A 57,671-nucleotide genomic window follows, 5' to 3' on the forward strand; every position below is an offset into this window, starting at 1 on the left:
CCAAGGCGTAGTCCAGTTACAGGCAGAGTTGACAGACAGGCGTTCACGCAAGCTATTAGCTTCCACGCTTATTTCCGCACGACATGCAGCGCAAAGCGCAGATGCGCGAGGCGGGGTTGCCGCACTGAACATTGCCAGCACGGAAGCCTTGCAACAGGCTGCAGACTGGGCCCGGGAAACCAGCCAGGCCGCACCTGCATGCCAAACTGCCACGCCATGACAGGGCGTTGGCCACCGCCTGCTGAAGGGCATGCCCAATGAGAGAAATCGACGTCCACCCGGCCTTCACTGACCTCAATGGCAGTGGTCCCGACCCAGACCTGTCGCCACTCCCGGTCGTGGCCAGAGTGGGCAGCTACTCCATGGGCTGGCGGGTGGAAGCCCATGCACACCAGCGGGGGCAATTGATGTTCGTTACCAACGGCAGTATGCGCGTAGAGACGCGCGATGGTTCATGGATCACGCCGCCCGGCCGCGCCTGCTGGATACCCAGCGCAGCGGTGCATAGTGCCATCTATACGCAGGCATCGAAAATGCAGACGGTATTGATCGCGCCCGAGCTGCTGGAAACACTACCCAAACGCTGCTGCGTCATTAAGCTTACTCCCTTGTTGCGTGAACTGGTCTCGCAGGCAGTGGCGATCAACAACCAATACACGTTGCACAGCCGGGAGCACAGGCTGATGCAGGTGCTCGTCGACCAGATCAGCACTGCGCAACAAGCGCCGCTTTTTCTGCCCGAAGGGCGCGATCCTCGGCTACGCCGGGTAACGGAAAGCCTGCACCAGAATCCGGGAGATGACCGCAGCATCGAGGCGTGGGCCCAGATTGCAGGTGCCAGTGCCCGAACACTTGCTCGCCTGTTCCAGAAAGAAACCGGCATGACTTACTCCTCCTGGCGCCAGCAGCTCTGCCTGATACGCGCCGTCGAGATGCTGACCGAGGGAGCCAGCGTCACCAATATCGCCCTGGCGCTGGGCTACGAAAGCACTGCTGGCTTTACCAGCATGTTTACGCGCTCAATGGGTGAGTCGCCCAGCAATTACCTGACACGCTGGTCGCAGGAAACTACAGCGTCAGAATAGATCACTCATGAATTGCCATCCTTGACTGCGCCTGCCGCTTCGGCCTGCTGCCAGTCACCTCCCAGGGCACGGATCAATTCCACACTGGTGCGCAGCTGGCTGACCTTGAGCGTCACCACTGCGCGCTGAGTCTCCAGAGCCTGTGTCTGCGCTGCCGTCACCTCCAGGTAATTGGCGGCGCCTTCACGATAGCGATTCATCGCAAATGCCATCGATTTTTGCGCTGCCTCGGCGGCGGCCTGTTCCGCATCCGCAGCTGCCTGGTAGTGATGCAGGCGCACCAAGCTGTCCTCTACCTGCTGGAAGGCCTCCAATACCACCCCGCGATAACGGGCCCCAGTCTCATTCAGCACCGCCTCAGCCTGCGCCAACTGGGCCTTGCGGCGTCCGCCGTCAAAAAGCTGGAAGAGCATGCCCGGCCCGATGGACCAGAAATTGCTGGGCGCCGTCAGCCAATTCCCGGTGGAAATGCTCTGATAGCCAAATGCCGCACTCAGGCTCAAGGCAGGGAAATAAGCCGTCCTTGCCACGCCGATACTGGCATTTGCCGCCGCAACGCGTCTTTGCGCAGCTGCAATATCCGGCCTGCGCTGCAGGAGGGTGGAAGGTAGCCCAGGCGGAACATGCGGCAGGGCAATCGTATCCAGTCGGCTGGCAATCGCAAAATTCGAGGGAGACTCGCCAACCAGGGCGGCAATCGCATGCTCGACCACCGCGCGCTGTGCCCGGGCCTGCGCCAGCTGCGAGCGTGCCGTTTCCAGCTGCGCCTCGGCACGACTCACGTCCAGGCCTGGCACGATACCCCCCTCATGGCGCGCCTTGGTAATCGACAATGCCTTGTCGTTGGCCTGCACGGTTTCTTCAAGGATATGCAGCTGCTGATCCAAGCCACGCAACACAATGAAATTGTCAGTGAGCTGCGCCTGCAGGCTCAGGCGTACCGACTCGAGATCGGCCTGCATGGCGGCAGCCTCGGCAACGCCTGCCTTGACCGTGTTGCGCACCCTGCCCCATAGATCCAGCTCATAGCTGGCCTGCAGCCCTATGCTGTAATTCGAATAAGTCGGAGGGATGACAGCATTGGGCGGTACCAGTGGGCGGTGCTCGGAAACGCGATTGCGCCCAGCCTGGCCATTTGCAGACAGGCTGGGGAACAGATCTGCACGCGCTTGCTCGCTGTATGCCAGCGCCTGCTGGTAGCGTGCCAGCGCCGCTGAAAGGTCTGGGCTGTGCGCAACCAGCTTTTCCTGCAACGCATCAAGTTCAGCATCGCCATAAAGCTTCCACCATTCCCCGCGCGGCAATTGGTCGGCCGGTGCCGCCGGCACCCAGGGTTGCATTTCCTTATATGCCTGCGCCACCGGCACTTCTGGCAGCTTGAGCTCGGGCGCAAAAGAGCATCCCCCGAGCACTGCCAGCATGCCACAAGCCAGCATCCCTTGCCTGATGATCATGACTTGGCAGCCCCTGTGCCTGCCTCGGCAGGCACACGCACCTGCATGCCATCCGTGATGTCGTCAGGAGGACTGTCTACCACCCTGTCGCCTTCCTCCAGGCCCGAACCGATTTCCAGGGTCTTGCCGAGATCGCGGACGATCATTACCGTTTTGAGCACAACCCTGTCATGTTCATCCAGCGTTGCGACATGCACGCCATCGTGCCGTACGATCAATGCACTGGCTGGAATACTCAAGGTCGCAGCATTGGCCGCAAGCTCGATATTGGCGCGGGCAAAGCCGCCGGGCAGCAACTCACCGTTATCGTTCGGTACCAGAAACTGGAACAGCGTGGTACCGGAAGCCGCATCCACTGCCTGTGCCGAAGCCACCAGCTTCGCGGCATATTCGACGCCAGGCCGGCCAGGGATGGTCACTTTCGCCGTGGCACCCTTGCCGATCGCTGGCACATAACTCTGCGGCACATTGACGTAGAGGCGCAGCTTGCGCGTATCCGACACGACAAAGAGCGGCTGCCCGGCTTCTCCTGCGTTGATCAGTGCGCCAATATCGGTTGAACGTGCGGTCACGGTGCCGGAAAATGGCGCCACCAGCCTGGTGAATCCCTTGGTGGCCTGCATGCGGTCCAGGTTGGCCTGCGCGGCCTGCAGGATACCCTGTTTGGCCGCATAATCACTGACCCGCTCCTCCACCTCCTGCTTGGAAACGGAATCGGTATTCAGCATGGATTGCCAGCGCCTGGCAGTCGTGCCAGCCAGCTCTGCATTCACCTTGGCGGTCTCGACGTCGGCCTTGGCCTGCAATAATTGCTGATCAAGGTCTGGCGTTTCGATTTCGCCCAACACCTGTCCTGCCTTGACCTCGGCACCGATGTCGACATACCACCGCTTGAGGTAACCGCTCACCCTGGCGTAAATGGGCGCACGGGCAAAGGCTTCCAACCGGGCGGGAAGCACCAGCGTCCGGGTGTCGCTGCCGCGCTGCGGGCTGACCAGGGTCACAGACGGCACCGCCTGCTCCTCCGTCCATTGCTTGAGCGCCTCGCCTTCCTTGGCACGGATCGACAAGCCATAGACCACGATGCCAATCGCCACCAGGGCAATGACCAGGCCGCCTCTGCGCACAGTACGGCGTGACGCGCCAAGATCAGTAGTCCTCACATCAGATGACATTCACTTCTCCATAATTCGAATTCTCTACCAACGGCTTGCGGTAATTGCGGTGCACGATACTGAACACCACGGGCACGAAAATCAAGGTGGTGACGGTGGCGAACAGCAGCCCCCCGATCACAGCCCGGCCAAGCGGCGCATTCTGCTCCCCGCCTTCTCCCAGGCCCAACGCCATCGGTGCCATGCCGATCATCATTGCCAATGCCGTCATTAAGACCGGGCGGAAGCGCACGAAGCCTGCCTCGATCGCAGCCTGGGTAGCATTGCCCAGCTCTGCCAGGCGCTCACGTGCAAAGCTGATCACCAGGACACTGTTCGCCGTCGCCACGCCCATGCACATGATGGCGCCAGTCAGAGCCGGCACCGACAGCGGGGTAAAGCTGGCAAACAGCATCCAGACAATACCCGCAATCGCGGCGGGCAAGGCGCTGACGATCACGAATGAGTCGCTCCAGGACTGGAAATTCACCACGATGAGCAGGTAAATCAGCACGATCGCACCCAACAGCCCGAACAGCAGCCCCGAAAATGCATGCTCCATGGTTTGGACCTGGCCTAGCAAGGCGATACTGGATCCCTTGGGTACGCTATCGGCATGGGCATCCATGATTCGGCGGATATCCTTGGCGACCGCGCCCAGGTCGCGGCCCTGCGTCGTGGCATTGATCTGCACAATGGGCTGGATATCGTACTGGCTGACCAGCGCGTTGGCAGTGCTGCGCGAGAATGTCGCCAGGCCGCCGAGGATCTGCGGCGATGCGCCCGGTGCGCTGCCGTTGATCGGCAGGTTCTCCAGTGCAGACAGGCTATCCATGCGGTATTGCGGTGTCTGCAACACGATGGGGTAGGAGACGCCATTGGCTGGGTTCAGCCAATACGTGGGTGCCACCTGGCTACTGCCCGCCAGCGTCACCACCATATCATTGGTGACATCGCGTGTCGTCAGCCCCACTTCCTGCGCACGCGACCGATCGACCTCGACCTGCAATACCGGATTACGGCGCGACTGCTGGATACGCACATCGGCAATGCCTGGCACCTTGCGGATTTCCGTCACCAGCTGATTGGCATAATCAAAATTGGCCTGCAGGTCGTTCCCGCGAATCTGCAGGTCGATCGGCGCCGGAGAGCCGAAGTTGAGGATCTGGCTCACGATGTCCGCAGGCGGGAAGGTAAAGGTCGAGTCGGGGAACAGGCGCGGCAGCTCCTCGCGCAAGCGCTTGACATAGGCAGCCGTAGGCTGGTGTTCCTTGGTCAGTGCAATCTGGATATCGCCATCCTGTATGCCCATGACGCCAGTATTGTTGTATGTCAAGTTGATTGGGCTGATCGGCAGGCCGATATTGTCGACGATGGTATCGATTTCATCTGCAGGAATGATCTTGCGAATTTCCGATTGTATCTTGGCGAACCTAGCGGCCGTATCTTCCAGCCGGGTGCCAACCGGCACGCGTACATGCATGAGAATTTGCCCGCCATCCACCTCGGGGAAGAAATTGCGCCCGAGGAAAGGCACCAGCGCAAAACTGAGCATGACGAATGCCATGAACCCCGCGATGAACTTTCTGCGGTTTTCCAGCATTAACATCAGCACACCGCGATAGCCTTCGCGGAAATGCTCGAAGCGTGCCTCGAAACCACGCTGGAAACGCACCAGTGGATTTCGCGACGGGGGAAGAACATGATCATTGCCATGCAGGTCGGTATGCGGCGCATGCGGCTTCAGCAGGTACTTGGCCATGGTCGGCACCAGGGTGCGCGACAGGATAAAGGAGCTGATCATCGCGAACATCACGGCCTTAGCCATCGGCACGAACAGGAAGCCCGACACACCTTCGAGGAAGAACATCGGCACGAATACGATACAGATGCACAGCAGCGAAACGAAGGCCGGCGTGACGATCTGCCGTGCGCCGTCCAGAATTGCCGGCTCGACCGGCTTGCCCTGCTCCAGATGCCAGTTGATATTCTCGATTGTCACGGTGGCATCGTCCACCAAGATACCCACCGCCAGCGCCAGCCCCCCCCAGCGTCATGATATTGAGTGTCTCCCCGGTAAACGCCAAGCCGGCGATCGCCCCCAGGATGGACAAGGGAATGGAAATCGCGATGATCACGGTGGAACGCCAGCTGCCAAGAAACAGCAGGATCATGATGCTGGTGAGTGCGGCTGCGATACAGCCCTCCAGCACCACGCCCTCAATCGCGGCACTGACGAAAATCGACTGGTCGTTGATGGGGCGCACTTCCAGTTCATCCGGCAGGGTAGGCTTGATTTCTGCCAATTTGCTCTTGATGCCGTCCACGATCGCGAGCGTGGAAGTAGCGCCACTTTTCATGACCGACATCAGCACGGAGCGGGCGCCATCCACGTGTACCAGATTGGTCTGCGGCGGGTTGCCATCGCGCACATGCGCCACATCGCGGATATACACCATAGCGCCGTTGACCATCTTCACCGGCAGATTGCCAAGCTCCTCCAATGCCGAAGGCGCATTATTGAGCTGGATCGTGTATTCGAAACTGCCGATTTTCTGCGTGCCGGCAGGCAGGATCACATTCTGCACTGCCAGCGCATTCGCCACATCCTGCCCCGAGAGCCCACGCGCCTGCAAGGCATCCGGATCGAGGTCGATCTGCACCTGCCGCGTCTTACCACCATACGGCCAGGGAACCGCTGCCCCAGGCACCGTCACCAGGCGCACCCGCACGGCATTCATGCCGAGGTCGGCCAGGTTCTGCTCGGTCAGGCCTTGCCCTGCCAGCGCCAATTGCAGGATAGGCACAGTGGATGCGTTGTAATTCAAAATCAGGGGCGGCTGGGTGCCTGGCGGCAACTGCCGCAGCATGGTTTGTGAAATTGCCGTCACCTGGGCATTGGCAGTAGCAATGTTGACGCCCGGATGGAAGAAAATCTTGACGATACCCAGGCCCGCATAGGAGTTGGCCTCGATATGCTCGATGTCGTTCACCGTCGTCGTCAGCGAACGCTGGAACGTCGTCAGGATACGCCCGGTCATCTGGTCGGGCGACATGCCGGCATACTGCCAGGCGACGGAAATGACGGGAATGCGGATTTCCGGGAAAATATCGGTCGGCATGCGCAGTGCCGACAAGATTCCGACGATCAGGATCAGGATCGCCATCACGACAAAAGTATAAGGGCGCCTGAGCGCAACTTTGACGATGCCTAGCATGCTGCGACTACCATAACGAATCCATGTTGACTGACTTAGCCTCTGATTATTTCAGAGATGCTCAAGGTCATGCTTAATCAAATCTGCCACATTGTTGCTTGATCTTGCCATTATGTCCCGGTTTTAAATAGGGGCTTAACCAAACCGGTCAATAAAAAAGCCGCTCCACGAGCGGCTTCACGACCTGCACAGCGTTATTTCTTCGCAGGCAGTGTGGCCTGGCAATGCTGGTAGTCATGCTTGTAGCCATCGTCGAGTCTGGCTGCCTCCCCTTCGAGCACCAACGTGGTGATGCCATTACTGTAGGATCCAGCGTCCGTCCTGTTGAGCAGGACTTCACGGTCTGGCAACATCAGCCAAGCCGCTTTTCCTGCATCCTCCAGCTTGACGTAGAACTTGCGCCCCTTGTCGCAACGGTATTCCGTCGAGCCGCCGGGGCCACGCGAGCGCGCATCGGCATTGTCTCCACCAAATGGCCAGATGCGGAACCCACCACAGGCGGACAATAGGCTGCCAAGTACCAACAACAGCAGGAGCTTTCCGTAAGCCCCGGTAATACGCGCGGATATGATCAAAATCCCAGACTCCAAATTGATGCGCTCAATGGCGCTTGGAACGTAAGTATAAACAATCGCCCGCCTGACTTGTAGCTGCCATTCAGCACATATCCGTCATGATGCATGCATGCAATGACCCAGACCATGCCGGCGTGCGAAGCTTCCCAAGGGCAGCCGTACCACAATGGCAACCAGCGGCAATACAGCCCTAGCCATCCGTCAGATAGCGCATCCCCCACAAGCCAATGGTGCTTGCCACGAACTCGGCGGCCGGCCTCTCAGACACCATATGATCCGCATCCTCTATCGCCAGCAGGCTCTTCGGGTGCCGGGCTGTTTCGAAAATCGCATGAGCATGGCGCATGGGCACCATCTCGTCGCGGGGCGAATGCATGATCAACACCGGCACACGCAAACGCTGCATGGTGTCATGCAGCCGGAATTGTCGGGCATGGTCGGCAAATTGCCGCCGCAAGACATAAGGCTGCCGGTTCACCTCGATGCTGGTGGCACCACCCTGCATGATCTCCCTGGTTTTGTCCTCGCCGATGATCTCCAGCACATGCGCCGGGCTCTCAGGCGTGGCAATCGTGACGCAGGCCCGCGATTCTGGAATCGAGTGGCACGCATTCAGCGCCACCAGCCCGCCGAAACTGTGGCCGATCAAGATGTTTGGCGCAGCGACATGCTGCCGCAACCAATCAGCAGCACTGACAAAATCCTCAACCTGCGTATCCAGGTTGGTCATTGAGAAATCCCCCTCGCTTTGGCCAATCCCGGTGAAATCCAAGCGAAGCGAGCCTATCCCATATTGCAGCAATCTTCGTGCTGTCCTGGAGGCAATCAATATTTCCTTGGTACAGCCGAACGCAGGCGCAATCATCGCCATCCCGCGCGGTGGAATGTCAGGCAGCTCCAGCCTGGCTGCCAGCTTCAAGCCGTTCGCATTGCAGATGGTGACGTTTTGTGAACCCTTCAATACCGACATCGCCTGAGGTTCCGCCTCTTAACATCAAGGGTGAATACTAGCATTGTTACCTGCCGCCCATCTCATGCCGTCATGGGTAGTAGTGTCATTTAACTTCTCCTGGCTTGGCAGTGCGGCTTGAGCCTGAAATTTTCTTTTCCAGCATTAGTGACTTTAGCTATATTGCATTTTGACTAAAATTTAAGACAAATAAGCATACAGGCAAAATTACTTGCGCATTCTGGACGACATGCCTGTCACCATTATAGCCATCGAGCTACACACCTTCAGTATCCACTATGCCAATACCACAACTTCATCACACACAAGCATCAAGAAAATTGCTGGCAATCCGCTAAAGCCTATATTAAAGGCCATCTTGCAGTACTCGTTGTTCATTTCGGCACAACCAGCATGGTCAGTCAAATCACATTAATATATTCCTACATAGATTTAGCCTTTTCTCCTACACCACTTTTCAACGCACAGCTCTACAGTGAGACGCAATACCATCAAATAAAATAGGGGTATGCCTCATGAAGAACAAAACGGAGAAAGTCAAAAGCCAACTGGCAGGGTCAACCGCTCCAGACAAGAAAAACACCACTGCAAAAACGCGCGATCTAGAGTCGTACAAGTCGGATGCCACCGGGCAGCCACTGAGGACCAATCAGGGCGTCAAGATTGCAGACAACAAGAACTCCCTGCGTGCCGGCAGCCGTGGGCCCTCCCTGCTGGAAGACTTCATTCTCAGGGAGAAGATTACCCATTTTGATCATGAGCGCATCCCGGAACGAATCGTCCATGCACGTGGCGTCGGCGCCCATGGTTATTTTGAATCCTATGCCGACCACTCTTCACTCACCAAGGCGGGATTCCTCGGCGAAAAAGGCAAGCAAACCCCGGTCTTCGTCAGGTTTTCCACCGTCCAGGGCCCCAGGGGCTCTGCCGACACGGTACGGGACGTGCGCGGCTTTGCCATCAAGTTTTATACCGAGGAGGGCAACTTCGACCTCGTAGGCAATAATATTCCCGTTTTTTTTATCCAGGATGCCATCAAGTTTCCCGACTTCGTCCATGCGGTCAAGCCCGAGCCTCACAATGAGATCCCGACGGGCGCCAGCGCCCACGACACCTTCTGGGATTTTGTTTCGCTACAGCCGGAGTCGGCGCATGCCGTCATCTGGGCCATGTCCGACCGTGCCATTCCCAGGAGCTTGCGCGCCATGCAGGGATTTGGCGTCCATACCTTCAGGCTCATCAATGCCAAGGGCGTTGCCAAGTTCGTCAAGTTCATCTGGACCCCGAAGCAGGGGGTGCTGTCGCTGGTATGGGATGAAGCGCAGAAGATCGCGGGCAAGGATCCCGACTTCCACCGGCGCGACCTGGGCGAATCCATTGAGCTCGGCAATTATCCTGAATGGGAATTCGGCGTGCAGATCATTGACGAACAAGACGAGCACAGCTTCGATTTCGACATCCTCGACCCCACCAAGATCGTGCCCGAAGAACTGGTTCCGATCACGCCGCTGGGCAAGCTGGTACTGAATCGCAACCCGGATAATTTTTTTGCCGAGACCGAGCAAATCGCCTTTTGCCCCGGGCACATCGTGCCCGGCCTGGACTTCAGCAACGATCCGCTCCTGCAAGGCCGTCTGTTCTCTTACACGGATACTCAGCTGAGCCGGCTGGGCGGACCCAATTTCCATGAAATCCCCATCAACAAGCCGGTATGCCCTTTCCACAACAACCAGCGGGACGCATTGCACAGAACGACGATACACAAGGGCCAGGCTGCCTACGAGCCTAACTCGATCGACGGAGGCTGGCCGCAGGAAACGCCGCCAGCAGCCAAGGATGGCGGCTTCGAGAGCTACTACGAGCGCATCGATGCACACAAGGTCAGGGAAAGGTCGGCGTCGTTCAAGGACCATTTCTCCCAACCCAGGCTTTTTTACAAGAGCTTGAGCGCCACGGAACAACTACACATTGCAGAGGCTTACAGCTTCGAGCTGGGCAAGGTCAAGAGGCAACATATCCGGGAAAGAGTCGTCAACGAGATCCTGTCCAATATCGACCTGGGCCTGGCAGGCACCGTTGCGCAGAAGCTGGGCATTCCGGCGCCCAAGAAACCGACCATCAAGGTGCCCGAACCCAGCCTGAAGCAATCGTCGGCGCTGAGCCAGATGAAGCTGACTCCCCAGGACCTGCAGGGGAAGAAAATCGCGGCACTGGTGTTCGACGGCTTGTCCGCCAAGGCCATCCGCCCGCTGCTTGACTGGGCACAACAGCACAGCATCGCGCTACAGCTTCTTGGCCCCACTTCTGCGCCAGTCAAGACCAGCGAGGGAAAATCGTTGGCGGTGGATGGCTCAATCAAGGGAGAACCCTCGATTTTGTTCGACGCGGCGATAGTACCGGATATCCCGACGGACCATACGGCGCTACTAGACAATGGACAAGCCGTGCACTTCATCCTCGAAACATTCAAGCACCTGAAGCCGCTGGCACTGACCGGGCCAGGCGCGAGCCTGATAAAAGCACTTCATCTGGAGGAAGATGCGGGCTTGTTGCAGGCCAAGGATTTCAGTGCAGTACGCGAGCAGTTCGAGCGCGCCTTGCTGGCTCATCGTGTATGGGAGCGGGAAAAGAAGGCCGAACGCATCCCGGCATGAGGAAAGGCGACGGATCCATCGCCCTGATGTAGCAAGGCCTCTGCTTGCAGAGGCCTATTGTCTATCTTGGTGCCGCTTGCCGGATTCGAACTGGCGACCTTTTCATTACGAATGAACTGCTCTACCAACTGAGCTAAAGCGGCAACGCCGCCCATTTTATCGCAAACTGGTGGCGATTTAAAAACGGTTTGGCAAAATCCATTGTCATCTGCCACCTTCGCGGGTGCGCACATCCTCCATGATATCAGTGGAAAGCGCGATTTCGCGCAGAAAACAAAGCAGCCCAAACACCAGCGAGCCCATGGCACAAATGAACAGCAGGGAAACAATGCGCGACGGGTTCCAACCGACTTCCGCCGCCGCGAACAAAGTGGCAATCACCACGCAGACAAGCAAGGCTGCCAGCGAGGTCAGGGAAATCGCCCGGTGTATCCAGCGCGAGCGCCTGAGCAGCCTATGCATTTCCTGGGATTTCTGCGCATGGTCCCAGCCGCCGGATTCGTGCAATTCGCGGAAGCGGTCGACAACGCGGGCCAGACGGCCCGCCATCACGCCCAGCATGGCGCCGCTCCCCGTGAGCAGGAAGGCGGGCGCCACCGCCAGCTGGATGACGTTGGCCACGTTGGCGACATTCAGCACATCAGGCACAGGCAGCATCAATGTTTCTCCTTGGAGCCGACCAAGCCAATCATGAGCCTCACGACGACATACACGATCCATGAGAATGCACACTTGAAGACATGTCGCCGAGACCAGTCTTCCGGACGCACCTGCACGGACTTTTCCGCAATCGCCTTTTCCAAGTCCGCCTTCAGCTCGGCATTGAAGCGTTTGTCCTGCACCATGATGTTGGCCTCGCGGGCCAGCATCAGGCTAAATGGGTCAAGGTTGGAGGAACCCACGGTGGCCCAACGACTATCCACTACCGCCACCTTACTGTGCATGAAGCTGGCGCGATACTCGTAAATCTCAATGCCATGGCGCAGGAACAGGCCATAAACTTCGTGTGTCGCGAACATGAGCCAGTATTCCATGCGTCCCTGCAACAGCAGGCGTACGCGCACGCCGCGCTTGGCAGCTTCGATCAGCGCCTGGCGAAACTTCTTGCCCGGCACGAAATAGGCGCTGGCAATGATGATATCGACCCGCGCCTTGCCAATGGCCTTGAGGTAGGCGCGCTCGATATCCCGGCGATGCAGCACGTTATCGCGCACGACGAAGGCCGCACGCATCCCGTTCGTGATGAATGGCGGCGCAGGCAGGTTGGGATAGGCCGAAACTTCGCGCAAGTGCATCCAGGCCAGTCGCCGCCACAGGTTGCGCACGCTGGCATGGATGCTCAGCACCAATGGCCCGTCGACGCGAACGGCATAATCGACGCGGGGTGCATCAAGGTTGCTCGGCACGTTCATGTCGTCGATGATGTTGATGCCGCCGACATAGGCATGCTGCCCGTCGAACACCGAGACCTTGCGATGCAGGCGACGCAAGCGATTACGCTTGAATGACCACGGTGAAATCTTCGGGCGGTAGAACATGACCTTGACGCCGAAGGCTTCCATCTCGAGCACGTATTCCGGCGGCAGCTTGCGGCTGCCGAAGCCGTCCAGCAGGAGATGGACGGCCACGCCACGCGCAGCGGCCGCCTTGAGTTTCTCGCCTATCATGGCACCGGTGGCATCCAGTTCGTAAATATAGGTCTGGAGATGGATTTCATGCTGCGCAGCCTCGATGGAAGCCGCCAGTGCCGGGAAGAACTCGGTACCGTTGCGGAGCAGGGTGATGCGGTTGCCGGATTCCCAGCGCATCATATCCTCGAGAGCACGGCCGTCAGGGCAGCATGGTCGGAGACCTTCATGAATTGCGGCCCGGCATGCACCTCGACATGCCGCACATGGAAACCACGCACATAGATGCGATCCAGCCTGAATAGCGGCAGAAACGATGGGAAGCTGCGCGCAGGCTTGCCGCCGCTATGATGCTCGAACACTTCCTGCAGATGCAGGCCATGTACCAGCTCGCGCCCTGCGCTCATGCTCCAGTCGTTGAAGTCCCCCGCAATCACCAGCGGCGCATCCTTGGGCACCACTTCCTCGATCTGCTTGCGCAAGATGGCAATCTGCTTGCGGCGCCATCCCGCAAAGAGGCCAAGGTGCACACAGATGCAGTGCAATGGCTGATGCCAGCCCGGCACCGCAATCTCGCCATGCAGCATGCCGCGCTGCTCGCTTTGGTGAGCGGAAATGTCAATATTTTCGTACTTGACGATGGGGTATTTGGACAGCAGGGCATTACCGTGATGCCCGGCGGGATAGACCGAGTTCTTGCCGTAGGCATAATCGCTCCAGACGGCATCGGCGAGAAACTCCACCTGCCCGGCCAGCGGCCAGGCGCTGAAGCGGCGGCTATGCTTGATGTGCTGGTCACGCACTTCCTGCAGGAAGACAACATCGGCCTGCAGCTTGCGGATCAGCTCGCGTTGTTCGTGCAGCGCAAAACGGGCGTTGAAACTGGTCACGCCCTTATGGATGTTGAAAGTGGCAATCCGGATGACGCTCTGCAACCTCAACCTTTCATCAGGATGCGTCCAGCATGCGTTGCAGTGTCAGGCGGGCCAACTCTGCCTCGTGCTCCGGCACCTTGATACGGTTGACCACGTTGCCTTCCGCGAGGTTTTCCAGTGTCCACGCCAGGTGCTGTGGATCGATACGCGCCATGGTGGAGCATTCGCAGATCACATGCGACATGAACTGGACGATCTTGCCCTGCGGCTTCATCTGCTCGGCCAGGCGATTCACCAGATTGAGCTCGGTGCCTACCAGCCAACGCGTACCGGCAGGCGCCTCGCTGACGGTTTTCAGGATGTATTCCGTGGAGCCGACGTAATCGGAATTGAGGCAGACTTCGAACGGCGATTCCGGGTGCGAAATCACGATGCCATCGGGATGCTCGGCGCGGAAGCGCGTGATGTTCTGCTCGCGGAACATCTGGTGCACGGCGCAATGGCCCTTCCACAGCAAAATCTTGGCATTCTTGATCTGCGCTTCCGTCAGGCCGCCCATCGGCAGGTCAGGATCCCATACCGGCATCTGCTCCAGCGGGATGCCCATTTTGTAACCGGACCAGCGGCCCAGGTTCTGGTCGGGGAAGAACAGTACTTTCTCGCGCTGCCTGAACCCCCACTCGATGATCTTGGTGGCGTTGGTCGAGGTGCAGACGATGCCGCCATGCTCGCCGCAGAACGCCTTGAGGTCGGCGGCGGAATTGATATAGGTGATCGGCGTGATGGTGGCGTCAAAATCCAGTACCTTGGCCAGTTCGCGGCGCGAGCGTTCCACCTTGGCCAGATTGGCCATGTCGGCCATGGAGCAGCCAGCGGAAAGGTCAGGCAGGATGGAAATCTGCTCGGGACGAGAGAGGATGTCCGCCACTTCGGCCATGAAGTGCACGCCGAGAAACACGATGTATTCGGCATCCGTCTCGGCAGCGAAGCGCGAGAGTTTGAGCGAGTCGCCAGTGTAATCCGCATGGCGATATACGCTTTCCTGCTGATAATGGTGACCGAGGATCACCAGCCGGTTGCCGAGCTTTTTCTTGGCGGCAATGATGCGTGCCTGCAGCTCGGCCTCCTGCGCCGCCTGGAAACGCTCGAACTTGATCGGCGCGGCGGTCAGCGTATTGGCTGGTCGTTCTGTTGTCTCTAGAGTTGCTTGCATGGCTGATAGCTCACAATGTTAAGTTGTTGCGTTCACCCAACTTGCGCAGGGCCTCGACATTTGTCCATGAGAATACACGTTTCGCCGCCTCGCGCCAGTCCACCCACTCGTAAGCCACATGCTCACGCGGAGCGAGTTGGACAGCGACAGGGGCAGGTAATTCCAACCCGAATATATGCTCGGTATTTTGCGTCACCCCGGGCGCATAGCGAAAGCGCCAGTGCGGGTAGATTTCGTACACATGCGCGCAATGCCAGTCCACCAGCTTGTAATCTGCCGCATCAAGGCCGGTTTCTTCCTTCAACTCGCGGATTGCCGCATCCACTGGCTGCTCCAGTTCACCATTCGGCAGCCTTTCCAGGCTACCAGTCACCGATTGCCAGAATCCAGCCTTGTCCGCTCGCTCCATGATGAGCACCTGCAAATCCCTGGTATGCACCAGCACCAAGACTGAAACTGGCGTCTTGTATACCGGTGGTTGGCTATTCACTCACTGTCCTCGAACTGGCACAGGCTGAATGTCTTGTAGCCCAATACACGCAATTTCCGTTCACCGCCCAGATCGGGCAAGCCGATGATGAATGCACACTCCAGCACATGGCCGCCGAGTTTCTCAATCAATATCGCAGCCGCTTCCGCAGTACCGCCAGTGGCAATCAGGTCATCCAGCAACAATACGTGTTCATCCGGGCTGATGGCATCGCTGTGGATCTCCACACGGTCAGTACCATATTCCAGGGCATAGTCATGGCCCAGCACGTCGCCCGGCAGCTTGCCCTTCTTGCGCACCGGCACGAAGCCGACACCGAGCTCGTATGCCACTGCTGCGCCGACAATGAAACCGCGCGACTCGATGCCCACCACTTTGTCGACCTTGGCACCCGCATAGCGTTCAACCAATGCATCCACCACCTGCCGCAAGCCACTAGCATCCTTGAGCAGCGTGGTGATGTCGCGGAACTGGATGCCGGGCTTGGGATAGTCGGGGATGGTGCGGATGAGCGACTTGATATTCATCTAGTAGTGATGCCCCTACTCATCCAAAAAATGAAATCGCGCCGGGCTGGCAAGGCGCAAACTCGCAGACAGTACATTGAGTACGGCAAGAGTTTGCAACGCCGCCAGCACAAGCGATTTCATTTTAAGCAGCAGGGTTCTGCTGGCGCACGCGAATATGTAGCTCGCGTAGCTGTTTCTCATCCACCTCGTTCGGTGCCTTGGTCATCAGGCACTGCGCACGCTGGGTCTTGGGGAAGGCGATCACGTCGCGGATAGATTCCGCGCCCGCCATCAAGGTCACCAGGCGGTCGAGGCCGAAGGCGAGGCCGCCATGCGGTGGCGCGCCGTATTGCAATGCGTCGAGCAGGAAGCCGAATTTCTCCTGGGCTTCTTCCTTGCTGATCTTGAGCGCGTCGAACACCTTGGACTGTACTTCCTGCTTGTGGATACGCACGGAACCGCCACCGACTTCCCAGCCGTTCAGCACCATGTCGTAAGCCTTGGACAAAGCCGCGCCGGGGTTGCTGGCCAGCAGGTCCTCGTGGCCGTCCTTGGGACTGGTGAACGGGTGGTGCAGGGCGACCCAGCGGTCGTTTTCCTCGTCGTGTTCGAACATGGGGAAATCCACCACCCACAAAGGTGCCCAGGCGCGGCCGTCGACGTGGCCCTTTTCATGGCCGATCTTGGTGCGCAATGCCCCCAATGCCTCGTTGACGATCTTGGCCTTGTCGGCGCCGAAGAAGACGATATCGCCGCTTTGTGCGCCGGTACGCTCGATGATGGCCTTGAGCGCGGGTTCGTGGATGTTCTTGACGATGGGGCTTTGCAGACCTTCCTCGTTCAATTTGCTTGCATCGTTGACCTTGATGTAGGCCAGGCCCTTGGCGCCGTAGATCTTGACGAATTCGGTATAGGCGTCGATCTCGCTGCGGGACAATGCGGCGCCGTTAGGAACGCGGATGGCCGCCACGCGGCCGCCTGCGGAATTGGCCGCGCCGGCGAACACCTTGAAGTCGACGTCCTTCATGACGTCGGTCAATTCGGTAATTTCCAGCGTCACGCGCATATCGGGCTTGTCGGAGCCGTAGCGGTTCATTGCCTCGGCAAACGAAATGCGCGGGAACGGGTTGGGCAGGTCGATATCCTGCACCTGCTTGAACATGGTGCGGATCATGCCTTCGACGATGGTCATGATCTCTTCCTCATTGAGGAAGGAGGTTTCGATATCCACTTGGGTGAATTCCGGCTGGCGGTCGGCACGCAAGTCCTCATCGCGGAAGCACTTGGTGATCTGGAAATAGCGGTCGAAGCCGGACACCATGAGCAGTTGCTTGAACAGTTGCGGCGATTGCGGCAAGGCAAAGAACTGGCCATGATGCACGCGCGAAGGCACGAGGTAGTCGCGCGCGCCTTCCGGTGTCGAGCGGGTCAGCATCGGCGTCTCGACCTCAATGAAGCCCTGGCTGTCGAGCTGATCGCGCAATACCTTGGCAACGCGGTAACGCAGCATGAGGTTCTTCTGCATCGCGGGCCGGCGCAAGTCGATGTACCGATGCTCCAGGCGCACCATCTCGGACAGGTTGTCGTCGTCAAGCATGAACGGCGGCGTCAACGACGGATTGAGAATCTCGATCTCGCTGGCCAGCATTTCGACTTCGCCGGTCGGGATATTGAGGTTGACGGTGCCCTCGGGGCGCGCACGCACCTTGCATACCACCTTGAGCACGAACTCATTGCGTACCGATTCCGCAATCTTGAACGCCTCGGGCGTATCAGGGTCGATGACGATTTGGGCCATGCCTTCGCGGTCACGCAAATCGATGAAAATCACACCGCCATGGTCGCGGCGGCGGTGTGCCCAGCCACAAAGGGTGACGGTCTGGCCAATGTGTTCACGGTTCAGGTGACCGCAGTAATGAGTACGCATAACAGTTTTCTTGTATTAGAGATAAGGTTAACGATCAGGATTTTGACTTGCTGGCCGGAGCCACCACACCCATGGAAATAATGTATTTCAGCGCTTCATCCACGCTCATGTCGAGCTCAACCACGTCTGCCTTGGGCATCATGAGGAAGAAGCCGGAAGTCGGGTTGGGCGTTGTCGGCACGTAAACGCTCACATACTCGCCCTCGAGGTAGTTTGCCACGTCGCCGCCGGGCTGCCCGGTGAGGAAGCCAATGGTCCAGCTTCCCTGGCGTGGGTATTGCACCAGCAATGCCTTGCGGAATGCCTGGCCCGAATCGGAAAACAGGGTGTCGGACACCTGCTTGACGCTGTAGTAGATGGACTTGACCACCGGCACGCGTGCCAGCAAGGCTTCCCAGAACTGGATGATGCGGCGGCCGAAGAAGTTGGTCGCGATCAAGCCGGTGACGAACACGATCAGCAGGGTAAGGATGGCGCCGATGCCGGGAATGGCCCGGCCGAATTGCGCTTCGGGGCGCCAGGATTCCGGCAGCAGCAGCAGGCTCTGGTCCATCAGGCCGATCAAGGTGCTCAGCACCCAGATAGTGATGCACAGCGGCACCAGCACCAGCAGGCCGGTAATAAAGTAGCTTTTCATGTCAACCTTGGGCAACAAGCAGACCGCGCTGCATCAATGACAAGCGCAGCCAGCGCCACAGGAAGCGGCAGGCGCGGACTCTTCGGATTTCTTCGCCGGGCTGCTGCCCTTGAAGTCGGTCGCATACCATCCCGTGCCGTTCAGCTGGAAGCTGGGTGCGGATACTTGCTTTTCAAAGGTTTCCTTTGCGCATGCAGGACATGCCGTGGTACCGGCTTCGCTGACCTTGCGCATGAGCTCGGCCTTGTGGCCGCAACTGGTGCATTGATAATCGTAAATAGGCATCGCAACAATCCCCTTAAAAATGAAATTATACCCGAATGCGCGTTGACCAAGCGGCTGTTCAATGCCATTTAACAGGAGATAGCCTGCCAAAGGCAGCCTGTCCAGCACCCGGCAGTGGACTACGCGCGGAAAACCACCTCTGCAGCGCACGAAGCGGTATGGAACACGCCCTAGATGGGGCCTTGCATGCCGGTTTCAATATCCCCGCGTCTTTGCGCTGCCAACAGGAGTGAAATCCTGCTGTATACCTACCAGCCAAACCCGCAGGGTGGGATTTAGCGATAGCCAATGCCATCAATGTGCAACATGATGACGCAACGCTGTTGCGTTCGCATATAATGCTGCAAATCGGGCTTCTCTGCACTGGCAGCAACCTACCCCACCTTCCGAAACCATGACACATCCAATTCACGCCAGGCGTCTGCTGCCTGCCCTGCTTGCCATTGCCTGCAACAGCCATGCCGGAATGACAGATGAACCTGCGCAGCTGGAAGAACTCACGGTCAAGGTGCCCGGCACCAGGGGCAAGGCCAGCGGTTATTACCAGAAAGATGCAGGCGGCGCCACGCGTACCGATACCCCGCTGCAGGAAACCTCACAATCCGTGAAGATCATCTCGCGCCAGGTGCTCGACGACATGCGGGCCACACGGCTGGACGATACTTTCGATCTCGTGAGCGGCGTCAGCCGCCAGAACAGTTTTGGCGGACTATGGGACAACTTCGCCATCCGTGGTTTCGCTGGCCATGAAAATACCGGTCCCGCCATGCTACGCAATGGCTTCGCCGGCAACCGTGGCTTCAACCCGCCGCGCGACACCGCCAATACCGAGCGCGTCGAGTTCCTCAAGGGGCCCACTGCCGCACTTTACGGTAACAGCGAGCCGGGCGGTACACTCAACGTGGTCACCAAGAAGCCGCAATTCAAATCCAGCAATACCGCAGAGGTTTATGCAGGCAGCTATGACACTTACCGCACTTCGTTCGACGCCACCGGACCGGTTGCCGACAATCTCGCCTACCGCATGATCGTGGCCGCAGAGGACAAAGGCAGCTTCCGCGACCATATGGATAGCGAGCGCTTGCTTGTCTCGCCATCCTTCACCTGGCTAATCGGTCCTTCGACCACCATCAATTACGAGCTCGAATATCTCAAGCACCGCACCCCATTCGACCGCGGCATTGCCCTGCGTGACCGTGATGGAAACCGCCTGCACAATGTCAAGCATAGCCGCTTTCTGGGTGAGCCGCGCACAGGGGATACCACCATGGAGGCCTACACCCACCAGCTATCGCTGGAGCATGAGTTTTCACAATATTGTCGCGGCAGGATCGGTCTGGCGTACAAGGAGAACAAAACCGATGGCGACGCGGTGGAGCCATTGTCGCCGCTCAGCGCTGTCGCCCCCAACGGCAACATCAACCGCCGGCTGCGCGGACGCGCATTCGACTCTGATGACTTGATGCTGCAAACGGACCTCAATGGCAAATTCAACACCGGCAGCCTCAGTCACGATCTGTTGCTGGGAATGGAAGCCTATCGCTTCAACCAGCAGCAAACGCAATTTGGCTCGAGCGCCACGGCCATCAATATCTACAGCCCTGCATATGGCGCGGTACTTGCGCCGATGACCAGGTTGTCAGACTTCAAGGAAGAACAAACCGATATGGCAGTGTTCGCACAGGACCAGGTCAGCCTCACAGAAAAATGGAAACTGATGGCAGGCGTGCGTTTCGATTCCTTCCGCCAGCAGATAGATACGCTCACCAACAATACGCAAGTCCGGCAGGACCACTTCGTCACCTCGCCTCGCGTCGGGCTGACGTATGTGCTCAACCCGGAGGTCTCGCTATACACATCGTTCAGCCGCTCATTCCGGCCAAATGCCGGCACAGATGCCGCAGGCAATGGATTTGATCCCGAACGCAGTCGCGCCTTCGAGGTAGGGATGAAATACCAGTCTGCGAACCAACTACTGGGCGGCAATATCGCCTTATTCGACATCACCAAGCAGAATGTGCTGACCGCGGACCCCGCAAGCAATTACTTATTCAGCATCGCGGCTGGAGAAGTCAAAAGCCGTGGGCTGGAGCTGGACTTGAACGGCCAGCTTGCCGAACACCTGCGAGTGATTGCAAGCTACGCTTATACCGATGCCTATCTGGGCAAGGATATTGCCCTCGGCGCAGCATCCTCCATTCCATCCGGCGCACGCCTTTCGAATATTCCCAGGCACTCCGCCAATGCCCTGATCATGCATGAACGCACATTGGCAAATGGTGGCAAGCTTGGGTTGGGCGGCGGATTTAGCTATGTTGGCAAGCGCGCCGATAGCCCGGAAGACATGTTTGAACTGCCGTCCTATGTCACGGTACGCTTAATGACGTATTGGCAATTCAATGAAAAGCTGCGACTCTCGTTTGACGTTACCAACTTGTTCGATCGCGAATATTACGCCAGTTCCTATAACAGCAATTGGACCATGCCGGGCGCGCCGCGCATGATGACCTTAGGACTGCAAGCCAGATTCTAGGGCGCTGCTAGCCAAGTTTGAAATAACAATTCACCACATGCTTTCACAACGAATATCCAGGCAGGTACTTCCTTTTTCCGCTGCCCTGCTCGCCTTATCCATCCTGGCAACGGCTCCTTGCCTAGCCGCCAATACCGAGGCAAAAACCAGCCTGAGCATTGTCGGTCCATGGGAAATCAGCACGCTGGAACCTTCCCGAGCCGGGTATATGTTTCTGCGCATGCAAGTGGCAGAAGCCCTGGTGAGCACCGATCTCGAAGGCAAGGCTGCGCCCGGTCTCGCCGAGCGCTGGGAGATTTCAACTGACGGGTTGCAGTGGCGCTTCTTCCTACGGCCCGATGCGCGTTTCCACGACGGCAGCCCGGTCACGACCGAGAGCGTCGTCATGAACCTGCAACGCGCGCTCAGCCAGCCCGGGGTGCTCGCCATGGCGCCCATCGCCGACATCAGCGCGGCTGTACCGGGGGAAATCAAGATTACGCTTTCCAAGCCCTATGCCATGCTGCCCATGCTGCTCGCACACAGCAGCGCCATCATCCTCGCCCCGGCGGCCTATAACGAGAAGGGCCAGGTGCGCCGCATGCTAGGCAGCGGCCCTTACCAGCTCGTGCGGCAGACCCTGCCGCAGCAATTCGAGCTGGCATTGTCGCCCCACTGGCAAGGCAGGCCGCCCGCCATCCGGCATATTCACTACCTGTCGGTCAGCCGCCCCGAGACACGCGCCCTGATGGCGGAATCGCACCAGGCAGACCTGGTGTTCGGCTTCGACCCGGCCAGCACACAACGCCTGCGCCGCAATCCCAGGGTCGTGCTGCAAGAGGTCGACCTGGCCCGCACCGTCATGCTCAAGCTCAATAGCGGCCACCGCTTCCTCAACACAGTGGAAACACGCCAGGCATTGAGCCTAGCCATCGACCGCGCCGGTATTGCCAAAGGCATCCTGCGCACGCCAGAACTTGCGGCGGACCAGCTCCTGCCGCCCAGCATCACACATTGGCACCAAGCTGACCCGGAATTCCCCCGTCTGCGGACCGACCTGGCGCAGGCAAAAGCCTTGCTATCCGCCCAGGGCTGGCAACCGGGAGCAGACGGCATCCTGCGTCGGAATGGCGAACGCTTCTCGCTCCAGCTCACGACCTTCCCGGATCGGCCCGAACTACCCATCATTGCCACCGCGCTGCAAGACCAGTTCCGCAAGCTCGGCATTGAGCTCAAGGTCATTGTCACCAACTCCAGCGAAATCCCGCTCGGGCACCGCACCGGCAAGCTGGAGATGGGGCTGGTGCCGCGCAACTTTGCACTGGTGCCTGACCCGTTCGTCACGCTGAATCAGGATTTCAAGCATGGTGGCGGGGACTGGGGCGCCATGAATTGGCAAAACGGCACAGTTCCCGCCCTGCTCGAGAAAATCGCTACTGAAACAGAACCAGCCTCCCAGGCACACTACCGCCACGACATCATGCTGACGCTGCAACAGGGGCTGCCGGTGATTCCCGTCACCTGGTACCGCCTGCCTGTGGCAGTGCATCCGCAATTGCGGGGCGTCAAGGTCGACCCCCTTGAGCAATCCTATTACATCAGCGATATGGCTTGGTCAGCCCAATAAATCATGCTCAACATTCTCCGCCATCTATTGCTCCGCCGCTGCCTGCAAGCCGGGATCGTTGCGTTGTTGGTCAGCACCGTGTGCTTCTTCCTCATGCACAGCCTCTCGGGCGACCTGGCGTTCCGCATTGCCGCGGGACGCTACGGTTATGACATGGTCACCACCGCCGCAGCCGAAGCCGTACGCGCCGAACTGGGACTGGACCGGCCATTACTGCAAGGCTTGCTGTTCTGGTGGCAGCAATTGCTGCAATTCGACCTCGGCGACTCCTACCTCACCAGTGCACCCGTCATCGAGGAAATCCGCGAGCAATTCGGCCATACCCTGCAGCTCGCCATCAGTGCGCTCGCGCTATCCATCGTGATTGCATTGCCCGTTGGCCTGATCGCGGGACTCAACCCGCATGGCTGGCTGGACCGGGTATCACTCGCGCTTTCAGTCGTCCTGCGCGCGTTTCCGCCATTCCTGCTCGGCATCCTGCTGATCCTGCTGCTATCGAGCAAGCTCGGCATCACCAACGCAGCCAACGCTAGCCATGAACATGGCGGGTTGCTGCTGCCTGCGCTTACGCTGGCCTTAGGGCTTGCCGCCGTTTCATCGCGCGTGGCGCGCGATGCAATGGTGGAAGTGCGCCGATCCGCCTATTTCAATTTCGCGCGCACCAAGGGCTTGAGCGACCTGCTGGCGCTGCTGCGTCATGGCGTGCGCAATGCCGCAGTACCAGTGATCGCTTACCTAGGCGTGCAATTGGTATTCCTCATGGAAGGCGTGATCATCATCGAGAGCCTGTTCGCCTGGCCCGGCATCGGCCATGCGCTCGCCCACGCGGTGTTCGGCCGCGACATCCCCATGATCCAGGGCACGGCCATCGTCATGGGCCTGTTGTTCGTGCTGTGCAATACGCTGGTGGACATCGCCTGTCTGGTGGCCGACCCGCGCCAGCGTTACCTGGCCACCAGGAGGGCGGACACATGATTGGCTGGTGGCAAAGCTTGACACTCGCCCGTCGCAGCGGCGCGATTCTGCTGACATTGATCGTATTGACCGCGCTGCTCGGGCCCATACTGGTCACAGACCCGGTGTCGCAGGACCTTGGCCGGGTATTGCGCTCCCCCAGCCTGGCGCAGCCGCTGGGCACCGACCACCTCGGCCGCAGCATGCTGGCCCGGCTGGTGCACGCCTTGCAACTCTCGTTCAGTCTCGCCGTGCTTTCCGTGCTTTCCGCCGCCATCATCGGCATCAGCCTGGGCTTGCTTGCCGCCTGGCGCGGCGGCATCATCGAGGCCGTACTCACCAGCATTGCCGATGCGGTCATGACCCTGCCTGTGCTGCTGGTCGTGCTGCTGTTTTCCGCGTTCGCCCAGGGCGAGTTCTGGTCGCTTTATATCGGCCTGTCGTTTGCATTGTGGGTGGAATATTTTCGCGTTAGCCGCGCCAGCATCAAGGCCACGCTGGTCAGCGCAGCGGTCGAATCGGCGCGCATGCTGGGCTTCGACAGGCTTTACCTGTTGCGGCGGCATTTGCTGCCTGCACTTGCGCCTGTCGTCGTCACGCTGATGCTGTTCGGCATTTCCAGCGCCATTCTCGCGCTCGCCGCGCTGGGGTTTGTCGGCGTTGGCCTGCGTCCGCCCACGCCGGAGCTTGGCGTCATGATGATAGAGCTGTTCCCTTACTACGAAGAAGCCCCTTGGCTGATCGCCAGCCCGGTCGTCACGCTGGGGCTAATCATGCTCGCGCTGGCATTGTTGGGTGGACGTAAGGAAATGCCATGAGCGCGCCGGAATTGAAACTCCAGGACCTGGCCGTCCGGGACGGCAAGGGCAACTGGCTGGTGCACCCTTGCAGCTTCACCTTGCAGCCCGGCATAGCCTTGTCCATCATCGGCGGCAGCGGTTCTGGCAAATCGCTATTGGTGCAGGCCATCATGGGCTCGCTCGCCCCCGGACTCAAGGCCAGCGGCGAAATCCGCCTGGGCAATGCGGCTTCAAGGGCAGAGGATGCCGCAGGCCGGCGTCCCTGGTGGGGCCATACGTTGGCGATGCTGCCGCAGGAGCCTTGGCTGGCGCTCAACCCCAGCATGCGCGCGGGCAATCAGGTCGCCGAGTCCTACCACTACGTCAGCCACGCACGCATGAGTATGGCGCAAGCCAGGGCGCAGGCGAGGATCGACCTGGACCAGCTTGGCGTCGCAGCAGCGGACAGGCAATATCCCTTCATGCTCTCCGGCGGCATGGCGCAGCGCGTTGCATTTGCCGCTACGCGCGCAGGTGGTGCACAGGTCGTGATCGTGGACGAGCCGACCAAGGGACTGGATGCCGATGCGCGCGACAACCTGCTTACCGTGCTGCAATCGGTCTTGCAGAACGGCGGCAGCGTGCTCACGATCACGCACGACATGCATGTGGCCAAGGTGCTCGGCGGCGACATCATGGTGATGCGGGACAGCCATGTGCTGGAACAAGGTCCTGCGCAACAGATACTGGAACATCCGCAGCATGCATACACCCGCGCCCTGCTCGCCGCCGACCCCGAACACTGGATACAGCCCATCCCTGTGGCAGGCACAGGCCAGCAAATCCTCGAAGCGCGAGGTCTCAGCAAACGTTACGGCGCACACACGCTGTTCAGCGGCATTGATCTGGAAATCCATGCGGGCGAACGCATTGCCATCAGCGGCCCGAGCGGCGCGGGCAAGACCACGCTGGGCAATATGCTGCTGGGCCTGGTGCCGCCGGACCAGGGCAGCATCGTACTGGCGCCAAACATTGAGAAACTCAAGCTGCAAAAGCTTTATCAGGACCCGGTGTCGGCATTTGCACCGCGCCTGGCGCTCAGGCAGGCTTTCGACGACCTCATCCGCCGGCACAAACTCAACCCGGCAACACTGCCTCGATTACTGGCAAGACTCAAGCTGGATGAAGGGCTGCTACGCCGCCTGCCAAGCCAGGTATCAGGCGGGGAACTGCAGCGGCTCGCGCTGGCGCGCATATTGTTACTCTCGCCTGCGCTGATCTTTGCCGACGAGCCTACTTCGCGCCTGGACCCGATCAGTCAACGGGAGACCATGGATTTATTGCTGGAGATGGCAGCCACCAATGAAGCGGCCATTCTCCTGGTCACTCATGACAGGAGGCTTGCCTCGCGCACCATGCAACGCCAGATTGCCCTCCGCCCTGTCTGAACGCGCATGTCCTTCCAGGGATGGCGCCAGCCATTCAATAGCGTCTGAATACCGGGTGAACAGCTTCTGGGCATAAAACCCGCGGTTGCCGGCGATAACCTCGTACAGCCGAACACCCGCCGCCTTGGCGGAGTAATCCAAGTAAACCATGGCCACCCGGTAGTGCAGCGGCACCCCGAGCTTCAGGTTGAGGTCTGGCAAGCCGGAAGTTTCCGCAAAGCTCAGGTTGAATGCCACATCGCGCAGGTCGAGCACAATGCGGGTCGTCCTGCGTGCCGACATCTCGGCCAGCACAGCCCGCACCATCGCCTGGTATTCCAGCAGCCGCATGACGCCAGACAATGTCGCACGGCTGACATGTTGCTGCTCCAGATATGCTAGCGCTAACCTCACTGGTCGCCCTGGCCTGCCTTACATCGTCCCGATGACATTGATGAAGAAGCCACGGCTGCGGTACGACAGGTTGGTCAGGTCATCGGAGTAGTTGGTAAAGTTATAGCCCACACCTGCCTTGACGCCTTCCGCCATGTGCCGGTAGATCGCGACCAATGCGCCAGCGCGTGAATCCTCGGCCTCGGTAGCGCGCAGGTTGCGCAGCTCAAGCACCGCATCCCATTCCTTCACAAAGTGCCAGTCAGCCCGCACGATCATGAGGTCTGCCCGGCTGGAGAACCATTGCCCATCGACCCTGCTGTCCTTCAGTTCGCCGATGCGGAAGGCATACTTGGCGCCCAGCGACAGCCATGGCTTGACGTCATAAATGGTATCCACCGACAGCACCTGGCTGCGCTGCGCGTAATCCGTAGCAAATCCGGAAGGCGACAACTGGCCGGGCGACGGCAGGTTGTAGAAGTTGGTGTACTTGAACAAGGTGTTCCAGCGGTCGTTGTCGATGGGCCTGTATGCGGCACCTGCCACGATCTCATGGTAGTCGCCATCGTAGAACGCACCGCGGCTGTTATTGGACACCGACCAGTTGAGCTTGCCGAGCAGGCGCCACTCCGGCGTCGCCTGGTGACCGAAGGTGTTACGGATCAGCCAGGTATCCCGGTCGCCGGCAGTGTTGCTGCTTTCATCACGGTATTCAATGTTGCCGCTGTACTTGGTGTTGTCCCGCCTGTAGGCCAGCGAGAAGCTCACCGCCTTGCGCTTGAGGTCACCGGACAATGGGTGCGACACCTTGCCGACTTCGCCCTTGACGCCATAGTTCCAGAAATCACTGGCGGCATAATCCAGGCCAAAGGCATTGACCAGGCTCTGCACCCCAGAACCATCGACGGTACGCGTTTCGCCGAATACCCGCATCTCGTCGCTGACACGGTATGACGTCCCCGTGACCCAGCTGCCCTGACGGCCACGCCATGCATTGTCCGGGCGTTCGTTCTCGACCAGGTAATTGGTATAGGCGTTGCTGCGGTCGGACAGGCGGTAATCCGCGCCGACCTTCACGCCGGGGCCCAGGTTGCCTTGCGAGCTTTCCGCGATGAGCTTGAGGCGGTCGTTCACACGCCAACTCATCCCCATGCCGGCACGGTTGTTATCTTCGCGCTCGCCATCGCGCGCCACCGTGCCCTGCAGGTAGCCATACGCGTTCCAGTCCTTCTTGGGCAAGGGCTCACCTTCCTTTACGTCGGCCCCACGGTCATCGGGCGTGTAGTCCAGGCGCACTTGCACGTCGGTACGGTTGCCGTTGCGCGACAACAAGCTGCTGGCATTGGTAACGTGCACGTTCCTGTCGTCCTGCCGCACGGCCACGCCGGCCTGCCATTCGGAATCCAGCTTCTGCCGCACGCCGAGTTCCACCGCTTGGGCGTCGATCGTATCCGCGCGCCGGACATCCCCCTTGGCATCAATGAAAGTATTGTCGGTCACCTGCACATTGGCCTTGAAGCCATGCTGGTCTACCGCTTCACCGGTGATCGATATCTGGCCTGGTCCAGAAAAGCCGCGTTCGCGGTTCTGGACGTAAGCAGTCACTTTGCCCTTGGCCTTGTCGGTGACATCAGCCAGATCGACAGAACCCTCGACGCGGAAGGCCTTGGCAGGCTCGCCGCTGGTCGTCATGGCGTTGAAGGCAAAACCGCCGTCCAGAGAGGTCTGTGCGCCGGCCCCGGCACCCTCTGAATGCGCAGCCTCCAGCTTGATGAAAGTGCCCGGTGTATAACGGACGGTCGCATCCAGGCCATTGAGTTTCTGCTCCAGCATCCCCTGCCCCTGCTTGAAGCCAGTAATGCCGATCTGCAGGTAATCGTTCACCCAGTGCGAAACACGCCCTCCGGTGGAGAAATTATCCACCCTGGTGAGACCCGGCACATATTCATAGTTTGCCACCAAATAGATTTCATTGCCGTTGATGGAGGCGGTACTGATCAGGCTGGAAGCGGCGCCGGTCGAGGTCAGCGCATCGCGCAGTACCACCCGCCCCTGCAAGTAGTTGATTTCATAGTCCTGCGCAGGCGCCAGCAGCTTGCGCTCGATCACCAGACCGGAATCACGGTCGCGCACCTCCACCCAGATACGCTCGGAACCCATGGTGAGCGCCTGGTGCCGGAGGTAGTACAACGACCCGCCGGTTCCGCGGAACTCGTCGCGCGCGCCCAAGGTACCTGGGTCGGCCGCAAACGCATCCACTGTCGTCGCTTTCTCTCCATACTTGGTGGTGCTGTCGGAGCGGTACTTGGCGTTGGCGCCATACAGGCCGCGCGAGTATTGCAGTAACTCGGTGCCGCTCCAGCTGGTCTTGAAGTTACCCCACATCACATGGGAGTCACCACGCGCCAGCTTGACGTAGAACTTGCCCTGGGTGGGCGCATCATCCACGGTCGTGCTGTCGTCGCCATAGACCGGATAATAGAGGTCGGGGTTGATGTTGCGCAGCAGGTAGCGCGGGTCTTTGGATGAAAAATTGGAGAACAGGTGCTCCAACGGTTGCTCGCGCGTATCGGCAGACGCAGTCAGCAAATACTCACCCTTGATCTTACCCTTGACATAGAAGGCGCCACGGCCGTCGATATGACCGGAACCGTCGTAATGCTGCTTGTCGCCAGTCACCAGTTGCGCCGGACCGCGCACATTGTTCTTGCCCGCCGTGATGTCGCCGATCGCGATATAGAACCAGTCGTCATCTGCAATCGTGAGGTTGCGGCGGAAGCTGGTAAATTCGCCATCCGCTTCCACCAGCTTCACCTCCACACTGTTGGGCCCGGGCGGCATAATCTGCTTAATGGCAAAGCGACCGTTGGCATCAACAGGTACATTCAAGCCTAGTGTTTCTACCTTCTGGCCAGGTTTAATGTAACGGCCATTCACCGTCACCGTGCCGCCCTTGACCGGGATATTGCGCAGGCTCAGACTGTTCTCGCCATAACCAATGAGTGCCTCCTTATCCGGCTGCACGTCACTCTCCAGGCGTGGCGTCGCATGCGAGCGTATCTCCAGCGGCTTCATCACGGTTTCATCGAAGCGCCCTTTTTCATCATAGACACGCAGCAGGAACATTACCTGGTCTGTATCGTCGACCTTAGCCTGCCATTTGGTCACGCCATTCCAATTCACCGGCAACACAGCCAATGGGATTTCCTGTGGTTGCTGACCAGGCTTGAACAGGCGGATTTCCGCTTTCTTGATCCATGGCAGGTAATTGGCCCAGGCGCGGAATTCGGCTTCCTCGCCTCGAACCACACCGCGCGTGGTGTTCCATACGTTCAGCTGCGGCAGGGTAGAAAGGTTGTCATAACGCACCTGGATATCGGCTTTTTCCAGCGCCACGTCGGCACAACGCTGTCGATCTGCCTCCAAGGGACCTTCGTCAAGGCTTACAGGCTCACCGTCGATACTGATACGGAAAGGCGCTCCCGCTCTCGCCACGGAGCTAGCCTCACAAGCGCTGCGCACAGGTGGCACCGTAGTCACCGGCGTTGGCGGGATGATCTCTTGCTCGTCGAACCAGACGCGAATAATCACGCGGCGGTTCTGCGCCATGCCTTCAGGCGTGTCGTTGCTCGTGACAGGTTGGCTCTCGCCATAGCCGCTGATGCTGAGCTGGCTGTCCTCCAGTCCCAGCTTCTGCTTGAGGAATGCCGCTACGGCAAGCGAGCGAGCCTCGGACAAGCCCTGATTGTCGCGGAAAATCTTTCTGGCATTAGGTGACAAGCGCTGGTTGTCGGTATGCCCGGCAATGTCGATACGCACATTCTTCTTGCCCTGCAATTGGGCTGCCAGCTGCTCCAGCGCGGCAACCGAGCTATCAGTTAAATCGGCCTTGCCGGACTCGAACTGCGCCGCGCCGCTGTTTTCCACCAGCCGCGTCAGCACCTGGGGTTCGGCTTGAGGCACATTGGCTGCTGCGGCACGCATACGCTCCAACGCACTGCTGTTGATGCCAGAAGGCAGCGGATAGCTGGTCGGCCCCTGCCGCTCGGCGGGTGCAGGCATCCCGTGGAAATCGACGCGGCCATGGTCGATCCGCTTGCCTGTCTCCTGCTTGAAATCAGGCACGGGCATATCGCGCGCCGGCAACATCGATGCCGCATAGCCCCGGTCGCTGATCAGCAATGACTCCGCATTGGCCCCGCTCATCATAACGCTGATGGCAATTGCAATTGCACGCCGCTTGATCATGGCTGCCCCTCCACTGCTGTCTCGATGATCAGCGGGAAGGCTGCCTCATCCTTATTGTTGTTATGTGTCTCTTTCCAGTGCTTGCGAGCCGCCTTAGCAATACCATCCAGGCGTTTTTTGGCGAGATTCTCCCCCCCGCCGCCTGGATCGTAGGCCACCCGCAATACCGAAGGCCGGCCGTCCAGTTGCTTGACCATGTTGGCGAATGCCTGCTGCCATTGTGGCTGCAATTCGGTACTGTTGGGGATGAAGGCTTCAGCGTTGAGGTCGAGCCGTACCACTCGGTGCACAGTCGCGCCGAAATTGAGCTTGACCATCTTGCCTCGCGTCACGCGCACATCGCGCGGATTCTCGGTCGTTACGCGATAGCCGGAAGGCAGGGTGCGCTCGTCCAGCTTCATGACGAAGTTGGCGCCGCGGTCCATATTGGGAATGTCCGCACAGGTGACATGGAAGCGACCTTCGGCATCGGTGGTGACCAGCAGGCCGCGTGCAGTGACCACGCGCACATTGGGAATGCCGGGCTCGCCCTGGTCCTGGTAGCCATTGGCGTTCTTGTCGTCGAAGACCTTGCCGATGATGTCGGAACAGTCGAAAGTCGGGTCGGGCGTGACCTTGACCGTGGCAGAACCGACGTTGGATAGGGTCCCGCCTGCGTTCTGTGCCCAAGCCTGGTTGACATACTCGCCCTCGCCCACACCAGTACCCACGACCAGGATCAATTTATAGATGCTGGGCTTGTGGGCGATGAGATTTTGATGTTTCCAGGTGATGTCGCGTCCACTGATGTCTGGCTCGATACGTACGCCATTGGCAGAGGCGGAACCGCTACGGTACTTGAAGCCTGGTGGCAAGCGATCAGCAATATCCACATCCTGCAGGTCCACTGAACTGGTGGCCGTGATCGTGTAAGGCACCAGGTCGCCGCGCACCACATTGACCAGCGGTGTCGTCTTCACAATCCTGATCAAGCCGCTGGTGTGTGGATCAATGGGAATGTGGTTGTTGATGACATCTCCGGAATCGGGACCGAAGTTGAAGCTGGTGTAATAGCGGGTGGCGGCACCACCCAGTGTGGGACTGCCGTTGACGAATGAGCCGTCTGCAGTACTCGATGGACAAGTTGCCGGATCATGCAAGGTATCCCCCTGCGGTGCGCCATCGTTGGGTTGCACCATGGCCGGATCAGCGCCACCCGCGGTCACACTTGTCACCGTCAGTGTGGTTTGACAGACGGGGATGATGCTGGAAGGCTGCTGAATATAGCCGCCCGGATAGCTGGTGATCTCCAGCGTATATGTCCCGGCAGGTGCGCTCGGATTCAGCAGGAACTGGTACGCCCCATCTGCACCAGTCGTCTGCGAGACATTGCCGCCCACCAGGTCAGTGGCAGGCGTAAAGCCGGCAGGTCCCCGTATCGTCACGACGGCCCCGGCAACGGGCATCCGGGTCACGGCGTCGTATACGACCCCGGCAGGATCCAGTGGCAAGCTGTGTTCGGTCAGATTGGGATTGGCTGCCGTAAGCGTGATATTGCTCAGCCCGCCATCCAGGTTGCTGGCGCCTCCGGGGTTGGCTGGGCTCACCTGCCCATTTTCATAAGCCAACCCCCGCTCATTGGGACGTGCATGGCCGGCCAGCTGTCCATTGGGATTGAGGAAGCGAACCTGGTAGCCGGAGCCCAGCGGGAGATTGGAAAAGACATAGGCACCATTGGCATCGGTTTTGGTGACCGCAACCCGGGTGCCATTGCGCCACAACTCCACATCCCAGTTCGGCTGGGGACGGTCAGCGGTACTGGGGCTGATGCTGCTGAACTGGCGATCATGATCACCATCCAACCAGACATGGCCACTGATGCTGCCCAGGGTGCCTTGCGGGATTTCACCGAAGTTATACCCAGTGCCGGACTGATTGGTCAGCACCACCGTGAAACTATCAGTACCCGCTGGGAGGACAGCGCCCGGTACAGTGCCTTGCGCCCCCAGGCTACCGACCGTATCCCGACCATCGTCATACCCGGCTGGCTGGACTTGCGTGATTGTATAGCCCGCAGCATTGGATGGCGGTAAACCTGTGAAGCTATAGCTGCCATCCGGCGCCGTCTGTATTTCCCGCCTCACGGGATTACCGTTGATATCGGTACCGTCCAGGATCATGGTCACGCCGCCAATCCCGGTCTCCCCCTCATCCTGCAGTCCGTTGTCATTGGTATCGATATAGACGCGGCCAGACAGAGATAGGTTGTTGAGGGGAATGTTACGAATGGTCGTGGTTTCGGTTTCCGTATTGTTGAGCAGGTTGCGGTCTGTTTCATTGGCCTGCACCGACACTTGGCTGCCGTGCACGTCACCACTTGCATCCGGCTGACTCAGCATCCGTACCGTCAGATAGCGGTAACGGTCGACACCATTGGCGAGCCTGGCAGCTTCACCAACATAGGTACATGTGATCAGCAGGGTATTGGGCCCGGTCACCACCTGTCCGACATTGTTGCAGATGCTGCCGGATGGAGGTCCCGAGACCGGGCTATCCCCCATGAACTTCAATGTCTTGCCTGTTTTGGGGGTCAGCGCATAGGTAAAGGACACCCCTGTTGCCAGCGACGGCCCGTTATTGTGCAACCTGATGGCGTAGATGACATCGTTCTGCGGATTGTCACCGTCATTGCTGGCGTCATAACCCAATGGGTCGACATTGTCGCTGATGCCGACCTGTAGATCGATGTCAGCGGCATCCACTGTCAATGTAGCGCTCTTGCTGTTGTTCCCGCCATCCGAACCGTCCACGTTTTCGGCGGTTGTCGTGGCGATTTGTGCAGTGTTGCCAATGGTCCAGGCCTGGCCGGCTGCTTGACCGGTTTTCCAGTTGGGCCGTACCAGGATGCTGATCGTACGCTGCTCCCCGCTGTTGAGCGCCCCACCCTGGCAATTCAGCGTGGCTGTCGACCCTGCACCGTAGCTTTGACCGACCACCAGGCCGCTGCAGTTGGGCGCACCGCTCGTCCAGTCCACTGGATTAATTGCCAGCACGGTGAAGCCTGGATCGCCCGCCCCGACAACGAATGTGTCGCTGACTGAGACATTCTGTGCAGGAGATGGGCCATTGTTGCGGAAAGTCAGGACATAGCTGACGTCAGTGCCTGCCTGTGCCACGGCTGGCGTGACAATCTTGGATACCATCTCGACATCGGCAATCGGGTCAATCCGCACATCGACGGAAGCCGTATTGTTCGCCGTATTGGTATCGCCTTGCGATGTAGAGGAAACCGTTGCCGTATTGGTCAGGTTGCCTGCTGCCAGCGGACGGCTGACCGCAATCGTGAAAGTGGCAGTGTCGCCTTGTACCAGTCTCGTTCCTGCTGCCTGCGCGCACTGCAACACGGAAGTTTCGATGATGACGCATGTAAACGTGGCATCCGAACCATTGGCAGTACTGACCGACACAACATTGTCCAGCGGCAGCCCAGCACCGGTAAGCCAGCCTGGAATGGGGTCCCTGACCACAATATCCTGGGCATCGACAGCAGATGTGTTGTTGCGCACCACGAGGGTATACCTCATGGTCGACTCATTCGCCTCCAGCGTGGCATTCTCACCGCCAGAAGTCGTGACAGACTTCTCGATGGAGAGGTCGACGGAATTCGTTGTCTGGGTAACGCTTGCGTCCGCACTAATCGTCTTGACGGGATACCAGCACTTTGCGCCGGCGGCGCATTCAACTTCCGCATTGTTGGTGGAAGTGTAGGCACTGCCCTTGACCTTGGACCTTGTCACGATGGTCAACGGCTCGCTGATACCGCCCACCGCCATGGCCTGATTGTAGGTACAGGTCACCGCAGGCACTGTCGAATTCAGGTTGTTGCCCGTGGTCACATTGTCACAAGTCCAGCCAGTGCCCGAATAACTGACAAACTCCTCATCGTTGAGAACGATGGTATCCGTCACCCGTACAGATCCCGCAGCTACATCCAGCGGCCCTTGGTTCCCCACACGCAAGACGTTGTTGATATTCTGTCCCTCAGCTACCGGGTTGGGACTGCGTGCCTTGCTGATGGAAAGTCCGGCGCCATCCGGTCCCACCTGCAACGGCAGTACGGATTGATTATTGGCCGCGACAGGGTCTTCAGGATTTCCCGGGTTATGCGCGATTGCCGCCGTCAGGTTGTAAGAGGTGATTTGAGTCGTGGCTTCAGGCGCTCTCACCTTGATTTCAATCGGGTCATCACGCCCTGCCTCAAAATTACCGGAGTTATTACAGGTAATGATGATCCCGGTGGCAGCAGAACCTGCCGTAGTACACGCCTGCCAGTCGGGGCCGGTCGGGATGGCAGAGACCAAATCAAACCCTGCAGGCAGGTTATAAGTCACCGTGACGCCATTGCTGGCATCGCTTGGCCCGTTGTTCGTCGCCGCCAGGTTGAACGTGACTTCCTGCTCGGAAACGGCGACTGACGTTGGTGAAGTCTGGGTGATCTGAAGATCGGCACCCGCATTGATCACCACTGAAGGAGACGCAGTTAATTGGTTGTTATTGACATCGGGATCATCAAGCGATGAGCTGATTCGCGGCGTAATGGCGACATTGCCCGAACTCACGTCCAGTACCTTCGTGACCAGCGACAAGCCGGAAAAACTGCCATTCACTGGCATTGCCGCCGACCGGACGCAAGTCACCTCCTGGCCATTGGCGCTGCAGTCAAAACCGTCGCCGCTGCCTGACACGAACTCGAGAGAGCCGGGTAAAGTGAGCACGATGCGCGGGTTGGTGGCATCACTTGGGCCATTGTTGCCACCGGCAAGGCTCCAGGTGATGTTGCCACCGCCTACCACGGGATTGGGCGACCCCGTCACACTACCCAGATAGATATCCGCGCCATCCCTGACCGTGGTATTGCGTGACAACGCATTATTGGTGCCTGTATTGGGACTTTCATTGGCAGCAGATACGCTCGCGCCTATCGTGATGGTTTCTGGCGTTGAGGCATCCGCCGCCACCACCAGCTGGGCCACGACACTGCTGCGCGCGGCAAGGCTGGCCAGCGTGCAAAGTGCAAAAGTGCCCCCTGCATCAAGCACGCAAGCCGCAGGATCCCCGCCCAGGCTCACTCTCGGATTTTGCGTGCCTGCGGGAATATCGATCCGCACCTGCACATTCGCTGCGGCATCGCTGCCATCGTTATTGACGGTAATCGAATAAGTGACGTCCCCACCGCGGATCACCGGATTGGGGGAGTTGCTCATGGTCGGGATTAAGACATCGACATCGGCCAATGCAGGCAATGCCATCATGCCCGCGAATACGAGCATCCACTGCAGCATGATTCTTTTCGCACGCGTCATCACTGCTAGCCAGGCAAACCTGCCCAGGCATCGATAAAGCGCCTCCGCGCATGACCATACGTTGACTATGTTGTCGTTCTGCACAGATTTCTCCCAGGCGCTGCATCATCTGCTGTTATTGGCAGGTGTCCTGCTCGACACCTGCTAAGGCTGGGAGAATTTATCCCTATTTAAAATAGGGATCATTGACATTTACTCACACAAACTCACACAAACTCATCCATTTAGACGTTGGTTGTCATATGAAAAAATGGCAGGAATCCCTGCGTAGCGCACTATTGGGGGTATCAGAAAAGGCTGGAAGATATGTGAGTGACAATTGTCAACAATAGACAACTAGCCAGAATGGACTATACAAAAATGTGCTCAGCCCGGCAGGAGCAAAGCTTCAAGTGAGCGTGCAATCCGCAGTGAAAGAAAATCCGAATCCTGGCAAGGCCTTGATCGGCAATGGCTCGCCCGTGATGGCCTTTCCCTTGCGCCGCAGGCGGGAAATCATCACTTCCACGCGATGAAAGTCGAAGTCGTCCACCTCGCCGCCGAATGCATGAATGATGTGCGCCCTGGGTACAGGCTGCCCGCACTTTTCCACCAATCGATTCAGAAATGCATATTCTTTGGGCGTCAATGGAATGGAAACGCCATCAGGAGAAATCAAGCTCCAATGTGTCTTGCAGAGCTTCCAGACCGGCGCCGCTGGCAATGCAGGCGCGGGCGATGGCTGCCGCCTCCGCTCTACCCGCATCGCCGCCAGGCGACGGCCCAGCGAGCACAACACCGAAGCCAACTCCTTCAGGTCGACAGGCTTGACCATATAGGCGTCGGCCCCCTCGTTCAGCCCCTGTACCCGGTCATTCAGGGAGCCTCGCGCAGTCAGCATCACGATCCCCATATTGCTGGAGCTGCGCAAGTACTTGAGGATGGATAACCCGTCTTCGCCAGGCAACCCGATATCCAGAACCGCAATATCATAAGGCTTGCTGACCAATGCGCGATAAAACGCCGCCGCATCCGCCACACCGGCAGCCTCGATCCCCAGAGAGCGCAAGCCAAGCTCAGTTTCCTCACGAAGGTCTTGCTCATCCTCGACGATAATCACGCGCAAATGACTGGGGCTATTCAATTCCGTATGGAATCCGTTCATATTTCTTTGCATAACCACGGTAGTTTAAAATTTTGATCCGGCTATTGCGCTTCTTCGCCATCTTCCTGTCGTTCCTGCCTATTTATGCACACGGGTTCCAGGTGCCATCCTCCCTCACTGAAGGCATCGCGTTGGAAAAGGCAGGCGCAGTCTCTTATCTGCGTGACCCATCGGGAACCGCCACGCTGGACGACATCATTGCCCAGGATGAAGCCGACGCCTTCAAGCCCTTGCCGCCTCACTGGAATGCAGGATACACCACTGACACCATCTGGATGAAGTTCACGCTGGATTTCCCCGATATCGTCAACAATAAATACTGGCTCGAAATCTCTCCCGCCACCCTCGATGACGTTGTGCTCTACCTGCCGCAAGCGGAGCATCGCTATGCCAGCATGCAATTGGGAGATCATCATCCCGTCAGCGCCAGGCCCATATTGCATCGCAACTTCATTTTCCCCTTGTTTTCCGATGCCAATATCCCGCAGCACACCTATTACGTCCGGCTCAAGACAAGCAACGCCATGGCTTTCCATGCCACGCTCTGGCAACCTCATCTCTTCGTCAGCGCACACAGCCGTCCCGACAGCCTGACTGGCGCATATTACGGGGTACGCCTGTTCCTCGCGCTCTTTTCCTTCATCCTATGGCTGTGGCTGCGTCACAATATCTTCATCCTATATACGCTTTACCAATGCGTCACCTGTACGGCACAGGCATTCCTGGCCGGTACGGCGCAAATATCTTTCCCGCTCGAGCCCCTGACGGCCGATGCACTGCAGAAATCCATGAATTTCCTGTTCATGGCCACCATATTGTTTTTTTACGCTACCCTGTTCCAGATCAAGCGGTACCTGCCCTCGCTCTTCCGCCTGACGCAGGGCATGGTCGTGCTGGAGTTATTGATCTTCATCGGCATCAGCACCCAGCTGCTACCTTTCAGCGGCACGATGACCAATATCCTGCCGCTCATCAATGCCTCCATCCTGGCATATAGCAGCCTATGGCTGCTATATCACAAGCATTTTGACCGCGTACTGTATATCCTCGCATTCGTAGTAGGGCCAGGCACGCATGTACTGTCCAGCCTGCAGAATCTGGGCCTGGACCTGGGGCCGTCTATCGACCTCATGGACCTCTCCATCGTATGGTCGCTGTCATCGCTGATATTGGTGACACTGGGCATCATCAATATTGCCAAAAGGGAAGCCGAGAAAAAACTTAAGGCACAAGAACTAGCCCTGGAGCTTTCCCAGGAAAGCCAGAGAGTGCTCGATCAGCGTGTTCAAGAAAGAACCAAACAGCTTGCGCTTGCCAATGCAAAATTGAACGCCGAAATTGCAGAGCGTGAAACTTTGCAGGCAATTCTGGAGAACTCCCTGGAACAGCAAAAAGAACTCATGCAGGCTCAGCAGGAATTCTTCGCGATGGCCTCCCATGAGTTCCGCACCCCGCTCGCCATCATTGATACAACGTCGCAAAGGCTGTCTCTGCTGCAGTCCCAGCCCAACCTCGATATCACGGCCATGCTCACGCCTGCATTGCGCAAAATCAGGCGCGCCACGCAACGCATGAGCCGCATCATCGACAACTTCCTGAGCATGGACAGGCTTGAAGGCATCCAGGCCAATCAAGGCTTCAGCCAGCAACCACTTGACTTAGGTCAATTGGTGCAGGCGACTGTCGAGCATTACCGGGACTTCAGCGACCGCAACATCGTCATGGAATCCAGCCCTACCCCGGCTCATGTGTTAGGCGACCAGTATCTCCTCAACCTTGTCATTTCGAACCTCATCGACAATGCATTGAAATACTCACCTGCGGACACAGACATCATTGCACGAGTATTTCACGGACAGCATTACTGCCATGTCGAGATCGAAGACTCGGGTCCGGGCATCGCGCCAGAACAGCAGGAAAGCATTTTCGAAAAATACGTCAGGATCGAGGGCAATGCCGCGGTACATGGCACAGGCCTAGGTTTGCACGTAGCACGGAGGATCGCGGAGAATCACGGTGGCCAATTGATTGCGCGCAGCACCCTTGGCCAGGGCACGTGCTTCCGCCTGACGCTGCCGCGGAATCCCCAGTGAATGAATGAGCAACAATAAAAAACGGCGCTCGATGAGCGCCGCCTTTAAACTCCGTTGCGAAGTCAATTACAGCTTGCTATTGCGACGACGTGCCACAGCACCCAGAGCAGCAAAACCGATCAGCAGCATGGCAACACTGCTTGGTTCTGGAACAGCAGCTACAGTAATGGAACCAGTGTAAACACCACCAGCAACACCGTTAGCTATGCCACTGACGGTCAAGTAATAATCACCAGCAGCCAAGTTCGCAAAAGAGAACTCGCCACCAGCGACAGCACCAGCCAGCCAATTGTTGGATGCATCATACAATTGATAGGACAGGTTGCTGAAATTGAACACAGAAATACCACCATTGCTGTGTTCAACATTCGTCAATGAAAAATTGGCGCTGCTCAAGTCCGCCAGGGAAAATGTGTAGTTGGTTGAGAAAGCACCGACTGCTACAGTGTCTACATAAGTATTGACACCTGCATTCAGCTCACCCAAGTCAATCACATCTGCTGCAGATGCACTGGAAGCTGCAACTAAGAACGCTGCAGGAACCAGCACGCTTTTGAGAATATTCATACAAACTCCTTTTTCTGATTAATGTCGATGATATTCCCCCCACTGCGGATTATACATGGACATGCCGAATAACAAAGAACTTATAGTTATTCCTTTAGAAGCGATATAACTGATTTAAAAACAAAAATGGCGCCATTGGCGCCATTTTCTTATTGCCTAGATCTATTCAGAAACGAGACAGATAATTACAGTGTCTTGCGACGCCGAGCAACAGCACCCAGCGCAGCAAAACCGATCAGCAACATGGCAACGCTGCTTGGTTCTGGTACTGGAGTAATGGCAAAAGTATATGCGCCACCAGCGATGCCACTGGAATTACCTGCAACTTGAATGAAATAATGACCAACGTCCAAACCATTCAAAGTGAACTCAACAGTATCAGCAGTCACAACAGGAGCCACATTCAACAATGCGCCATCTGTCACATCAGAAACAAATTCACCAGCAAAAACATTAAATGTAATTGTAGAAAAATCCCAGATTGTTGCTGGGCCATGCGTTAAAATCAATTTGCTAACTGAAAAATCAGCAGCTGGCGAATTCAATTCAAACTTGAAAATATGATCAAAAGTAGAAGCAGCGCCTACGGTTACAGGCAACTCAGTAAATGTAAGGTCAGTGATAAGACCAAAATCACCCTTTACTTCAGGAGCAGCATTTGCACTGGTAGCCACAGCAATGAACGCTACAGAGGCCAGCAGAGTCTTGATGAACTTCATGGTAAATCCCCTATTTGAAAGATAAGAAAGGAAAACTTGTTTTTCTACTACCTGGCCTGATTATAACAAGCCAATATCTTTTGTCTTGAGTCCGAATGGACTAATCCGGCAACTTGATGGGCTTGGATAGCTTACCAATTGAATAATGCAGATCACAAAACGGCATCTGTAGTTTCAATGGGTTCATCCCATGCCGAGCATCACACTTTGAACTTGTCCCGGCGGCGACGATGGCTGATAAAGCCCATCAATATGAAGCCTGCAAGCAGCAAGGCGTAAGCAGATGGCTCCGGCACAGCGGCAGCATGCGCGTCAATGGGCGATGCATCTACCACGTTTTCGGGTGTGGCCCCATCATGGCTGGCAGTCGCCATGGCATCATCGGATGGTTGATCGATATGCATCACATCCGGAACCGATGGCGTATCAGCAAGGTGTTCAAACACCAAGGTTTCGGAAGATTGGCCTGCGTCCTGTATCCGGGTCGGATTGGCCGCATCGCTGACGGCTGGCAACAATACCAGCGCAATGGCGGCAGATATCATGCTGTTTTTCATTGTTGAGTCCCTATCATTGGCTTGAATCACATGCTGCTCCAGCATGTCTCTATCAGACCATAGTGTAGGAACACAACATGACACCTCTGTGTCGTATCAGGCTGATTAAAAAGTAAAAAGAACTACTTGAGAACCACGCCTCACCATCAGCCCACAACAATCCCGGCGCTAGGCCGGGATCATATGACTACCTTTACTACCTTGCCTGGCTATGGCGAGATATCACCTGCTCCCAGTCTGGCCTCGTCTATCTTGTCCTTATAATCCTGCAGGATATTTTCTAGCTCTACGCGCTTGAGCTGGGTAAAGGGCTCATCACGTATCACTTTCTGGTACAAGCTGGGCTTTTCATAAATCTTGATCAGCTCCAGGCCGAATTCATACAAGCGCTCGTTCTTTTCCCTGCTCGCGTTCAACTGCTGTTGCTTTTTGACAAGCACAGCCTGCATATCGCGACGTTCTGCCTCGCCCTTGCGGATGACGTCCTGGGCATTGGCGAGTTGCTGTTGCAATTCGTCGAGCTTCGCCTGCATCTGGGCCTGCATGTCGGCTTTTTCCTTGCGCAATGCTTCAAGCTCCGCATTCAAGGCCGCGTTACGGCGGCTTGCACTGGCAACACTGCTCTGCAACTCATTACGCTTGGCCTGCTCAGCCTCTGCCTCTTGCTGGAGCCTGGCTTTTTCCTGTTCGAACTGGCTTTGCAATTGCTCTTTTTCCGCCTGCATCTGCTGCATCATCTGGCGCATGCGGCGCTCCTGCTGCTTGGCGGCCTTGTCCTTGTTGTCGGCTGCATCCGCGACCACAGGGACCAGAATAAATGCCAGGATCAACAAGGCAAACAATTTGAAAATACTGAATCCGTTATGCATGATCAGAACCTGGCCGTCAGGTCGAACAGGAATACGTCGATCGACAATGGCAAGCCACTCACTTCACGTGTGCTATACCAACGTGCAGTAAACCAAGTGTTTTCATCCAGGCCGTAACTGCCACCAAGGATCGTACCCTTGGCATTCGTGCCGCCAAGGTTGAAGTCGGAGTCAGTGAAGGCATCCATGACAGCGTCCGCCTCTATCCTTTTGTATGCAATGAATGCCTGCCAGTCGTGTCTGTGCTTCATTTCCGGCATACCGACCGTCAGCTTGACCTGATAGGCTTCGTTTTCTTCCTCGAAAAGTGTATTGGTCCGCCTCAGGATTTCCTTCTGGTCGAAGCCAATGTTGCGTGCATAATCACCCTGCAAAATCACATGCACTGGATCAAATGTGGCCAGGTCGACTTGCCCGGTGAGGTTGAGCACCTGGAACTCCGAGGCCAGGCCGCAACCATCGCCGGAATAGCCCAAGAACGTAGTGCCCGGTATGGTGACCGTACCGCAACTACTCCTGCCATTCTGCATGACGTCAAAGGTATTGTTGCCCTTTTGTCGATACGGCATCACCGTCGCGTTGTAGCGAGAGTCGAAACCATCTACATTGTTTTGTATACCCTCGACGTTCTTGAAATCATACAAGGCGATCCCAGCCTTGATGCTGGAATGATTGGGACTGACCCATTCAAAGCCGGCCTGTGCACCCAGGAACCATTTATCCTTGGCCTTGTTGACCGAATTTGTTCTGACCTGATCGATCGGGAAGGCGCCTATCGTACCGAACGCGGACATGCCTCCATTGAACTTAGGGGTAAATGTCACGGCAGCCCCATCGAATGCGAGTGATCTATCCCATACCATGTCGGTGGAGAAGAAAGGGTTGGCGAATCGGCCAGCCGTCGCGGTCAGCCAAGAATATGGCTTGGCAGTGATGAACACCCGGTCCAGCCCCCAGTCCAGCTTGGACTGCCGGATCTCGATGGATTGGTTAGGCGATAAGGGATTATCCATATGGCCGGTGGTCATGCGTATCCCGGCGGTAAAGGTATCGCTCAGTTTGGCATTGATGCCAAATCGCGCACGGACGCGATAGCGGTTCTGGTCATCCTGTGTATTGGGAATCATGGCCTGGCGGTTTACGTAAGTGCCATACCTAAGCTCCTCTAAATTACGCCCCGAAAAGCGGTCAGGCTCATAGCGCAAGCGCACATCGCCCTCGAAGGTAATCCGATCCAGCCAGCCGGGCAGCTTCAGCCGTTCTTCTTCCACATGATAGTTGAGCTTGGCCATCACATCTTTTTCGATATCGGCCCGCAGCTGCTGTTTGACAAACTCAGGCACATACTGCACGCGGACGACATTGCTGTCTCCCTGCGCGCCAACAGCGCCTGCAACTGCGGGCGTCGAGACTTCCTCGGGGTTTGCTGCCGATGCAGGCGCCTGCCTTGCTTGTTCAGCCTTCCTGATCAGCCCCTCCGCCTTTTCCTTCGACAGAATACCTTCCTGTACCAATGCCTCGATCAGGCCGACCGTCGTGCTGCGCAACTGTTCCAGCGATTCGCGCTCCCCTGCTTCGGCTGGCGCCGCGAATGCCGTTGACATCGCCAACGCCAGCAACGCTGGCCTGATTCTCCCTGCTTGCTTCATCATATTCATGTCTGCTTTCATACCTCGCCCATGACAGGCTCGTCATATTCAATCCGTGCCATCAACCCAAACTCTTGGCGGTAATCCTTAGCTTCACCGGCTGCGGCATATCTTCCGGTGGCGGATCAGAGATGCGCTTGACCGAGCTCAATGCCTGGCGCAGCAACGCATCCTTTTTCTCGTCGCCGCTGCCATTCACCATCTCAATCCTCTCCACCTGCCCGTCCTTGGAGAGCCACAGCTCCACCACGATCTTGTATTGTTCTTTTGCCAAATCCTTCTGCTCGGCGATGGCGGCCTCGATGCTGGCCTTGATCTTGCCCGTGTACCATGCATAGGCTGCGAGGTTCTTGCCGCCGCCGATCTTGACGCCCACATCCCCGCCGCTATATTCATTGGTCACCTGGCCCGCACCGAATGCGCTGGGCGCATCCCCTGCATCGCCCTCCATCTTGAGGTTCTGTGGCTCAGGCGGAGCTTCCACTGGCTTGGGCTGCTCCACCTTGATTTCCTTCGGTTCCTCCTTGGGCGGCTCTTTCGGCGGTTCCTTGGGCGGAGGGGGTGGCGGAGGCGGCGTATCAGGCATGATCTTGATCGTGGTCACAGGCGGCTTTTTCGGGCCGGGCTTGCTCGACATCAAGTTGTAAATGCCGTAACCGATCAATGCCAGCAGGATCAACCCGGCTGCCACCATGCCAATCCGCTTTGCTAGCGCTGCTTTCTTTCCTGTTGCCTTGCCTTCCGCCGCCATCGCATCGCTGTCCTGCATCACGTCCCTATCCTGGAAGTCACCAGGCCCACGTTTTCGATCTCCAGCCGTGTCACCAGGTCCACCACGGCGATGATGCCGGCATAGGGCGCACGCGCATCGCCCTTGATCATCACTGAGAATTTCGGGTCGCGGGCTTTTGCCGCATTGAGCTGGCTTTCCAGTTCAGCCAGGCTGATCCCCATGCCGTTCATGAGCATGGTGCCGCCCTCCTGCACCTGTACGATCTTCACCTCGTGCTGCTCCGTGCTCGGCTTGTTGGAGGGCTTGGGCAGGTTCATGGTCAGCCCCTGCACCGATGCCGTCGTCATGAGGATGAAAATCACCAGCAGCACATAGGCAAGATCCAGCATCGGCGTGATGTTGATTGAGTCATACGGCTTGCTGTCGTCTTGAACCTGCATGGTTCAACCCTCCGCTTTCTTGGTCACCAGGCCCACTTCCGTGATCCCCAGCTTCTTGCATATTTCCAGTACCGCGGAGACTTTTTCGTAATGTGCTGCGGCATCGCCCTTCAGCACCACTGGCAGCTCCGGGTTGTTGGCCTTGTATTCGCCCAGGCGCTGCTCCAGCGTTCCCAGGTCCACCGGATAGGCATCCAGATAGACATCACCCTCACCGGTAATGGTGATGCCGCGAATGTCAGGCTTGGCAAGATTGCCGGTCGCCTTGGTTTCCGGAATTTCCACCTTAACGCCCTGCACCGACGCCGTCGTCATGATGATGAAGATCACCAGCAGCACATAGGCGAGATCCAGCATCGGCGTGATATTGATCTCGTCATACGGCTGGTTGTCTTCCTTGATATCCGCCATGCTTACTTCCCGTAAAGCTCGGCAACGCGGGTGACATACTCATCCACGAAAATCTGCATGTCGGTATTGATGTTCTTGATGCGGCTGGACAGGTAGTTGTAACCGAACAGGGCAGGAATCGCGACAGCCAGGCCAGCCACCGTCGCCATCAGCGCTGCGGCAATACCAGGCGCGATCGCATTGACGTTGACGTCACCCGCAGCGGCAATTTCGGCAAAGGTGATCATCACCCCGACCACAGTCCCGAGCAGGCCAAGGAAAGGTCCCCCGGAAATCGCAATGGTCAGCAGCACGATGTTGGCATTGAGCTTCTTGTTCTCGCGGATCAGGTCGGCGTCGATCGCCGCCTTGATCGCATCCAGCGAGGCGCCACTCAACGATACCGAGCCATCTGCAGCATAACGCTTGCGGATTTCACGCAGGCCAGCCATGTAGAGCCGGGCCAGGGTCGAATCCGTCTTATTGTTCCCTTGATCAAGTTGCAGCAGCTGCGCATTATTCGCCTGATTGAAACGCTGCAGGAACTCCTGATTAGCCTTGTCGTTGCGGGCAACTTGCCTGGCCTTGGCCACCATCACTGCGGCACTGATGACAAACATGATGGCCAGGATAATGATGACCACCCAGGCATCGACGGTGAGGCTCTCGAACAACACCATGAAGTGCGAGCTACTGCCTTCACCAGCCTCATCATCATCCGCGGCATGCACCTTGATCAGTTGACTATCCATGCTTTGCCCATTGGCGGCCAGCTTGATCCATGCCGGGCTACGTGCCACATTCGCCAGCACCAGCTCATCCAGCTCACCCTGGAATCCGGCGCCAATCTGCACATTGTCCGAGACGTCTGCCAGGGCCGCCTCGCCACTGGCCACCTCGACCCCATCCAGATATAAGCTGGCCCTGCCGTTGCCCACTGTCAGCGCCACATGCTGCCATGTATCGGGCTTGAGCTCGCCACCTGCGATGGTAGCGCTGCCGTTGCTGAACTGCAGCTTGCCGTTCTCGATGGACAAGCTCACGCCGCCCTGCTGATATACAGTCCCGTCCACAGCCGTCGGCTTGAGCCAGGCGCTCACGCTCAACCCGCCCGCGCTGCTCAAGGCCAGTGCGGGGGTCGCCGGCACCACCAGCGGCGATCCATTCAGCACAGCCGCCTCGCCGATCAAGGCAGCTTTCTGTACTGTCGCATCTCCCGTTGCCACCAGGCCGCTTTTGGCATCCTGGAAAAAGGTTTTCTCTGCGAAGTGGAACACTGCCGTGGTCGCGTCATCGAAACTGGCCTGGCTGTCTGCGGTCGACGGCGCAGACTCATTGCCGGAATACAGCCAGATATGCGCATTCTTTTCGGCGGGGTCGACCTTGGGCAGCAACACCCAGATCACGGCCAATTCATTGATGGAATCGAATTTCTCGATATGGAACTTGAGCTCGGTCTTGTCATCTGCCGCGATCACGCGCAAATCAGAACCGTCGAGATTGGCGGAAGAAAAATCGAAATTGCCGGAATGCAAGCGCAGCACCACCGGCACCTGACTTTCGGCAGACTGCAGGCCTGCCGGATTCACGTCGACCTTGGCGCGGCTGCTCCAGTCGTCATTCCAGGCCGCATGCGCCAATGCGGGCAACACCATCAGCAAGCCCAGCAGAAAACCACACTTTCTCAACATCGAACCGCGCTCCACAAACAAAGCGCGTAATATAAATTTCACATGTGACACACCCGTGACTCAAATGTGAAATTGTCGAGTCATAAAAATGCAAAAGGGACTAGTCAAGGACTAGTCCCCACTCCCTTACGCCTGCCATCGCAGGCAATGTCACCTATATCGTACTAAGCTTATTCCTGGATGCAGTAGCTCCGCTCCTCAAGACCGGATTCCCAGCCCAGCATCGCACGGCAACACCACCATTCAGGTCATCATAACGAGCCTAAAGACGGTTGTCGCCATGCTGGGTACCGATGCAACAACTGCGTTACCTGAAGATATTGCCCAACCCCAGAATCTCGACCGTCACGAATGAAGGCATGAAATCCCTGACGTTGAAATCCTGCGGCAGATTCATCAGGCCATCAAGCGAAGCCGTTGTAGCAGAAGCGACATTGGAGGCACCACTTACCGTACCAGCCAGTGTGCCTGTGGTGGCGATGGGGACGCCCACTGTAGTCGTTCCAACTATATTCCCGGCATTTACAATTTGAGGAGCCACAGCCAGTACTCGTCCCCCCAAAATCCCAGCCTCTCCGGCATCAAGCACGCCTCTTGGCGCCATCAATGCAACAGTGCCTAACTCTGGCGCTGACAGCGGACCAGAAGGCCCATCTGGATCATATGTACCTGCTTGAATACCACTACCAGACCCTGCACCCTTGATGCGCAGCGTAGTATTGCCATATTTGTCGGTAAAGATTTCAGCCTCAGGCACGGCGACCACACTGCGTGATCCCTTGCCCGCATCGATATTGCCATTGTTGACCCACACTGTAATATCGCTGCCGAACTGCGTCATCACCCTAGACTGGTTGACCTGGAAATCGGTCTCGGCAAACGCACGAATGGCGCCACCACTTTCTGTGACGATGCCATTCCCAGCCGTGACAGCACGGCCCGGCACCCCTGCATTTACCATGCCTCCAGGCACCAGGATATCAATGCTGCCATCCCTGGCTGTGCGTATCCGGCTGTCAAACAGGGTCAGGTCGCCAAAGTAATCGTTATCTGACTGACGCGGGAACAAGGTAGCCACTGCATCATCCCCACGCTTGTGTCTTTGAATACCACTGATGTCTTCTCCCGATGCCATCAAGGCAGCATCCGCCTCGCCCGAAGCCAGCAACTCCGAAGAGTAATGGCGGAAAGCGAACACTGCCTGCCTGTCCTGATCCAGCGCCAGGTACTGTGTCATGGCGTCCTCCTCGGAAAGATTCACATCACCGCTCAATTCACGCATGTATTCCGCGACCGCCTTGGCGGTGCTGGCCCGGTAGGCTGCCATGCCTGTGGCATCCTCGGCCAGTACCGACGGTCCGCTGCCTTGCGGATCAATATAAGTCTTGATATAGGTCGAGACATGCGGCCCTTGCCCTACGCCGGCCAGCACGGTGAGCGATGCCCCCGTCTCAGGCAGGAAGGAATTCACCGTATTCGCCACACTGTTGATCCCACTGCCCGCGCCGAGGTCGAGATGACGCCCGGCCTGTATCATGAAGTTACCCGGACCCGCCAGCTGCATGCCAGAGGTATTGCCAGTCGTATACTTCAGATCGCGGCCAGCCTTGATTACGGTCAGGTCGGAGGGATCCGTATGCTGTATCTGGCCTTGAATCCCACTCACCGCGTCAATCGACATTTCGTGGATGTTCAGATTGACGATGTCCTGCCCGGCAATGATGGAGGCCGCTTTTGGCAAATTCACATTGATGGTGCCATCGCTACCATCATTGTTCCTGAAACTAATGGATCCGTTTCTCGCCACAATCGCTGCCTCCTTGCGATTGTTGGCATGCACCGGATTGGCGGCATGATTGGTCATGATGAAATTATTCAGACGTCCAATCACATTGGTCTCGACGTTAGGGTTGCGCATGGGATTGAACACCCCGGGCAACTGGGTCATATCGGCATCCGACATCATGATGGTATTGGCACTGACATTTCTGCCGGCAAGCAAGCTCAGGTTGCCTTGGGAAGAAGGCATGAGCTTGAGCGTAGTGGCATTGATGTCACCTTCAAAAGCAGTCGCCTGCACGCTGCCTGGCAGATAACCCAGGCTGGACTTACTGGCCATGATGCTTTGGTTCATCAGCAAGTTGCCTGCCCCTTTGCTCAGTTTGTCAGTAATAGTATTGGAAGCAGTGTCCGTATTGCCGAACCGGACATTACCGATCAATGCCATCACATCTATCCCTGCCTGCGCAGAATAGGTATTGAAATAAGCACTGGTACCAGTGTGTGAATTCGCTGGTGAGTTCGCTGTCCCCAATGCCGGGATCGTGGTATTCGATGCCGTCTGGGCGAACAGGGTCGGATTGAATACGGCTTCCAGGTAAACATCCCGCACTGCGGATACCGAGGCTGTCGCATCCTGCAGCGCAAGCGTCGTACCGATGGTATTTCCGGCCTTATTGACCGAGCCGCCAGCATTCAAGTCAATATGCCCGCGTCCTGCGTAATACACGCCATTATTGATATCCCCCCCTGCTGCGACCCTGATGTCTCCACCGCCATCCACCCGATAGCTATCCTCGCTGACATAACGTCCTGTCGTTGGCACCGACACCGAGAAATTCGTCACATGTCCACCAGCACTGACATCCACATTGCCACCACCAAATGCGGCTACTCCCTGCTGGAAAAGGTCAGTACGCAGCCACCAGCTGGTCGGCAGATTGTTGACTCCACCACCTTGCCGGAATATCCAGTTGTTGGGAATCTGCTGGACGCCGCTGGCATTCAACAGTGCACCCGTGATATCGCCTTGTGCGGCAATGCTGATATCCCCGCCTCCCGTCAGATATTGCGTTGCCGCATTACCGGCGCCTGCATTGGGCCCATTGAACCCAGCCAGCGCATCTGCTGCCCGGCCTGCCGTATAGACTACCGAACCCGCATTATTGAGCGTGAAATTACCGCCAGTGGCAATATTGATATCTCCGGTACCAGTCCGCACCAGCTTGTTGTTCGCCAATGTCATGTTGCCAGTGCCGGCAATGGTTTCCAGGGTATTCACTGCATTCAGGTCAGCGCCAGACACCAGATTGATGCTCCAGGAATCTCCTGCCTGCAACGCGCCGGTGTTGGCCAAAGCGGTGGAGAAACCGTCACTGAGACTGCCGTTGAGTTGCAGGTTGCCAGTGCTGCGTATCGTAAGCGCACCATCGCGTCCTTGCGAAAGATCCCTCAGGTTCCAATCATTGGACAAACTCGTATTACCGTCTACGCGCAGCTCTGTGTGCGGCGCGACAATTGCGGCAACACCGTCGCTGCTATTCTGATATGCAGCAGAAGATGAAGCCGCGCTGGCATAGAACTGATTGGTATCGGATCGGATCGAATTCAGTGTAGCCGCATTCAGGGTGCCGCTGGCAGGACTGATGATTTGCACGGATTCCAGCAATATCTTGTCAGCGCCAGCGACAGCAGAGGTCGCATTGTGATCGACCTTGAGGCCGGCCACACCGTCGCGGGCGGCCCGCATGTTGACCTGTCCGCGCTCGCTGCCGCCGACATCCACCAGGGCGCCATTAGCGGCGCTGATTATTCCACTATCGGATGCAAGCAGCACCTTGCCGCCCTTGCCATTTTCCGCATCGCCCTTGACCAGTACCTGACTACCTGCATTCAGGGTCAGGTCATTTTTGGCATAAATCTGTACATTGCCGCCATCCTTGCCACTGGCGTTGACGGTGCCGAGAATATTGACACTACCGTCGTCAGCGCTCAGTACGAACTTCTGGGCGTTGACGCTATCGGCTTGCGCAATCGTCACATCGCCCGAGCGTATGCGCAGATTACGCGACGCATTGAAACCACCTGCATTCAAGGCTGAATTCAACGCAGAGAAATCAGCAAGCTGCCTGCTGTCCAACACAAAATGACCTGCAGTCTTGCCCTCGGCAGCCGCGCCTTGCAGCGTGCCCTCGGCAACATTTACGCTGCCATTGACGGCAGTCATCCTGACTGTACCTGCATTGCCACCCTCACCGCCGCCCACATTAATCGTGGCTCCATCCATGACATGGATATCGGCCTGGTCCGCCTGCAAGCTCACCGTTCCGCCCGGGGTATGCGCGGTATATTTGTCAAAAGCAACGGCTGCGGAGCCTGCATTGATATTGGCATCGCTCGCAATATTCAGGTCACCTGTCGTGGCCCTGGCATTCAACTGGCCAGATAACAATTCCATGCTGCCTCCAAGCACCATGGAGGCTGCTGTGAGGCTGAGCTTGCCGCCCAGGCCGGAGCTCGCCTGCTCAGCTGTATTACCGTTGCCTTGCGTCGTGAGGCTACCGTGATTGGCTAATACGGCATAATCTGTGCCCGTAGCTGCCGTCACGCGTTGGCTGGTCAAGGTGGTCTGCTGCGCAGTGCTATTCAAGGTGCCAGCACCGGAAAACACGATATCTGAAGTGCTATTCAAGGCAATCTGGTCGTAACCGGCCAACGCGAAATTACCCGCACCAGTCGGTCCGCTTTCCCCTTTACCCTCAATATGGATACTGTCAGCGTTCACCGTCAGCTGGCTGCCAGAAGTCTGGGTAACCGGCGCAGAAACCGCACCAGCGGAGTTCTTCAAGGTCAGGCTGGCAGCTGTCAGTGTGGCATCGGCACTGCCATTGACTTCGTGCCCTACGATCCCTCCCGCGTTGATGGTCACATCCAGCGCCTCGTTCCCCAGGCTCACATCCCCATACAGGTTGACATCCTGCTGGCTGTTTAGCGTCACCTTGGACAAACTGCCGAAACTGCTCAACAACTGGTCGTCAACACGCATGCCGCTGACCGATGGATCGGCATCGCCGATCAGGATATTGTTGGCCCCCAGGGTTACGCTACCATTGAGGGAGCCGTCATCTTGGGGAACGATGGTGACTGATCCGGCAATATCGGCTTCCCTGGTGGCATCCAGGACCAGGGAATTGTGAGCACTCACCACACTGCCATCTGCAATATCCAGAATGCCTGTGACAGGATTGCTGGTGGTATTGACACGATCATAGACCAGGTCATGTTTGCCCGACACAGCGAGCAAAGCGCCATCCCCCTTGACCCGGAGCATGTTTTCACCCGCGGCTTCGGTGGCATTCGTACTGATGGAGGCGTCAGCATCGACGGCCACTTTTTCAGCGGCCGTGGCAATCAGCTCATCCACACTCAATCCGCTGCCGCTATTGGAGAATGTCACATTTTTCGCAACGGTATCGATTTCCGTTGCTTCTGCCCCCTGGCTGCGGCGCCCCCCCAACAAAATGCTCTCGGCATTCAGGGCATTGAGCGACTCTGCCGTGAGTTGCAGGCTGCCATCGTCGTCACCCACAGTGGAAACCACTTTGATATTCTCGGAAACAATATCCACCATGGCGCCACGTCCCTTGCTGGCATCGGTCTTCAGGGTGGCCTGCAGGTTAAGCCGCTCGCTGGCATTCAATACCAGCTGGCCAGCGTCTGTCGCCAACCTCGGAATGGCCGTGCCATTGCTGATCGCCTGGCGGGTGAAATAGTCATTGCCGCTGGTGATCATGTATTCAGCCGGCACCTTGATACCGGAGGCTTCCGGATTCCTGAACACTGCACCGTCGGTCACCTTGAATGTTGTCCAGTAGGCGTCACGGCTGAAGCCATTCACATCCGTGAAATAACCGGCACTCAATGTCGTGCCATCAAGCAGGTTGTTTATCATGGGGCCAGGCTGGATCGAATGATCGACTTCCACCATGAAAGCCCCTTCCAGCAAGGCATAGCGGGCAGGCAACAAGGTATAGAAGCCGGCAGCCAGGCCTTTTCCACCTGCAATGTAAATGGATTGACCGACCTTGGGAGCATACCCCGCATCCGTATTGGCGTACTGGTAATAATCATAGTCAAACGGTGCATATTCCCCCTGCAATGAAGGCAGTATGGCAAATACGCCGGCCTTGTTCTTGAGGATGTCGGTGGAGCCGCCTAAGCCGGGAATAAACTCATAGGCAAAGGTATCGCCATTGCCGGACAGATCAACCACCGCGCCCTGCTTCTGGTCTACCGTCCTGCCCGTCATGACAATGCTTTTTTCCATGGGCGTCTTGCCCAGGTTGACATTGTTGGGGAAGCGCCAGCTATTGCCTCCATCGGCGGTATAGCCATAAGGGATAGACAAGCCTTCTGCCGATGTCGAGGTCAGGCTGTTCTCACCGATGGTCAGGGTATCTTCAGCCTGCAGCTCGATTTCGCCCAATGGCGCACGTATCACCCCATCCTGCTGAATATTCTCGGCCTTGAGCGTCAGCTTGCCACCAGCGCTGAATACGGCCTTGGGGGCCATCCCGCTTGATTTCACTTCGATATGACTGCCAGGACCAGTGGCCTCCACAGTGAAGGCGCTATTGGTCACCGGGTAAATCTGGCGTGCCGTCATCTGCAATTCACCAGGCGTGCGGAACGAGCCATGATTATCGGCCGTCAACCCGCGCATACGGATATCCAGCCGGCTGTTCAGCTCGGTTCTGTTCACCCCAGAGATATTGGGCGACCCATTCAGGTCTATCCAATCGGCATTGACCTGCAGCAATCCTTGTCCTGCCACCATGTCATTGCTGATGAGGGGCGCAGAAAACGTCACGTGTGAGGCATTCAGCGACACCTGGCCGTCATCCAGCACATTGATGCGCGGCGCGGTCAGCGCCAGGGTCTGCCTTGCCACCAGGTTGACGCCCGATTCAAGATCAATACGGTCATGTTGATTGGCACTTGGCGCCCTGCCATCGGTGGTGCTGCGCAGGCTGACATGATCGAACTGGCCTGCATTGATCTGTTCGGTGGAAATCTGTGCCTTGCCCTCGAATGCCGCCAGGCTATCCCCCGCGGACAGTCCCGATGCCTGTACTTGCTTACCTGTAGTGACTGTCAGTACCCGCTCACCGGTAGGGGGAGCCGGACTCTGTGAAGAAGGTGTCAAGTCCCCGATCAGGCCCACCGACAGCGTGCCCCGTTCACCGGTGCCCTGCGCACTCCCGACCAGGCTGCCATCAAGCGCCATCCCTTCCCTGGCGCGAATCTCAATATCCCCTGCCGCCCCATAGAGGGTGGAGGTATGGTAGCCCCATCTGTCGCCAGTAGTCACATCCACCTGGCCAGAGGTCCCGGAAACATCGATGACGCTGCCTTCCTGGGCGATGACGAAGCCCTTGCCTGCGGACTGACTCTGGCCTTCACCGGTATTGATATGGACGCTGCCACCGTCAAATACGCGCGCCTGCAATAGGCTGCCGGTATAAGTGTAGCTGGGAGGGCGTAAATAATAGCCTGCTACATTGATCACCGAGTGTTCACCTAGCCAGATGCTCTGGCTACTATCGTACGGTGATGCATCCACTGCGCCGAGCAGGTCCAGCTTCACCTTACCCGCAGGCGTGATCAGGCTGCCGAGCATAGTCAGCTGCTTGCCTGCATCCAGGGTGATACTGCCTACATTGCCGTTGATATCGGGGATATCCGTCCTGATCGTTGTGTTTTCCAATACTGTCAGGCTACCCACCGCATTATCATCGCCAAAAGCCGAAAACTTCACCGTCGCCGGAGCACGCAACCCTTCCGCCATCATTACCGGCGTTGCCACACCAGCTTCTTGAATGCTGTTGGCGGACGCACGACCGGCAAACCCGCTGACTTGCTGCAGGGTCTGCATCTTGGGATGAATGACGCTGGCCCTGCCCGTTGCGTCGCCGACAACAAACTCACTGTTATTGCCGGTCGTCTTGATGGTGTAGGATGAAAAACCGCCCTGCTCGAAGAAAGACTCCGATAGCCAGAATGAGCCATCGCCCGGATTCTGCCCTCCCACATGGATATCACGCCCCGTCGACAGGCTGAGCTCCCCTCCCCTGGTGAATCCATAGGCACGCATGTTCGCCGGCCTGTTGAGCTCGCTGCCGCCAGCCAGAGTGATATTGCCACCGTTACCCTGATGCCAGGTTCCCTGGCCATCCAGCCACGCCCCTGCGCTTGTATCGATCAGCGTACGTTCACCGAATGCAACAGTACCCCCGGTGAGGCTGACATGGCCACCATTCAAGGCAACAGGCATCGTGAAAGCGCCTTGTATGCCAGGAATGTCATTCGCCCACGTGCCAGCCGTACTCAGCACAACATCATCCCTGACATTGACTTGATCAGTGCTGGTCTGGGTCTCGACAGTAATGTTACCGCCTGGGGTCATGATGCTGCGGTTGATATCGACATTCCTGCCCTTGAGTCCAACCGAACCATTGGCTGCGGTCGTGATGGCCGCATCCACGTTCAATTTGCCCTGGCTTTCAAACTTCACATGGTTGAAGCCATTGGCCAGCATACTTGTATCAATCTGTGCCTGCTGCGTATTGGCGGTATCTGCAGAGAAGGTTGCGCTAACATTGCCTGCATCATCCACCACGGTCAGGGCCTGATCACCTGTCATGAGGTTGAACTTGCCACCATCGGGCAATTGGGCACGCTGGGTAATGTCATGCCGGGTATTGGCGACCATGGTGCCGTCGATGACTGGACTGCCACCAGTACTGGTCACATTGATCGTGCCAGCATCGCCGCCCTGACGGTATGCCTGCTGGAAATTGCCATTTGTCCCCTGGTCAAGGATAAAGGTGCGGGACATGCCTGATTTACGATCAGTCACTGTCACCTGGTTGCCAATTCTTTGATAGGGCGTATCACGCCTGGCCTGGGAAATAGGCACAATCCTGCCCTGATAGACCAGGGTGCTTTCCTTGACGGCACCAGCCGCATAATCAATCACGCCACCGGATACGTCGATGACAGAGCCCTGCTTGGTGATCACATCGCCTGCGGAACTGATGTTCACCGTGCCACCTGCGCTCATGCGTTCGGCAATGGTCTGTGTTCGTGTATCAAGATATGGCTGGATATCGAAGAGATCGGTGCCTTTACGCGCATCGACATAAATATAATCGCCGAGCAAAGGGCCCCCTTTGAGCATGGGCGTATCTTTCAGCTCTTCCGAGTAAAGCCGGATTTCCAGCTGATTCTTGGACATGGCCGCCTTGGCATCCACGCCCGAGACATCAATGCGCGCCGTATCATCCAGAAACACCCGGACCGGCATCGTCGCCGTGGCATTTTCGGTACCCCGCTTGGCGCTCAGGTTGACGACACCGCCCTTGGCATTGATGGTGCCCTTCACGTCAACCAGGCGTCCCTCCGCCGTCACTGTCGAGGGTTTCAACACTACCGTGTTGCCGATTTCCTCGGGATTTTTATCCTCGACAGTGACTTCCGTAACACTTCCTTCACCCAGCGTCACCTTGCCAAACCGTTGGGCGACGCCATCAGAGGCGCGTACTGAATCGCGGGCCAGCAAATGAATTGAGCCATTGGCCCGTACGGAAGTGCTTGCCTTGATCCTGCCCATTTGGTTCACTGCCAACCCAACCAGGCTGGCATTGCCACGCTCGGCAATAATCTCCCCCAGATTGGTCGCCGTGCCGCCGCTGTCGACTTCCACCAGCATGCCGGCCAGATCCGTCGTCGACTTGAGATAGACCTTCTCACCGGCCGCCAGGATCGTCTGTCCTTCAGGCGTGGTGATCAGCCCATTGTTTTCCACATTCTTGGCCAGCAGCACCACTTTGCCACCGGTGGCGGCATTGAGGTGCGCACCGGCCTCGACCTTGACGAAACCGCTCATGCCGATGAAGGTCGCTTCTCCGGCGAGATTATTGATGAAGCCCTGCCTGAAGAGATCATCCGTCATGTTGCTCGCCGTCATGGCCCAGACAGACCCCATATTGATCTGGGCGCCCTCGGCAAACACAATGCCATTGTTGTTGAGGAAATAGTTGGTGCCTGCAGCATTGATGGTGCCGGCAATGATGCTGGGATCGTTATCGTAAATCCGGTGCAGCATGCCCCAGTTGGATAACTGGCCCTCGATGTTCAAGGTATGATCGCGCGCCAGGTTGAATTTTTGCCAGTTGGCAATCGCCTGCGGCGCATATTGCTGGATGGTGGTCACCGTCGGGCTGGCAGCGGTAATCGCGGCATTGCTCCATACGATATTGCTCACCTGCAACCCTGACTGCGGCAGAGGAATGATGTCGGCAGATGCATGCCCGGCAGCTATCGATGCGATCAGTGCCAGCAAGGCGCGGCGCCGGGCCCTGGCGGATGAGGCTCCTCCCCCGGAATGCACGACTGCCACTTCCGGCGCTGGCACGTACATCCCCAAGCGCTTGCTGAATACCAGACGAAATAGACCTTTATTCATCACGAACTCCTAAACTTTGGGCTACCAGTCGTAGCCAAGACGGAAGTGCAGCAGGGAGTCTCCCTTGTCGATAAAACCATCCGTGCCTTCCTTGCCTTTCGTTTCCCTCAATGCCCACGCCAGATCCATGTTGGCGTAAATGCCATGCCACTTCTTCAATTGCATGCCGAAGCCGACGGAGGAAAGATTCAAACGCTCGCGCTCCCTCGGCCCAGGATGAAAAACCGCCGTATAGCCCGCACTGTAAAACACGGAGGCATATAGCTCACCCGTACTCATGCCCAACCAATTAGCGAGCGACGGGGTACGCAATTCCGCCACGCCAAACAAGCCTTTATCCCCGACAGAGGTCGCTTCGTAGTAACCTCGCACGGAATCCACTCCCCCGAGGAAAAACTGCTCATTCGAAATCAGCTGCCCGGTCGAAGCCTGGCCGGAAATCCGCCCCAGCAGCTGCCAGTCCCGTGGCATGCGGTAGGTATGCTTGAGATCACCGCGCAGGTGGGCAAAGCTGCTTTCAGTGAATAGCTCATTCTTTTTCTGGAAGAATGCTTCTT

General features: G+C 57.5%; 37 protein-coding genes, 1 tRNA gene and 1 pseudogene (2 of these 39 running past the window's edge). 9 read left to right on the top strand and 30 right to left on the bottom strand.

All coding sequences use genetic code 11. From position 1 onward, the window contains the following. Both MFLA_RS12095 and MFLA_RS12100 read left to right on the top strand, forming a co-directional pair. Positions 1 to 220, top strand: the final stretch of a protein-coding gene (locus MFLA_RS12095; protein ID WP_011480589.1) for an ABC-type transport auxiliary lipoprotein family protein. The gene continues 377 nt to the left of window position 1, outside the view; 220 of the gene's 597 nt are visible here — the last part of the coding sequence; the start codon falls outside the window, past its left edge; the stop codon is at positions 218 to 220. 37 nt (positions 221 to 257) lie between these two features. Further along, positions 258 to 1,085 (top strand): AraC family transcriptional regulator, encoded by an 828-nt coding sequence (locus MFLA_RS12100; protein WP_011480590.1) that lies wholly within the window; start codon positions 258 to 260, stop codon positions 1,083 to 1,085. Between the two features lie 5 nt (positions 1,086 to 1,090). On the opposite strand, the gene MFLA_RS12105 is transcribed toward MFLA_RS12100, so the two are convergent. From MFLA_RS12105 to MFLA_RS12125, 5 genes and pseudogenes are all read right to left on the bottom strand, one after another. After that, positions 1,091 to 2,539: an efflux transporter outer membrane subunit gene (locus MFLA_RS12105; protein WP_011480591.1), complete on the bottom strand. Its 1,449-nt coding sequence runs from the start codon at positions 2,537 to 2,539 to the stop codon at positions 1,091 to 1,093. Further along, positions 2,536 to 3,714, bottom strand: coding sequence for an efflux RND transporter periplasmic adaptor subunit (locus MFLA_RS12110; protein ID WP_011480592.1), 1,179 nt, complete (start codon positions 3,712 to 3,714; stop codon positions 2,536 to 2,538). Before MFLA_RS12110 ends, MFLA_RS12105 begins: the two co-directional genes overlap by 4 nt. After that, a pseudogene (locus MFLA_RS12115) lies at positions 3,704 to 6,911 on the bottom strand (efflux RND transporter permease subunit). Before MFLA_RS12115 ends, MFLA_RS12110 begins: the two are co-directional and overlap by 11 nt. 194 nt (positions 6,912 to 7,105) lie before the next feature. Next, a complete protein-coding gene (locus MFLA_RS12120) occupies positions 7,106 to 7,486 on the bottom strand; it encodes a hypothetical protein (protein WP_011480593.1) in 381 nt (126 codons plus the stop codon). A 190-nt stretch (positions 7,487 to 7,676) separates the two neighbouring features. Next, positions 7,677 to 8,456, bottom strand: coding sequence for an alpha/beta hydrolase (locus MFLA_RS12125; protein WP_011480594.1), 780 nt, complete (start codon positions 8,454 to 8,456; stop codon positions 7,677 to 7,679). Positions 8,457 to 8,971: 515 nt separating this feature from the next. Between MFLA_RS12125 and katE the strand changes: the two genes are divergently transcribed. Next, complete coding sequence (gene katE / locus MFLA_RS12135) at positions 8,972 to 11,110, top strand: catalase HPII (RefSeq protein ID WP_011480595.1); 2,139 nt, start codon at positions 8,972 to 8,974, stop codon at positions 11,108 to 11,110. A 67-nt stretch (positions 11,111 to 11,177) separates the two neighbouring features. Here the strand turns inward: katE and MFLA_RS12140 are convergent. The 10 genes from MFLA_RS12140 to MFLA_RS12185 all read right to left on the bottom strand — a co-directional run bounded on the left by MFLA_RS12140 (position 11,178) and on the right by MFLA_RS12185 (position 18,674). Then, positions 11,178 to 11,253 (bottom strand) — tRNA-Thr (locus tag MFLA_RS12140). A 61-nt stretch (positions 11,254 to 11,314) separates the two neighbouring features. Continuing rightward, positions 11,315 to 11,767 (bottom strand): DUF2721 domain-containing protein, encoded by a 453-nt coding sequence (locus MFLA_RS12145; protein WP_011480596.1) that lies wholly within the window; start codon positions 11,765 to 11,767, stop codon positions 11,315 to 11,317. Further along, positions 11,767 to 12,918 carry a cardiolipin synthase ClsB gene (gene clsB / locus MFLA_RS12150; protein WP_011480597.1) on the bottom strand — a complete coding sequence of 384 codons (1,152 nt, stop codon included), beginning with the start codon at positions 12,916 to 12,918 and terminating at the stop codon, positions 11,767 to 11,769. The genes MFLA_RS12145 and clsB overlap by 1 nt, the downstream gene beginning before the upstream one ends. Continuing rightward, positions 12,918 to 13,673: an endonuclease/exonuclease/phosphatase family protein gene (locus tag MFLA_RS12155; protein ID WP_011480598.1), complete on the bottom strand. Its 756-nt coding sequence runs from the start codon at positions 13,671 to 13,673 to the stop codon at positions 12,918 to 12,920. Before MFLA_RS12155 ends, clsB begins: the two co-directional genes overlap by 1 nt. A 13-nt stretch (positions 13,674 to 13,686) precedes the next feature. Then, on the bottom strand, positions 13,687 to 14,826 hold the full coding sequence (gene nadA, locus MFLA_RS12160; RefSeq protein WP_011480599.1) for a quinolinate synthase NadA: 1,140 nt from the start codon (positions 14,824 to 14,826) through the stop codon (positions 13,687 to 13,689). Between the two features lie 10 nt (positions 14,827 to 14,836). Continuing rightward, positions 14,837 to 15,316, bottom strand: coding sequence for a dihydroneopterin triphosphate diphosphatase (nudB, locus tag MFLA_RS12165; protein WP_011480600.1), 480 nt, complete (start codon positions 15,314 to 15,316; stop codon positions 14,837 to 14,839). Continuing rightward, positions 15,313 to 15,843: an adenine phosphoribosyltransferase gene (locus MFLA_RS12170; RefSeq protein ID WP_011480601.1), complete on the bottom strand. Its 531-nt coding sequence runs from the start codon at positions 15,841 to 15,843 to the stop codon at positions 15,313 to 15,315. Before MFLA_RS12170 ends, nudB begins: the two co-directional genes overlap by 4 nt. Before the next feature lie 124 nt (positions 15,844 to 15,967). Beyond that, positions 15,968 to 17,752: an aspartate--tRNA ligase gene (gene aspS / locus MFLA_RS12175; protein ID WP_011480602.1), complete on the bottom strand. Its 1,785-nt coding sequence runs from the start codon at positions 17,750 to 17,752 to the stop codon at positions 15,968 to 15,970. 34 nt (positions 17,753 to 17,786) lie between these two features. Further along, positions 17,787 to 18,389, bottom strand: a complete 603-nt coding sequence (locus MFLA_RS12180; RefSeq protein WP_011480603.1) for a DUF502 domain-containing protein — start codon at positions 18,387 to 18,389, stop codon at positions 17,787 to 17,789. Positions 18,390 to 18,422: 33 nt separating this feature from the next. Beyond that, positions 18,423 to 18,674 (bottom strand): FmdB family zinc ribbon protein, encoded by a 252-nt coding sequence (locus tag MFLA_RS12185; protein WP_011480604.1) that lies wholly within the window; start codon positions 18,672 to 18,674, stop codon positions 18,423 to 18,425. A 394-nt stretch (positions 18,675 to 19,068) separates the two neighbouring features. Between MFLA_RS12185 and MFLA_RS12190 the strand changes: the two genes are divergently transcribed. Genes MFLA_RS12190 through MFLA_RS12210 form a run of 5 tightly spaced genes read left to right on the top strand, consistent with a single transcriptional unit; the run spans position 19,069 to position 25,994 of the window. Beyond that, the gene (locus tag MFLA_RS12190) at positions 19,069 to 21,207 is read left to right on the top strand and encodes a TonB-dependent siderophore receptor (protein WP_011480605.1); all 2,139 of its coding nucleotides are present in this window, start codon (positions 19,069 to 19,071) and stop codon (positions 21,205 to 21,207) included. A 37-nt stretch (positions 21,208 to 21,244) separates the two neighbouring features. Continuing rightward, the gene (locus MFLA_RS12195) at positions 21,245 to 22,813 is read left to right on the top strand and encodes an ABC transporter substrate-binding protein (protein ID WP_011480606.1); all 1,569 of its coding nucleotides are present in this window, start codon (positions 21,245 to 21,247) and stop codon (positions 22,811 to 22,813) included. 3 nt (positions 22,814 to 22,816) lie between these two features. Further along, positions 22,817 to 23,788 (top strand): ABC transporter permease, encoded by a 972-nt coding sequence (locus MFLA_RS12200; RefSeq protein ID WP_011480607.1) that lies wholly within the window; start codon positions 22,817 to 22,819, stop codon positions 23,786 to 23,788. Then, positions 23,785 to 24,585: an ABC transporter permease gene (locus MFLA_RS12205; protein WP_011480608.1), complete on the top strand. Its 801-nt coding sequence runs from the start codon at positions 23,785 to 23,787 to the stop codon at positions 24,583 to 24,585. Before MFLA_RS12200 ends, MFLA_RS12205 begins: the two co-directional genes overlap by 4 nt. Further along, positions 24,582 to 25,994 (top strand): ABC transporter ATP-binding protein, encoded by a 1,413-nt coding sequence (locus MFLA_RS12210; RefSeq protein WP_011480609.1) that lies wholly within the window; start codon positions 24,582 to 24,584, stop codon positions 25,992 to 25,994. Before MFLA_RS12205 ends, MFLA_RS12210 begins: the two co-directional genes overlap by 4 nt. On the opposite strand, the gene MFLA_RS14705 is transcribed toward MFLA_RS12210, so the two are convergent. The 4 genes from MFLA_RS14705 to MFLA_RS12225 all read right to left on the bottom strand — a co-directional run bounded on the left by MFLA_RS14705 (position 25,884) and on the right by MFLA_RS12225 (position 37,100). Next, complete coding sequence (locus tag MFLA_RS14705; protein WP_195742003.1) at positions 25,884 to 26,387, bottom strand: hypothetical protein; 504 nt, start codon at positions 26,385 to 26,387, stop codon at positions 25,884 to 25,886. The two genes, MFLA_RS12210 and MFLA_RS14705, sit on opposite strands and share 111 nt — an antisense overlap. Positions 26,388 to 26,405: 18 nt before the next feature. Further along, a complete protein-coding gene (locus MFLA_RS12215) occupies positions 26,406 to 30,614 on the bottom strand; it encodes an OmpA family protein (RefSeq protein WP_011480610.1) in 4,209 nt (1,402 codons plus the stop codon). Further along, entirely contained in the window at positions 30,611 to 36,040 is a 5,430-nt protein-coding gene (locus tag MFLA_RS12220) for an SdrD B-like domain-containing protein (RefSeq protein ID WP_011480611.1), read from the bottom strand. The genes MFLA_RS12215 and MFLA_RS12220 overlap by 4 nt, the downstream gene beginning before the upstream one ends. 304 nt (positions 36,041 to 36,344) lie before the next feature. Beyond that, complete coding sequence (locus MFLA_RS12225) at positions 36,345 to 37,100, bottom strand: response regulator transcription factor (RefSeq protein ID WP_048811733.1); 756 nt, start codon at positions 37,098 to 37,100, stop codon at positions 36,345 to 36,347. 32 nt (positions 37,101 to 37,132) lie between these two features. Here MFLA_RS12225 and MFLA_RS12230 point away from each other — a divergent pair, with 32 nt between their 5' ends. Then, positions 37,133 to 39,193, top strand: a complete 2,061-nt coding sequence (locus MFLA_RS12230; protein WP_011480613.1) for a sensor histidine kinase — start codon at positions 37,133 to 37,135, stop codon at positions 39,191 to 39,193. Between the two features lie 66 nt (positions 39,194 to 39,259). Here MFLA_RS12230 and MFLA_RS14170 read toward each other — a convergent pair whose 3' ends face one another. The 11 genes from MFLA_RS14170 to MFLA_RS12285 all read right to left on the bottom strand — a co-directional run. After that, positions 39,260 to 39,760 (bottom strand): FxDxF family PEP-CTERM protein, encoded by a 501-nt coding sequence (locus MFLA_RS14170; RefSeq protein WP_011480614.1) that lies wholly within the window; start codon positions 39,758 to 39,760, stop codon positions 39,260 to 39,262. A 185-nt stretch (positions 39,761 to 39,945) separates the two neighbouring features. Continuing rightward, on the bottom strand, positions 39,946 to 40,479 hold the full coding sequence (locus MFLA_RS12240) for an FxDxF family PEP-CTERM protein (RefSeq protein WP_011480615.1): 534 nt from the start codon (positions 40,477 to 40,479) through the stop codon (positions 39,946 to 39,948). A gap of 200 nt (positions 40,480 to 40,679) precedes the next feature. Continuing rightward, positions 40,680 to 41,036: a PEP-CTERM sorting domain-containing protein gene (locus tag MFLA_RS12245; RefSeq protein ID WP_048811735.1), complete on the bottom strand. Its 357-nt coding sequence runs from the start codon at positions 41,034 to 41,036 to the stop codon at positions 40,680 to 40,682. Positions 41,037 to 41,245: 209 nt separating this feature from the next. Beyond that, the gene (locus MFLA_RS12250; protein ID WP_011480617.1) at positions 41,246 to 41,905 is read right to left on the bottom strand and encodes a hypothetical protein; all 660 of its coding nucleotides are present in this window, start codon (positions 41,903 to 41,905) and stop codon (positions 41,246 to 41,248) included. A 2-nt stretch (positions 41,906 to 41,907) separates the two neighbouring features. Further along, entirely contained in the window at positions 41,908 to 43,557 is a 1,650-nt protein-coding gene (locus tag MFLA_RS12255) for a putative porin (RefSeq protein WP_195742004.1), read from the bottom strand. 58 nt (positions 43,558 to 43,615) lie between these two features. Beyond that, positions 43,616 to 44,323 (bottom strand): energy transducer TonB, encoded by a 708-nt coding sequence (locus MFLA_RS12260; protein ID WP_011480619.1) that lies wholly within the window; start codon positions 44,321 to 44,323, stop codon positions 43,616 to 43,618. After that, positions 44,323 to 44,727, bottom strand: coding sequence for an ExbD/TolR family protein (locus MFLA_RS12265; protein WP_011480620.1), 405 nt, complete (start codon positions 44,725 to 44,727; stop codon positions 44,323 to 44,325). Before MFLA_RS12265 ends, MFLA_RS12260 begins: the two co-directional genes overlap by 1 nt. A 3-nt stretch (positions 44,728 to 44,730) precedes the next feature. Next, entirely contained in the window at positions 44,731 to 45,138 is a 408-nt protein-coding gene (locus MFLA_RS12270; protein ID WP_011480621.1) for an ExbD/TolR family protein, read from the bottom strand. A 2-nt stretch (positions 45,139 to 45,140) separates the two neighbouring features. Continuing rightward, on the bottom strand, positions 45,141 to 46,808 hold the full coding sequence (locus MFLA_RS12275; RefSeq protein ID WP_011480622.1) for a DUF2341 domain-containing protein: 1,668 nt from the start codon (positions 46,806 to 46,808) through the stop codon (positions 45,141 to 45,143). 307 nt (positions 46,809 to 47,115) lie between these two features. Beyond that, the gene (locus tag MFLA_RS12280; protein WP_011480623.1) at positions 47,116 to 57,114 is read right to left on the bottom strand and encodes a filamentous haemagglutinin family protein; all 9,999 of its coding nucleotides are present in this window, start codon (positions 57,112 to 57,114) and stop codon (positions 47,116 to 47,118) included. Between the two features lie 21 nt (positions 57,115 to 57,135). Beyond that, positions 57,136 to 57,671, bottom strand: the final stretch of a protein-coding gene (locus MFLA_RS12285) for a ShlB/FhaC/HecB family hemolysin secretion/activation protein (RefSeq protein WP_011480624.1). The gene runs 1,108 nt beyond the window's last position; only the last 536 of its 1,644 coding nucleotides appear in the window; its start codon lies off the right edge, out of view; the stop codon is at positions 57,136 to 57,138.

Origin of the sequence: Methylobacillus flagellatus KT (assembly GCF_000013705.1) — a bacterium.
GTDB lineage: Bacteria > Pseudomonadota > Gammaproteobacteria > Burkholderiales > Methylophilaceae > Methylobacillus > Methylobacillus flagellatus.

Bases quoted from the DNA above. Each gene is read 5' to 3' on its own strand.
- MFLA_RS12100 (WP_011480590.1), top strand. From the start codon at position 258: ATGAGAGAAATCGACGTCCACCCGGCCTTCACTGACCTCAATGGCAGT.
- MFLA_RS12105 (WP_011480591.1), bottom strand. From the start codon at position 2,539: ATGATCATCAGGCAAGGGATGCTGGCTTGTGGCATGCTGGCAGTGCTC.
- MFLA_RS12110 (WP_011480592.1), bottom strand. From the start codon at position 3,714: ATGTCATCTGATGTGAGGACTACTGATCTTGGCGCGTCACGCCGTACT.
- MFLA_RS12125 (WP_011480594.1), bottom strand. From the start codon at position 8,456: ATGTCGGTATTGAAGGGTTCACAAAACGTCACCATCTGCAATGCGAAC.
- katE (WP_011480595.1), top strand. From the start codon at position 8,972: ATGAAGAACAAAACGGAGAAAGTCAAAAGCCAACTGGCAGGGTCAACC.
- MFLA_RS12145 (WP_011480596.1), bottom strand. From the start codon at position 11,767: ATGCTGCCTGTGCCTGATGTGCTGAATGTCGCCAACGTGGCCAACGTC.
- clsB (WP_011480597.1), bottom strand. From the start codon at position 12,918: ATGCGCTGGGAATCCGGCAACCGCATCACCCTGCTCCGCAACGGTACC.
- nadA (WP_011480599.1), bottom strand. From the start codon at position 14,826: ATGCAAGCAACTCTAGAGACAACAGAACGACCAGCCAATACGCTGACC.
- MFLA_RS12170 (WP_011480601.1), bottom strand. From the start codon at position 15,843: ATGAATATCAAGTCGCTCATCCGCACCATCCCCGACTATCCCAAGCCC.
- aspS (WP_011480602.1), bottom strand. From the start codon at position 17,752: ATGCGTACTCATTACTGCGGTCACCTGAACCGTGAACACATTGGCCAG.
- MFLA_RS12180 (WP_011480603.1), bottom strand. From the start codon at position 18,389: ATGAAAAGCTACTTTATTACCGGCCTGCTGGTGCTGGTGCCGCTGTGC.
- MFLA_RS12185 (WP_011480604.1), bottom strand. From the start codon at position 18,674: ATGCCTATTTACGATTATCAATGCACCAGTTGCGGCCACAAGGCCGAG.
- MFLA_RS12190 (WP_011480605.1), top strand. From the start codon at position 19,069: ATGACACATCCAATTCACGCCAGGCGTCTGCTGCCTGCCCTGCTTGCC.
- MFLA_RS12195 (WP_011480606.1), top strand. From the start codon at position 21,245: ATGCTTTCACAACGAATATCCAGGCAGGTACTTCCTTTTTCCGCTGCC.
- MFLA_RS12200 (WP_011480607.1), top strand. From the start codon at position 22,817: ATGCTCAACATTCTCCGCCATCTATTGCTCCGCCGCTGCCTGCAAGCC.
- MFLA_RS12205 (WP_011480608.1), top strand. From the start codon at position 23,785: ATGATTGGCTGGTGGCAAAGCTTGACACTCGCCCGTCGCAGCGGCGCG.
- MFLA_RS12210 (WP_011480609.1), top strand. From the start codon at position 24,582: ATGAGCGCGCCGGAATTGAAACTCCAGGACCTGGCCGTCCGGGACGGC.
- MFLA_RS12215 (WP_011480610.1), bottom strand. From the start codon at position 30,614: ATGATCAAGCGGCGTGCAATTGCAATTGCCATCAGCGTTATGATGAGC.
- MFLA_RS12225 (WP_048811733.1), bottom strand. From the start codon at position 37,100: ATGAACGGATTCCATACGGAATTGAATAGCCCCAGTCATTTGCGCGTG.
- MFLA_RS14170 (WP_011480614.1), bottom strand. From the start codon at position 39,760: ATGAATATTCTCAAAAGCGTGCTGGTTCCTGCAGCGTTCTTAGTTGCA.
- MFLA_RS12240 (WP_011480615.1), bottom strand. From the start codon at position 40,479: ATGAAGTTCATCAAGACTCTGCTGGCCTCTGTAGCGTTCATTGCTGTG.
- MFLA_RS12245 (WP_048811735.1), bottom strand. From the start codon at position 41,036: ATGAAAAACAGCATGATATCTGCCGCCATTGCGCTGGTATTGTTGCCA.
- MFLA_RS12250 (WP_011480617.1), bottom strand. From the start codon at position 41,905: ATGCATAACGGATTCAGTATTTTCAAATTGTTTGCCTTGTTGATCCTG.
- MFLA_RS12255 (WP_195742004.1), bottom strand. From the start codon at position 43,557: ATGATGAAGCAAGCAGGGAGAATCAGGCCAGCGTTGCTGGCGTTGGCG.
- MFLA_RS12260 (WP_011480619.1), bottom strand. From the start codon at position 44,323: ATGCAGGACAGCGATGCGATGGCGGCGGAAGGCAAGGCAACAGGAAAG.
- MFLA_RS12265 (WP_011480620.1), bottom strand. From the start codon at position 44,727: ATGCAGGTTCAAGACGACAGCAAGCCGTATGACTCAATCAACATCACG.
- MFLA_RS12270 (WP_011480621.1), bottom strand. From the start codon at position 45,138: ATGGCGGATATCAAGGAAGACAACCAGCCGTATGACGAGATCAATATC.
- MFLA_RS12275 (WP_011480622.1), bottom strand. From the start codon at position 46,808: ATGTTGAGAAAGTGTGGTTTTCTGCTGGGCTTGCTGATGGTGTTGCCC.
- MFLA_RS12280 (WP_011480623.1), bottom strand. From the start codon at position 57,114: ATGAATAAAGGTCTATTTCGTCTGGTATTCAGCAAGCGCTTGGGGATG.